Source organism: Campylobacter sp. IFREMER_LSEM_CL1097 (genome assembly GCF_025772225.1).
GTDB classification, from domain to species: domain Bacteria; phylum Campylobacterota; class Campylobacteria; order Campylobacterales; family Campylobacteraceae; genus Campylobacter_D; species Campylobacter_D lari_D.
On record NZ_JAKMRT010000004.1, the window covers coordinates 1 to 57,320 of the forward strand.

Genomic DNA, 57,320 nt, shown 5'->3' on the forward strand with positions numbered 1-57,320 from the left:
GAGTTTTAGTAGATTATAATATAATATTAGGATGATGTTAAATAAGTTAGATTTTTTCTTAAAAGATAATAATATATTTCTAAGTGGTTCTGCTGGAGTTGGTAAATCATTCTTAACTACAGAACTTGTTAAATTATATAGAAAACAAGGTAGAATTGTTGTTGTATTAGGTTCTACTGGATTAAGTGCATTTAATATAGGAGGAGTTACTTTACATGGTTTTTTTGCCTTTAAAAGATGTCAAAATTATGATGAATTGTATTATGAAGATCGAAAACAAAGAAATAAGTTAGAAAAATTAAAAAGAATTTTAAAACAATGTGATTTATTAATTATTGATGAAATTTCTATGATAAGTGCATCTTTGATGGAAATGATTTATTATAGATTAACAAGAAGTGACTTTAGTGGTAAAATTTTATTAGTCGGTGATTTTTTTCAACTTCCACCTGTAATAAACTACAAAGAGAATCAAAACACTTTATTTCAAAATACTCTATATGCTTTTTCTTCTCAAGCTTGGAATGATTTAAAATTTGTCAATTTAAAGCTTAGTATTACTAAAAGAACTTTAGATAAACAATTTTATGAATATTTATTTTTTCTTAGAATTGGCAAAGTAAATCAAGAAATACTAAGTTTTTTTAAAAAAATGTTAATTTATCCAAAAGATTTGCTTGAGTATATGGACGAATATACCCTATTGTGTGCTACAAATAAAAAAGCTAATTGTATAAATGCTAAAAAATTAAATCTTTTGCAAGGTAAAGAAAAAATATTTAAATCAAGAATGGAAAAATTAGATTATACTTTAGATGATAAAATTTATGAGCAGTGGATTAAAGGATTAAATTCTTTAGAGGAGTTAAAATTAAAAATAGGTTCTAAGATTATTTTTTGTGTAAATAATAAAGAGGAAAATTATTACAATGGAGAACAAGGAATTATTTTAGATTTTATAAAAGATAAAGAGCAAGAATATATTCTGATAGAGAAAAATAATGGTGAAAGATTGAAATTAAAACCATATGAATATACCTTAGAAGAGTATGAGTTAGACAAAGATGAAAAACTAGAAGTTAAGATAAAAGCTAAATTTGTTCAATTTCCTATAAAACTAGCTTATGCTATAACAATCCATAAATCTCAAGGTATGAGTATAGATAAGCTTATATGTGATATTGATGGAATTTTTGAAAAAGGACAATTATATGTATGTTTATCAAGGGCCATTAATCCTTGTAATTTAAAAATCATATATAATTATAAAATGCCTTTTGAGGATTATTTTTTAAGAATTTTAAAAACCGATAAAGAAGTGAAAAAATTTTATTTACAAGAAAAATTTATAGATTTAGAAGAAGATGAGGAGATAATATGAAGTGGATTATAGTTTTGCTTTTAATGTTTTTTAATATCCATGCTAGTTCCTTGAGTATAGAAAATTTTAGAACTGATTTATATTCAAAGGTTGGAAACAATACTTTAAAAAAAATTGAAATGAATTTAGATTTTGAAGGAGAAAATTTAGATCAAAAGAAAATTATAGATGCTTTAAATACCATTGTATCTAGTTATTTTTATGAAGATTTGTTTACAGAAGTTGGTAAAAATAATTTTAAAGAAACCTTGCTTAAATTTAGTAATAAAAAATATAAAACTCAAATTAAAAATATTTATATTTTAAAAATTAATTCGGTAGCTAAGTTTGACTTGGAAGAATTTAAGCGTTTTATAAATGATTTGGAAAAAAAAGATGACAATACAATAAAAACTATCAAACAAAAGGAAATTCAAGATAATTCCAAAGTTGCAAAAAATACGGATCAAAATAATACTCAATCAAAAGATATAAATACCGATCAAATAAACAACAATGATAAAGATGATAATAAAAGTTTTAATCAAGATACTAACACAAGTAAAGAGGCTATGGATATGATTTTAAAAACCATGGAAAAAACTCAAATGCAAATGTTAGCTCCAAGTAAAGAACAACAAGATTTGTTTAATGAAATACCATTTTGATTATTGAATAATATCAAAATGGCTTGGGATTTTTGGTATAAAAATATTTTCGTTGATATTTTGATCAAATTTCTGATTATAAAAATAAATACTAACTAAGTTTCCTAACTCATCTTTATAAGAAATATTACTAAGATTATCATTTTTTAGTTTGATATTATATGTGATATTTTCGTATTTTGCTTCATAATTTTCATGAGATATTAATTTTGCATTTTTAAAAATTTCTTGAAGATTTGGTAAATTTTGCAATTGAGTATAAATAGCTTGTTCTAACTCAGGCTCTATGATAATAACTTCTTTGTGATTGATATAAATTTGTTTTTTATTTGGTTTAGTATAATTCCAAAAGGCTTTATTTTGAGTAATGATAAAATTTCCTTTATAATTTAGCGAAGAATTATTGCTTTGCACCTTTTGTTCAAAATCACTACTAAAATTTTTAAAATTTATATCAAAAGCAAAAATACTACAAACAAATAACATTAAAAATATAAAATATCTCATAATTATCCTTTAAAAATTTTGTAAATTATATAAAATTTATCCAAACAAAACTTTTTATATAGTTCTAATTAAATTCAAGGTATAATCTAGCATATATTTTTGTAATTAAAGGTAAAAAAATGTTTTCTAGTGTATTTAAAGCAATATTTGGCACAAAAAATGATCGAGAAGTAAAAAAATATTTAAAGAGGGTTGTGCAAATTAATGCTTTAGAATCAAAATACCAAAATTTAAGCGATGATGAATTAAAACAAGTATTTATAGAATTTAAAACACAAATTCAAAAAGAAGAACAAACTTTAGACCAAATACTGAATGATGTTTTTGCAATAGTTAGAGAAGTAGGAAAAAGAACTCTTAATATGCGCCATTTTGATGTGCAATTAATTGGTGGTATGGTTTTACATGATGGAAAAATTGCTGAAATGAAAACTGGGGAAGGTAAAACCTTGGTTGCAACTTTACCTGTTGTATTAAATGCTATGAGTGGTAAGGGTGTGCATGTGGTTACTGTAAATGATTATTTGGCTAAAAGAGATGCAGAGCAAATGAGTGCTATTTATAATTTTTTAGGTTTTAGTGTAGGTGTGATAGTTTCAGAACAAAATAGTGATGAGGCACATAAAAAAGCTTATGAGTGTGATATAACTTATGGTACAAATAATGAATTTGGCTTTGATTATTTACGCGATAACATGAAATTTTCAAAGCTTGAAAAAGTACAAAGAGAGCATAATTTTGTTATAGTTGATGAAGTAGATAGTATTTTAATAGATGAAGCAAGAACTCCGCTTATTATAAGTGGGCCTACAAATAGAACTTTAGACGGCTATGTTAAAGCAAATGAAGTAGCAAAACAAATGCAAAAAGGCCAAGTAGCTGTTACTCCTCAAGAATTGCCAAGTGGTGATTTTGTTGTTGATGAGAAAAATAGAACTATTATGATTACAGAGGCTGGAATTTCTAAGGCTGAAAAATTATTTGGAGTAGAAAATTTATATAGCTTAGATAATGCAATATTGGCCCATCAGCTTGATCAGGCTTTAAAAGCACATAATTTATTTGAAAAAGATGTGCATTATGTATTAAGAGATAAAGAAGTTGTAATTGTTGATGAATTCACGGGAAGATTAAGTGAAGGAAGACGCTTTAGTGATGGCTTGCACCAAGCATTAGAAGCTAAAGAAGGGGTAAAAATTCAGGAAGAAAGTCAAACTTTAGCAGATATTACTTTCCAAAATTATTTTAGAATGTACAAAAAGTTAGCAGGCATGACAGGTACTGCACAAACTGAGGCAACGGAATTTTCTCAAATTTATAATTTAGATGTAGTTTCTATACCTACAAATATACCAATTGCAAGAATAGATAAAGATGATTTGATTTATAAAACTCAAGAAGAAAAATTTAAAGCAGTTATTGAAGAGATAAAAAAAGCAAATGCAAAGGGTCAGCCAGTTTTAGTGGGAACTGCAAGTATTGAAAGAAGTGAAGTATTTCATAATATGCTTGTAAAAGAACGCATTCCTCATCATGTGCTTAATGCTAAAAATCACGAGCAAGAAGCTTTGATTATCCAAGATGCAGGTAAAAAAGGTGCAGTGACTATAGCTACTAATATGGCAGGTCGTGGGGTTGATATAAAAATAGATGATGAAATAAGAGCTTTAGGCGGGCTTTATATTATAGGAACTGAGCGTCATGAAAGCAGAAGAATAGACAATCAACTTCGTGGTCGTGCAGGGCGTCAAGGTGATCCTGGTGTAAGTAGATTTTACTTAAGTTTAGAGGATAATCTTTTGAGAATTTTTGGTGGTGATCGCATAAAAAATATCATGGAAAGATTAGGTATAGAAGAGGGCGAGCATATAGAAAGTCGTATTGTTACAAGAGCTGTTGAGAATGCGCAAAAAAAAGTTGAAAGCTTGCATTTTGAGAGCAGAAAACATTTGCTTGAATATGATGATGTGGCAAATGAACAAAGAAAGACTATTTATAATTATAGAAATGAATTGTTAGATGAAGAATTTGACTTGCAAGATAAAATTTTAAAAAATATTGCCGAGTATAGTAATCACTTAGTAAGCCAAATTTATCTAAATGCAGAACTTGAAGATGATGTTAAGCATTTTGAAAGCTTAAAGCAAAAAGTAAGTTATGAGTGTAATCTTGAGCTTAGCGAAGCTGATTTTAAAGATTTAGGTGTAATTGAAGCAGAAAATAAATTAAGTGAAATTTTAGAAAAAGCTTACAAAGATAAAATGAATATTATTGAAGATAAGGAAGCTAGAAGAATTGAAAGAATTCTATATCTTCAAATTTTGGATAATCTATGGAGAGAGCATTTATACCAAATGGATATTTTGAAAACTGGTATAGGTTTAAGAAGTTATAATCAAAAAGATCCTTTAGTAGAATACAAAAAAGAAAGTTATAATCTTTTCATGGAGCTTGTTGAGCGTGTTAAATTTGATAGTTTGAAATTATTATTTAATGTAGTTTTTACTCAAAAAGAAGCACAGAATTTTGAAGAAAAAAGCCATGAACAAAACGAGCAGTTTTTAGCTAGTACCACAGAAAGTGGTGTTGATGAAAATGGTGAAGCACAAATTACTAAAGTGCCTAGAAATTCACCTTGTCCTTGCGGTAGTGGTAAAAAATATAAAGAATGTCATGGTAAAAGTGGTCCTAAAAAGGGTATTTTAGCTTAAGGTTTGAAATGAATTTAGTTATAGTTGAAGATGATATAAATATGAGAAAATCACTCGAAATTGCTTTGAGTGAGTATGAAGAATTTGCTATAAAATCTTATAAATCAGCAACTGAAGCTTTAAAAAAACTAAATGATGATGTTGATTTGATTATTACAGATATTAATATGCCGGGTATGGATGGTATTGAATTTGTGCAAGCTTGTGAGAATAAATATGATTTTATTATTATTACAGGTAATGCAACGCTAAATCGTGCCATAGAAGCAGTAAGACTTGGAGTAAAAGATTTTCTAGTAAAACCATTTGATATTAATACTTTAGTAACTGCGATAAAACGCGCAAAAATAATTCAAGAAAAGACTTCTAAAAAAACAAACAAAAAGATTATCAAAAAAGAAGAAAATCAAGATTTTTATGGCACTTCTAAAGCTTTGGAAGATTGTTTAAAATTGGCTACTAAGGCTGCTAAGACAGATGCAAGTGTGCTTTTTTTTGGAGAAAGTGGGGTAGGTAAAGAAGTTTTTGCAAATTTTGTGCATAAAAATTCAAAAAGAGCACAAAAACCTTTTGTGGCTATTAATATGGCAGCAATTCCATCAAATTTGATAGAAAGTGAGCTTTTTGGTTTTGAAAAAGGTGCATTTACCGATGCTAATACTACTAAAATAGGGTTGTTTGAGCTTGCTAATGAAGGCACTTTGTTTTTAGATGAAATAGGTGAAATGCCTTATGAAATTCAAGCAAAATTATTAAGAGCCTTGCAAGAAAAAGAAATTACAAGATTAGGAAGTACTAAAAGTATAAAGATTGATGTAAGAATTATTAGTGCAACTAATGCTCATATAGAAAAAAAGATTACAGATAATGAATTCAGACAAGATTTATATTATAGGCTTAATACTATTCCTATTAATATACCACCACTAAGAGAGCGTCAAGAAGAAATTTTGCAAATTGCACAAAAGGTATTACTTGATACATGTAAAGAATACGATTTTAATGAAAAAACTTTAAGTCAAGAAGCACAAGGTGCTTTGCTAGCTTATGATTTTCCAGGTAATATTAGAGAATTGATTTCTATTATACAAAGAGCTTGTATTTTAAGTGAAAATGATGAGATTAGCGCTCAAGATTTATTTTTAGAAAGTAGAAAAAGTAAAGATATTAAAAATCTTGAAAAAGAATTGATTTTAGAAGCTTTAAAAAATTCGCAAGATATTGCAGAAGCAGCTAAGCTTATAGGGATGAGTGAAAAAATTTTTAGTGAAAAAATGAAAAAATACAATATTACTTAAAAAGGATGGATGATGAAAAAAATAGCCATTGTAGGTGCAACAGGAGCGGTTGGCGAAGAACTTTTAAATGTTTTAGATGAGCTTGATTTCCCGGTTGAAAGTATTTTACCATTAGCAAGCGCAAAAAGCGCAGGTAGTGAAGTAGAATTTAGAGGAAAAAGTTATAAAGTAAAAGAATTAACTCCAAATGTTTTTAAAGAAAATCCTGTAGATATTGCTTTTTTTAGTGCCGGAGGAAACATAAGTGCTGAGTATGCAAAATACGCAGTAGAGTGTGGTGCTGTAGTGATTGATAATACTAGTCATTTTAGAATGGATGAAAATGTTCCTTTGGTAGTTCCTGAATGCAATAGCGAAGATATTAAAGATTGGGAAAAAACAGGAATTATTGCTAATCCAAATTGCTCTACTATACAAATGGTGCATGTTTTAAAACCACTTGATGATGTATTTAATCTAAAAAGAGTAGATGTAAGTACTTATCAAGCAGCAAGTGGTGCAGGTAAAGAAGGTATGGAAGAATTAGTTCAAGGAATGCAAAGTTTTTTTGCTTTTAAATTAGATGAATTTGAGGCAAAAACTTTTCCATATACCTTAGCTTTAAATTTAATTCCTCAAATTGATGTTTTTAGTGAAAATGGCTACACTAAAGAAGAATTAAAAATGGTAAATGAAACGCAAAAAATATTGCATAAAAAACTTGAAATTTCAGCAACTTGCGTAAGAGTTCCTGTGCTTAGAAGTCATAGTGAAGCTATTACTATGCATTTTGAAAAAGATGTTGATGTTGCTAAGGTTAGAGAGATACTTTCTAAAGCACCAAGTGTTGTTGTGATTGATGATGTAGAAAATAAAAAATATCCTATGCCACTTTTTACAAGCGATACTAATGAAACTTATGTAGGAAGAATTAGACGCGATATTAATCATAAAAATATTTTACACTTATGGTGCGTGGCTGATCAAATTCGTGTAGGAGCTGCTACAAATGCAGTGCGTATTGCACAAAAATGGCTAGAGTTAGTTTAAAAGGAGAAGAATGCTAGAAAGATTTTTTGAGAATTTATTGGTTAAGAGTCGTTTAGTCACTATTTTGCCTGTAATTTTTGGCCTTATAGGAGCTTTTGTTTTATTTTTTATTGCAAGTTATGATGTGATTAAAGTTTTAAAATATGTATTTGAGTATTTTATGCTGCCTAATTCTACGGTAGATTTGCATGAAGACATTGTTGGTTTGATTATAGGGGCTGTAGATTTATATTTAATGGCTTTAGTTTTATTTATATTTTCTTTTGGAATTTATGAACTTTTTATTAGTGAAATAGAAGAATTTAAGCAAACTAAACAATCAAAAGTTTTAGAAGTGCACAGTTTAGATCAACTAAAAGATAAACTTGCAAAAGTTATTATTATGGTTTTAGTTGTAAATTTTTTCCAAAGAATTTTGCAAATGCAACTAAATACGGTTTTGGATATGACCTATCTTGCAGGTTCTATTTTAGCTCTTTGTATAGGACTTTATTTTTTACACAAAAGTGATCATTAAAATAAGGAATAAAAATGATTTTTATTGATGCATGTTTTAAAAAGTCAACCTCTTATACTCCAGTTTGGATGATGCGCCAAGCAGGAAGATATTTACCTGAATATATGCAGGTTAGAGCAAGTGCTGGAGATTTTTTATCACTTTGTAAAGATTATAAAAAAGCGAGTGAAGTTACCTTACAACCAGTAGATATTTTGGGTGTTGATGCAGCTATTATTTTTTCAGATATTTTAGTAGTACCTTTAGAAATGGGTATGGATTTAAAATTTGAAAAAGGCGAGGGCCCTATATTTTCAAATCCTATTAAAACAAAAGAAGAATTAGAAAGATTAGATGTTGAAAAAAGCATTAAAAATCTTTCTTATGTTTATGATGCACTAGCATTTACTAGAGAAAAACTTACACAAGATAAAGCTTTGATTGGTTTTTGTGGAAGTCCTTGGACTATTGCTACTTATATGATAGAGGGTGGTAGTAGTAAAAATTATGCAAAGTGTAAAAAAATAGTCTATCAAAATCCTGAATTTTTACATCAAATTTTATCTAAACTTACTTTTGTTTTAAAGTATTATATTCAAGAGCAAATTAGAGCAGGTGCTAATGCTATACAGATATTTGATAGTTGGGCAAGTGCTTTAGAAAAAGAAATGTTTTTTGAGTTTTCTTTTAAATATATGCTTGAAATTGCTGATTTTATAAAGGAAAAATATCCGCATATTCCTGTGATTTTATTTCCTAAAGGGGTAAGTGGGTTCTTAGATGATATAAATGGAAATTTTGATGTCTTTGGAGTAGATTGGAGTACCCCTTTAGAGTTGGCTAAGGAAAAACTAGGCGCTAAATATACTTTGCAGGGTAATATGGAGCCTTGCAGACTCTATGATAAAAAAGCTATTGAACAAGGTGTGGATAAAATTTTAAATATTATGCAAGATAGTGCACATATTTTTAATCTCGGACATGGAATTTTACCTGATATTCCTGTTGATAATGCTAAATATTTTATCAAGCTAGTTCAAGAGAAATCTAAAAAGTGAGTAAAATAACTTTTGGGCCTATAAGTTCAAGAAGATTTGGACTTTCATTGGGAATTGATTTAAGTCCAAATCAAAAACAATGTAATTTTGACTGCGTTTATTGTGAATTACAAGCTGCAAAACCTTTGGAAAAATCTTTAATTTATCCTAAAATAAAAAATATTATCGATGAAGTACAAAGTGTATTGAAAAGTAATGTGCAATTTGACTTTTTAACATTAACTGCAAATGGTGAGCCTACTTTATATCCTCATTTAAAAGAATTAGTTTATGAGTTAAATAAAATAAAACAAGATAAAAAACTCTTAATCCTAAGCAATGGTAGTGGAGTTTTAAATTCGGATATTTTTGATGCTTTAATGTATATTGATGTAGTTAAATTTAGTCTTGATAGTGCAATGGAAAAAACTTTTTATAGAGTTGATAGGGCTTTAAAGCAAATAAAACTTGAAACAATGATAGAACAAATGATCGCCTTTAGAGAGAAATTTTTGGGTGAGCTTGTTATGGAAGTTTTAATTGTCAAGGGATTGAATGATAACAAAGATGAGATGTTGGCTTTAAATGAAGCATTTGACAAGATAAGACCATCAAGAGTGGATTTTAGCACTATAGATAGACCGCCTGCGTATCCTGTTAAAGGTATATCTTTGGAAAAGTTGGAAGAATTAAGTATGTATATTACTAGTGTGCCTGTTGTGCTTGCTAAACATTATTACAAAGGTGAAAAAATTGATTTTAATATCCAAGAGCTCTTGAAGATGCTGCAGCTTAGAGCACAAAGTGAATTTGACATAGAAAACAAATTTAGTCAGCATAGTAAAGATATATTAGAAAAATTAATTAAAGAACGAAAAATTGTTGTAGAAAATTTAGCAGGAGTAAAATTTTACAAAAAAGCGTAATTTTTTATAAAAAATCTTGACAAAAAAGTTTTTTTCTTATATAATGTCATTTCTTATTTATTGATGTTCCGGATTAGCTCAGCGGTAGAGTAGTCGGCTGTTAACCGATTGGTCGTAGGTTCGAATCCTACATCCGGAGCCACTTCATAAAGTTAACCTCATGTATATTTTATAATAATCTAATTTGTAATTTATAATTATATTTTTTGATAGTTAATTAGTATTTTCTTATTTTATGAAAATACTAATTTTTAATATCAAAAGTAAAAAATTTACTTTCAAAATTATTCCCTACTTTTTCATATTGAAACATAGCAGGTTCTAAATTTTGAACTTCATGATATAATAGTCCTAGTGCAAGTCTTGCTTCTAAGGTTTCTTCATTTTCTAATTTTGCAAGCTCTAGTAAAGCTATGGCTGAATTTGGATTATTAGAACCTATCGCTGCTACTGCGGCTAAAAATAAAGTTTGTGCATCTTTGATTTTATAATCATCTATTAAGATATTGTAAAGCGTATATGCTTCTTGATATTCTTTAGCAAAAATATCAACATAAGCTAGAGCAAAAATCAGCCCGATGGAATTTTTATTACTCATAGCAAGTCTTTTTTTTATGTCATTTCTAACATGATTTAATAAGCCTGTAATTTGCATAAGTGTCACATAGCTGTCTTTAACTATACCAGCTCCACCAAATAAAGAATTATAATCAAGCTTGGTTGTTAAAAAATACATTTGTGCTTGTTTGGCATACTCTTTAATATCAAGATTTGTGTTTTTAGAATTAAAATATAAAATATTGCTAATAATATCCTCACCGAGCAAATCTTTTAATTCTTTTATTTTTTGATTTCTTAAAATTTCAAGATTATTGCCATTAGCAGCTACTATAGCAAACATTAGTTCTAAAGGAGTATTTTTGCTATTTGAAAGGTTGTCTAAATAAGGAATCATAGCAGTAAAGTCACTTTTAACTAGATGTAGTAAATATTTATAGATATTATGATTTTGATCGATATTATTATCTACTTGTAAATTTTCCAAAAGTTCATTAGCAAGTTTGGTATAATCTTTTTTTACTAAATCCATGCAATATATGGCAAAAATACCTGCAATATAATTTTTTGGATTTAAATGATAAGCAGTTGAAAAATGTTTATATGCATTATTATAATCTTGCAGTTGTGCATAAGTTAAAGCAAGATTGTAATGAATTACATCGTGAGCATGATAAATTTCACTTAAATTTTTAAATTCTTGATTTGCTTCTCTTAGATGAAAATTAAAAGCTAGATTGATAGCATGAGATAATTCCACATTAACGCCTGATAAAGCTTTGCTTTTAACAAGCAATTCATTTTCATACTCATACCCTTGTATGAAATTTCCCAAATCAGCTTTTGTGATGAGTTCCATGCTTTGTTTTATATCAAAAACGCGATAAGGTGAAAAATAAAAAAGTAAATCATAAATTTGTTGTTTTCCTGTGATTAAACTTTTGGCAAAATGTTGCTGCGCTATATCAATATTTGAAAAATTTCTTTTTAGTCTTGTTTTTATGTTATAGTATTTTGAGCCAATAGCTCTATCTTTTACATATAAAGTTTTTAAAATTTGTGCACCATTGTCAAATTGACCTGTTTTTAATTCTACTAAAGCTAGAGCCATTTTGCTTCTTATGGCTTGATTTTCTATTTTTGATGCTTTTTCAAGATATTCTTTAGCTTTTTTATATTCTCCCAGTTTTGCATATAATAAACCTAAGGGTAAGCTTGCTTCATAATCTTGTTGCTTTTGCAGAAGATTAATGGCGTTTTGATCAGATTTTAATAATGCGTAAATTTTTGCCCCAAGGTAATAAGACTCTCCTTGATAGCTGTTGATATTACTTGAACGCATGAACATTTGTAAAGCCTCTGGATAAAATCCTTGATAGTAATTAATTAATCCTAGATAATAATCATACAAAGAAGATTTAGAATCTTGTGGTAAATGTACTCTTGCTAAATCAAGATAATATTTAAATTTCTCTTTATCGCCCAGATTAAAATAACACACAGCTATATTAATAGCTGCTGCAACTTTGTGTTCTTCTAATTCTAAAGATTGTTTGAAATTCTCAACAGCACTAATATAATCTTTTTGTTTCATTTGAGCTACACCAAGATTATAACTTGATAAAGATTGATTGAAAATATTAATATTATTATAAAGCTCTAAAGCACTTTCTATATCACCTTTTTCATATAATAAATTTGCCTTTTGTACTACAAGATCTAAAGCAGATTGTTTCACCTTTGTGATACTTGTACTAACATTATCTTCTAAAATTGGATTATTTGTGATTACTTTTTTATCTTCCTTAAAAACAAGAAGTAAAACTAAAATAATAAATAAAATTAGAGCAAGAGCACCAAGTGTTGAAATCAAAATAAGAAATTTTTTATCAAAAAGCTTTTTCTTTTCTTCAGGTTGTGATGCTTGAGGTTCTTCCTCTACTCTTTGAAAAGTACTTTCTTCTTCCTCTAATTCAGGAGGTATTGTGCCAGGAGGGATAGTTTGTTCTTCCACTCCTGGATTTTCATCAATCTCTGAAAAAGCTTTTTCTTGATTATCTTGTTCTTTAGGTGTTACTTCTTCGGCCATGTTTTCTCTTAAAAGTATTTTCTTAATGCATCAGGAATTCTTATATTTCCATCTTTTTCTTGATAATTTTCCATAATAGCTACTAAGGTTCTACCAACAGCTAGCGAAGAACCATTAAGTGTGTGAACTAATTCATTTTTGCCCTTATCGTTTTTAAAACGGATCTTTGCGCGTCTTGCTTGAAAATCTTTACAATTTGACACAGAGCTAATTTCACGGTATTTGTTTTGCGATGGAAGCCATACTTCTAAGTCTACTGTTTTCGCAGCAGAAAAGCCCAAATCTCCCGTGCAAAGCATTAAATGCCTATGTGCTAGACCCAAAGAGCTTAGTAAATCACTAGCGCAATTTAACATTTCTTCAAACATCAATTCACTTTGATCAGGCTTACATATACTAACAAGCTCTACTTTTTCAAATTGATGTTGCCTTATAATACCTCTTGTATCTCTACCCGCGCTTCCTGCTTCTTGTCTAAAACAAGCACTATAGCAGGTCATTTTTAAGGGTAGTTCTTCTTGAGTTAAAATTTCATTAGAATAAAGATTAGTTACAGGAATTTCAGAAGTTGAGATGAGATATAAATCATCATTTTCTACCTTATACATATCATCTTTAAATTTAGGAAGCTGTCCTGTGCCATACATGGTTGCGCTATTTACTAAAAATGGTACATTGACTAGCTCAAAACCTCTACTTCTATTAAAATCAATCATATAATTTACCAAGGCTCTACTTAGTAAAGCTCCTTCATTTTTAAGCACACAGAAACGACTTTGTGAGATTTTAACCCCTCTTGTAAAATCAAGCCAGTTTAATTTTTCTCCTAAATCATGATGTTCTTTGATTTCAAAATCAAAACTAGGAGGTGTTAGAACTTTTTTTAATTCTACATTTTCATCTTCATCTTCTCCAAAAGGTACGCAATCATCAGGGGTATTTGGTATTGCTAGGGCAATTTGTTCTAGTTTTTCTTCTAGCGTGCTAACGATTTTTGACTGAGTATTGATTTTTTCTTTATTTTGGCTTAGTTGTGCTTTTAAGCTTTCTTTATCTTGTGCTGTTGCAAGCTCTTTACTAAATTTATTTTGAAAAGCTTGAAATTCTTCCAAAAGTGCTTTTTCTTTTTTTAAATTTATAAATAAGTCGCTAAGTTCTTTGAGTAAATTTTCATCTACTTTTTTAGCTTTTAGTTTTTGCGCAATTTCATCAAAATTATTTTGCAAAAGTTTTAAATCTAACATTCTAACTCCTTTTATAGTCCTATTTTAGCATAAATTTTTTCCATTGTTTCTCGGGCTTGTTTTTTTGCTTTGCTTGCTCCAAATTCTAAAATCTCATCGATTTTAGAAGGATTAGCTAGTAATTTTTCATATTCTTCCTTAGCCGAGGCAAAATACTCACTAATGATTTCATTTAAATACATTTTAAAATGCCCATAACCTTCGCCACCTTTTTCATAACGACTTTTTAAAGTTTCTTGTTTTGTTTTGTCTAAAAACAATTTTGCGATTTTAAATACATTACAATTTTGCCAATCTTTTGGATCTTCTAAAGCCGTACTATCTGTAACAATAGAAGAAATTTGTTTTTTAATAGCTTTTGGTGTATTAAAAATATCGATTGTGTTTTGATAAGACTTGCTCATTTTAGCTCCATCAGTACCAGGCACTACTGCAACTTCATCATTAACTTTAGCTTGAGGTAGGGTAAAAATTTCACCCCATTCATTATTTACTTTTAAAGCTATATCTCTTGCTATTTCAACATGTTGAATTTGATCTTTACCTACAGGAACTACTTGAGCATTAAAAAGTAAAATATCTGCAGCCATTAAAACAGGGTAAGAAAAAAGCCCATGGTTGGCATTTAAACCTTTGGCAATTTTATCTTTATAGCTATGTGCTCTTTCTAAAAGTCCCATTGGGGTAAATTGAGAAAGAATCCAATAAAGCTCCATCACTTCTTTTACATCACTTTGTAACCAAAATACGCTTTTTTGTGGATCAATTCCTAAACTTAAAAAAGCTGCCGCAGCTTTGAGTGAATTTTGTTTAAGTTTTTCTCCATTAAAATTTGAAGTCATAGCATGATAGTTTGCTATAAACATATACATTTGATTTTCTTCTTGCATATTTAGCATTTGTTTTATAGAGCCAAAATAATTTCCTATATGTAAATCCCCACTTGGCTGTAATCCTGTAATAATTCTCATTTTACCTCTTTTTTGATTTCTTTAATTATTTCTTGGATATTTTTGTTTTCAATGTTTATAATGATATTTGCTTTTTTTTCATATTTTTTAATTCTTTGATCAAATAGTATTTTAGCATTGTTTGTGTTTGAAAATAAGGGTCTTGCGGCCAATTCTTCTTTATTTAGTCTTTGCAAGAGATAATCAAAACTTGCTTTTAAGTAAACGATAGTACCAATATTTTTTAATTTTTTTTGTTCTATGAAGCCACCACCGCTTGCAATAGAACAATTTTGCACATAAGTTAAAAACGAAACAAGTTTTTTTTCTTCTTTGCGAAATTTTTTTTCTCCATATGTTTTAAAAAATTCACTAATTTCAAGATTAAATTTTTCTTTGATTAAAACATCTGTATCTAAAAAGAATTTATCATATTTTTTTGCATAAGCCCTTGCTATAGTTGTTTTACCACAGCCCATAAATCCTACAAAAAGGAGGTTAGTTTTCTTGCTCATCTTTGCTACCTTTTTTTCTTGAAGCTAAAATTAAAGGTACACCTTCAAAGTTAAATTGTTTTCTAATTTGATTTTGTAAATATCGTTTATAACTAAAATGTAAAGCTTTTGGTCTATTCATAATTAGAGCTATTTTTGGAGGTGCTAAGTCGTATTGAACCGCATAATAAATTTTCACTAATTTACCATAATCATGTGGTAGCGGGTGGGCTCTTGTGGCTTCTTCTACCAAAGCATTTAATTTTGCTGTTGGAATTTTTTGGGTGAAATTTGCAAAAACTTCTAAAATTTTATCCAAAAGCACATGTATTCTTTTTCCACTTAAAGCTGATACGCTTACAACGGGTGCATAAGCTAGGAATTTAAAACGATCTAGTTTTAATTCTTTTAAAGTTTTATCAAAATCAAGTTCGCTTTTATCCCATTTATTAAGTACAATAATCACACCTAAACAATGTTTAGCAGCAAGCCCTGCGATACGCTCATCAAGTTCGTTAAAACCTTCAGCTGCGTCAAGTACTAAAAGTGCAATTTGAGCATTGGCTAGGGCATATTCAGTTCTATTAAGTGCATAACGCTCTAAACCCTGTATTTTCCCGCGTTTTCTAATACCTGCGGTGTCTACAAATTCGATGATTTTATCTTTATGCATAATGCTTTCATTAACAGGATCAATTGTAGTGCCTGCTATATCGCTTACCACGCTACGTTCTTCTTTTACTAAAGCATTTAAAAGACTTGATTTTCCTACATTAACCCTGCCGATAATTCCCACTTTAATATGATTTTCATTAATAGTTTTTAGCTTAAAATCTCCGCTATTTTCATCAAAATTTTCTAAATAACTTTCAAAGTCTTCTTCTTCATCTGTATTTAAATAACTTTCATCTAAAAACTTACTAGCCCACATACAAAGCTCATCAATGCCTATATTATGCGTTACAGAGATATTAAAAACTTCTTTTACTCCAAAATTAGAAAATTCCCAAGATCTTTCCTCGTCTTTTTTGTTATCGACTTTATTGATTACTAAAGCTATGGGTTTGTTAAGTTTTTTCATTTCATAAAAAAAAGCTTTATCTTCATCATCAGGTAAAAATTTTCCATCCACCATATAAAAGATAATATCACTATTTTTAGCAGCTTTAAGCGAATTTGCTTTGACATTTTTAAAAAGCTCATTACTCTCATCAAGCCCGCCGCTATCTATCAACAAAGCTTTTTTGCCATCAATTTCTACTTCTATTTTATTGGTATCTCTTGTAGTTCCACTTATGTCACTAGTTATTGCAATGCGCTTTCTTGCAAGTCTATTAAAAAGACTTGATTTGCCAACATTTGGTTTTCCTATTAAAATAATACTTTGCATTAATACTCATTTTTTAAATTTTTATTTGTGATTATATAAAAATTGCCTTAAAATTAAGCAAAAAAGACTAAAATAACAGGAATTTTATATGGAATTTATATGTTAAGAATAGTTAAAAAGAATTTAGGTATATATTTTATGATTATTGCTTCTATAGAATTTGCATTTGTAGGTGCTTGTGCAAAAATTCTTAGTGAAGAATTATCGTCGATTGAAATTATGTTTTTTAGAAATATTATAGGCACAGCTTTTATGCTTTATGCGCTTTCAAAATTAAATTTTCATAAAAGTGGCGGACATCTTGGACTGCTTATTTTTAGAGGTATTATAGGAACGATCGCTTTATATCTTTTCTTTTATAATGTTTCTAATATTTCATTAGGTGGAGCTTTTGCTTTTCAAAAAACAGCGCCTATTTTTATAGCTTTGATTGCTTTTTTGTTTTTTAAAGAAAGTTTAGAATTAAAAGCTTGTTTTGGGATTTTGATTGCTTTTATAGGAGTATTATTAATCTGTCAGCCTTTTGCAGATAGCACTACGCATTCAGGTTTTGATTTAAAAAATAGTATTTTAGGAATTTTAAGCGGTTTTTGTGCAGCCTTGGCGCTAACTAGCGTAAGAGAGCTTAGAAAATCATACCCAGCGCCATTTATAGCTTTATCTTTTGTTTTAATTGGTACTCTTATGCCTTTAATGTCTATGATTGTAGGTTCTTTTTATGAAATAAAAGAGCTTGATTTTTTAATTGCTCCTTTTGTTATGCCTAGTCTTAAAGCTTGGATTTTTATTGTTTTGATGGGAATTTTTGGAGCAATGTATCAAATTCATGTTACTAAAGCTTATGGAGTAGCAAAAAAGGCAGGAGTTGTCGCAGGAGTTAGCTATATAGATGTAGTTTTTACTTTATTTTTGGGCATATTATTAGGAGATGAATTTCCTAGCTTAATGGTTTTTATAGGAATTTTTAGCATTATTTTAGGAGGAATTATTTTGGTTAGTAAGCAAACAAAAGGAAAGAAAAATGGAAAATAAAACAGATTTAATTTATGGTTTAGAAGATAGACCACCTTTTGCTAAGGCATTTTTTGCTGCATTAGTGCATTTAATGGCTATGTTTGTTGCTGTGATTACACCTGCTTTATTAATTTGCAAAGGACTTGGGATAGATGATACTAATACGGCTAGAATTATTTGTATGTCGCTTTTTGCTTCAGGCGTTGCTTCGCTTTTGCAGATTAAAACTTGGGGTCCTATAGGGAGTGGACTTTTATCTATTCAAGGGACTAGTTTTAATTTTGTTGCACCTATTATTTTAGGTGGGCTTGTTTTAAAAAATAATGGTTTATCGCAAGAAGCAATGCTTGGAGCCATTTTTGGCACTTTAATGCTTTGTTCTACTACTGAAATGATTATTTCTCAAATTTTACCTTTTATTAGAAGAGTGATTTCGCCTTTGGTTTCAGGTATAGTTGTGATGATTATAGGTCTTAGTTTGATTAATGTTGGCCTTGTGAGTGCAGGAGGTGGATTTGCGGCTAAGGTAAGTGGTGAATTTGGTTCTTTGCAAAATTTATTATTAGCTGGAGTTGTGATTTTAAGTATTATTGTTTTAAATCGTTTTAATAATGCCTATATAAGAATTTCTTCTTTGTTTATAGCTATGATAATAGGGCTTTTAGTAGCTATGACTTTTGAAAATTTTAGTTTTAATTTTAATGAAAATTTACCTTTAGTGTTTTTACCCGATCCTTTACATTATGGTTTGAGTATTGATTATAATCTTATTTTACCTTTGATTTTAGTTTTTATGGTAACTTCTTTAGAAACTATCGGCGATATTAGTGCTACTAGTGAAGTTTCAAATCAGCCAGTTAAAGGCGAACTTTATGCAAAAAGATTAAAAGGTGGGGTTTTGGCTAATGGTTTTAATTCCTTTGTTTCAGCCTTTTTTAATACTTTTCCAAATTCATGTTTTGGGCAAAATAATGGCGTTATAGCTTTAACAGGTGTTGCAAGTCGATATGTTGGATTTATTGTAGCTTTTATGTTGATGATTTTGGGTTTATTTCCTATTGTGGCTGATATTACTTTACAAATTCCAGAGCCTATTTTAGGTGGAGCAACTTTAGTAATGTTTGGTACTATAGCTGCAACGGGAGTTAGGATTATTTCTAAGGAAAATCTAAATCGTCGTTCTATTATCATCATAGCTATGAGTTTGGGTATAGGGCTTGGAGTTTCTAATAATCCTGATATTTTAGAATTTATGCCAATGTGGTTTAAAACTTTATTTTCTTCAGGGATTGCAGCAGGTGGGATTACGGCTATTATTTTAAATTGCGTTTTTCCGCTTGAAGAAAATGAAAAAAATAAAGTAAAATAATAAAAATAAGGAAAAATAATGAAAAAAATGATACTAATAGCAGGTCCTTGTGTAATAGAAAATGAAGAACTTGTTTTTAAAGTTGCACAAGAGCTTGAATGCTTTTTAAAAGATGATAGAATTGATTTTTATTTTAAATCAAGTTTTGATAAAGCAAATAGAACTAGTATTAATAGTTTTAGAGGACCAGGTCTTGAAAAAGGCTTGGAAATTTTGCAAAAAGTGAAAGATAAATTTGGCATGCAAATTCTTACTGATATTCATGAGAGTTCTCAAGCGAGTGTTGCGGCTGAGGTTGTAGATGTTTTACAAATTCCAGCCTTTTTATGCAGGCAAACTGATTTATTAGTGGCTGCTGCTAAAACAAAAGCCAAGGTAAATGTAAAAAAAGGGCAATTTTTAAATCCTGAGGATATTAAATACAGTGTAGCTAAAATTTTACAAACTAGAGGCATTAATGAAGAAGGTTTTGAAATAGCCAAAGAAAATGGAGTTTTTGTAGCTGAGAGAGGTTCGAGTTTTGGCTATGGAAATTTGGTCGTAGATATGAGAAGTTTGGTTGTCATGAGAAAATATGCTCCAGTTATTTTTGATGCTACTCATAGTGTGCAAATGCCAGGAGCAAATGGTGGAAGTAGTGGAGGCAAAAGTGAATTTGTAGAGCCATTAGCAAGAGCTGCTGCTAGTGTAGGCGTAGATGGATTTTTCTTTGAAACGCACATTGATCCTTGCAAAGCTTTATGCGATGGACCAAATATGCTTGATCTTTCAAGACTTAAAAACTGCGTAAATACGCTTTTAAAAATTCAAGAAATCATTTAAAAAAGGAAAATTATGAAGATAATAGAGGGAAATTTAAGTTTAAAAGGTGATGAGAAAATTGCGATTATCAATGCAAGATTTAATCATATCATCACAGATCGTTTAGTTGAAGGTGCTAAAGATGCTTTTTTAAGACATGGAGGCAAGGAAGAAAACTTAAGTCTTATCTTAGTGCCAGGTGCTTTTGAAATTCCTTTTGCATTAAAACAAGCTTGTGAGAGTAAAAAATTTGATGGAATTTGTTGTGTTGGAGCAGTAATTCGTGGAAGTACACCACATTTTGATTATGTAGCAGCTGAAACTACTAAAGGTATAGCAAGTGTAGGGCTTGGAGCTAATGTGCCTGTGAGTTTTGGAGTTTTAACAACTGATACCTTAGAGCAAGCCATAGAAAGAGCAGGTAGTAAAGCAGGTAATAAGGGCTTTGAAGCTATGCTTACTGTGGTTGAAATGCTTAATTTAATCCAAAAAATTAAGGCTTAAAATGGCTACTAGACACCAAGTAAGACAAAGTATAGTTTCTTTGCTTTATGCAGCACAGTTAAATCAAGAAAATAAAGATTTTATCAATGAATTTTTAGATGAGAAAAAAATTCGCAATGACCAAAGAAAATTCACTCTAGATTTATATAATGGTATCAATGAGCAACTTACTTTGCTTGATGAGAAAATTAATGAGTGTTTGAAAGAGCACAAATTAGATGGAGTAGCTAGTATAGAAAAGGCCATTTTGCGTTTAGGTGCTTATGAGATTTTATTTACTTCTACACAAAAAGCGATTATCATTAACGAGGCTATAGAGCTTGCAAAAGAAATGGCAGGAGATAATGCTCCTAAATTTATCAACGGGGTGTTGGATAAAATCAACAAGGAAAAGCAATGAAACTTTGTGTGGCTTTTGATGTGTCAAGTTATGATGAGTGTATTAGTTTGGCTAAAGAATTAAAAGGTTTAGATCTTTGGGTTAAAATAGGACTTAGATCATATTTAAGAGATGGAGTAAAGCTTTTAGAGGCGATTAAAAAAGTGGATGATTTTAAAATCTTTTTAGATTTAAAGCTTTATGATATACCAAATACCATGGCAGATGCTTGTGAAGAGCTTGCTAAGCTTGATGTGGATATGTTTAATATCCACGCAAGTGCAGGTAAAAGTGCTATGTGCATGATTATGGAGCGTTTAAGTGTTTTGAGCAAAAGACCTTTGGTGCTTGCTGTATCTGCTTTAACTAGTTTTGATGAGCAAGAATTTTTTAGTATATACAAACAAGATATCAAGCAAGCTGTTAAGGAATTTTCTAAAATTAGCTATGAAAGCGGTCTTGATGGTATGGTTTGTTCGGTATATGAGAGCTTATTGATTAAAGAAAATACAAATACAAATTTTATTACACTAACTCCTGGAATTCGTCCTTTTGAAGAAAATTTAGATGATCAAAAAAGAGTAGCTGATATACAGTGTGCTAAGGATAATCTGTCAGATTTTATCGTGGTTGGAAGACCTATTTATAAGGCAAAAGAACCTAGAATGGTTTGTGAGAATATATTAGAGCATTTAAAATAAGCCTAGAGGCTTATTTTAAATAAATTTTCATTTTCTTATTTTCTAAAATAATTCCATCATCATCACTAATAATTTGAAATTCTCCATTAAAATATCTTAAGAAGTCGTTTTCAAATTTCATAGATTCTTGATCGCAAAGCATTTTTGTCGAAGCAAGATTATCTTCTATTTTGATACTACTTCCTTGATCTTTATAGTTTCCAAAAAATCTATTACATCCTGATACACCAAAAACTCTTTTATCTTTATTATCAAAACTAATGCTTGCTTTAGTATTTTGAGGAAGTTCATGATTTTTTCCATTAGCTTCATAAGAACTTATAGTAAATTCTTTATTTTGTAAATCATCAACACTTAAATTTGCCACAGAACACCCACTAAAAATAGCTAAGCTCGCTATACTTAATGTGATTATTTTTTTCATTTTTATACTCCTTTGATTTATACATGAAAATGTTTTAATTCATCCTCTAAATTTTGACAAACTATATTTAACTCATGAGCAACATCTAATAAAATTTTTGAAATTTCTTCATTTTTATCACTTAATTTTACCGTTTCTTGCATTTTATCAAGCAAAGATTGCAAAGTTTCTTGTGTGCTTGAAATTTTTTGCATGCAAGCATTTGCTAAATCTCTTGCATTTTCATTGCAAACTTTTACTTCATTGGTTCCTTCTACAAGTTCTTTTGCATCTTGATTTAAAGAGTTAATTTCGTTAGCATTGTGTTTTAACTCTTTAGAAACTTCATTGATACTATCTACCAATTGTTTGGTTACGATGGCAATATTTTTTAAAAATTCTTCTGAATTTTGAGCAAGATTTCTTACATCTTCAGCAATAACTGAAAAGCCACGACCAAATTCTCCAGCACGCGCAGCTTCAATACCTGCATTTAAAGATAATAGATTGGTTTTATCAGCAATTTCTCCCATCATGTCAGAAGCTTTTTTAATCTCTTCTGCTTGTTTTTCCATAACTTCTACTTTTTGAGACAATATATCTTCATTTTCAGCTACAACTTTTACCTTATCTACTACTTGATTTAATGAGTCAAGCATAGTGTTTAAAACTTCAAAAGATTTTGTATTGGCTTTATTTGCGTTATTTGAAAGTTCAGCAAGATCTTGTAATTCTGTATGAATTTGCTCACTTAAATGATAAGATTCATCAGTTTTTGTATGACCTTCTTTAGTTCTATTTGCTAGATCAAGTGCATTAGCATTTAAAAGTTTAGATTGTTTATCTACCATTTGAGAATTTTCATTAGTAGAAATCACTGTATTTTGAATTTTTTCAATAAATTGGTTGATGTAGGTGCAAGCTTTACCTATTTCATCGGTGCTTTTTATATTAATTCTTGCGCGTAAATCTCCATCGCCGCTAGCTAGTTCTTTGGCATGTTTTAAAAGATCTAAAACAGGATTACCTACAACTATTTTTAAAATATAAAGTACAGCAAAAACGGTAAAAAGTAAAGCAACACTAAAGATTATAATATAGGTTCTAGCTGAACTTGCCAAATCATCATCTACATGTTTTAAATCATTGTACATATCCATAACACCCAAAACATCACCTTCTTTAGCATTAGCATGACAAGCAAGACAACCTTTATTGGCGATAAGTGGGCGTATAAGTCTTAGATAATGTCCTTGTTCGTTATTGATTTCAACGGCTTTAATTTCTGGCTTGTTAAATTGCTCGTTGATAATACTCTCATCACTTTTTGTAAAATGTTGTATTTCAAAGAGCTCAACTGTGCTTTTTGAAGGATAAATTTTAATATCTTTTATACCTTCTATTTCACCAGCATCTTTTATAGCTTGTTCTATAATAGCAGGATCGCCCAAATTCATTGCCATTCTTAATGTTTGAAAAACAGAAGTACTTAAAGTATCTAAATGTGTACGGCTGATTCTATCTGTAGTTTGTTGAGAATCTTTTTGTAAGATAATCTGCATGATAATAAAACTAATTAGCAATGTAGAAATCATTGCTAAAGATATTTTTGCACCTATGCTTTTAAACATTTAAAACTCCTTTTATTAGTGTAAAAAGTGTCTTATGCCGCTAAAGTATAATGCGATACCATACTCATTAGCAGCTTGAATAATATCCTCATCTCTTATGCTTCCACCTGGCTCAATGATGGCTTTTACTCCTATTTTGCTAGCTTCATCTATACTATCTCTAAATGGAAAGAAAGCTTCACTTGCTAAAACACAACCATTTAGATCAAGCCCCATTTCCTTGGCTTTATTAATAGCTGCTTTAGCTGCATCGATACGACTTGTCATACCCATACCAATGGCTACCATAGCTCCATTTTTTACATAAACTACATTGTTTGATTTAGTAAATGCAGCAATTTTCATAGCTATTTCAAGATCTTTTAATTCTTGTTCATTAGCTTTTCTTTCGCTTTTTAAAATCGCATTTTTTAATTCATCTTCTTTAACTTCATCACTATCTTGATATACAAAACCACCATCTATGTGCTTAAAATCATATTTATCATAAGCTCTAGTTAAAAATGGCGCTTTTTGTGTAAAGATTTTAATACGCTTTTTATCTTTAAAAACTTCCAAAGCATCATCGTCTACATTTGCTGCAATAATAACTTCTATATAAATTTCATTGATTTTTTGCGCTAATTCTTTGTCTAAGGTTCCATTGATAGCAACAACCCCACCATAAGCACTTAAGGTATCGCATTTAAGAGCATGGATATAGCTTTGGAGTAAGTTTTCTTTTATGGCAAATCCGCAAGCATTTGCATGTTTTACAATGGCTACTGCCGGAGCTTTATCAAAAGCACTTGCTAAATTTAAAGCCGCGTTAATATCGGTTAGATTGTTAAAACTTGCTTCACCTTTTAAGGTTGTAAAATTGTGTGTGAAAAAGTCATCAAATTCATATAAAGCACCTTTTTGATGAGGGTTTTCTCCATATCTTGTGTCAAACACTTTTTGACCTACGATAAATTTACTTGCACCAAAGCCACCATTAAAACGCTCATTCATATAATTTGCTATGTAAGCATCATAATTTGCTGTATGCTCATAAGCTTTGATCATCAATGCTCTTCTAAAATCAAGATCTAAGGTATTATCTTTTAAAGCTTGTATGATTTTATCATAGTCTAAAATATCACAAACGACAATGACATTTTTAAAGTTTTTTGCACCACTGCGTATCATAGCAGGACCACCAATGTCGATATTTTCTACAATCTCATCAAAATCTTGGGTTAAAATTGTAGTTTTTTTGAAAGGATATAAATTCACACAAAGCAAGTCTATACTTTCGATGTTGTAATCTTTGGCTTGTTTTTGATGATCTTCATTTTCTCTTTTGTATAAAATTCCACCATGAATTTTTGGGTGCAATGTTTTAACACGCCCTTCAAACATTTCAGGGCTTTGAGTAAATTCACTAACTTCTTGTACTTGTAAATTATTTTCTTTTAAAAGCTTATAAGTACCTCCGGTGGATAAAAGCTCATAACCTAATTTAGTAAGTTCGCTAGCAAATTCTACAACACCTTCTTTATCACTCACACTAATTAGTGCTTTCATTAATTTTTCCTTTCTATATATTGTTTTAAAAATTCATATGATTCATTAATTTCTTGAAATTTTTTAACACCTTCTTTGATTTTTTCTTCATCACTATTGTTTGCGTTTAAAATATCAGGGTGGTATTTTTTGGCAAGTTCTCTATAGCGTTTTTTAAGCTCTTGTAAGTTTGCATTTTCATTTAAGCCTAAAATTTCACAAGCCTTTTGTAAATTCATACCTGTATTTTGTGTTTGCATAGAGTTTAAAAGTTTTTCAAGTATATTTACATCAAGTTCAAAAGCTCTAATGATAGCTCTTAAGACATCTTTTTTGGTATTGTTAAGTTCTCCATCAATCAAAGCCATTGCTACTAAGACATTTAAAATATTAATTCTTTCTTGTTGTGGTAAAGGCACTTCTTTGATAAACTCTTTGGCTATATCAAAAGTATCATTTAAAGTGTTTTTATGTTCATTAAAACATTGTTTTAAAAAATCTCTTTCTTTTTTATCTTTAGCATTATAATCAAGAATTTGTGAGATCATATTTGCTTCGTTCTCGCTAACTCTACCATCACTTTTTGCTATTTTTGCTAAAAGCGCTATAACATAATAGTTTAATCTCCTTTTAAAGCCATCAATCCTTTCTTCATGATAGCCTTGTTTAAAACCTTGAGAGAAGCTTTTAGCTCCTTTTTTGAAAGAGCCTAAAAGATCATCTTTACCCCAAGTTTTGTAATACCAATAAAATGCAAGAATTGCTAATACCAATAAAACAAAAAGCATTTCTATCCTAAATATTCTTTAAATTTATCAAAATAAATTTTTTGTAGTTTTACTAAAGATATCTTAATATCATCTAAAACGAAATCTTTTTCATGTAAAATTCCAAGTTTTGCAAAATTAATTTTCATTTTGTTTGCAAATTCAATAAAATTTTCTTCATTTTTAACACCAATTACAACTCTAGTTGGACTTTCTTCAAAAATAAAACTTCTGTTTTCAAAATTTGTTTTTACATTTACACCTAAATTCGCCTTTGCACTCATTTTGGCTAAAGTCATAGCAAGACCACCTATGCCTATGCTATTAGCACAATCAAGTAATTTTGCTTCGTTTGCTTTTAGTAAGAAATCCCATAGTTTTAATTCTGCTTTAAAATCTATATCTTCAAGCTCTCCTGCGACTTTTTGATCTAGCACTTTAGCAATCAAAGATCCACCAAAACTACCTTTACTTTCTCCTATTAAATAAATAGCTTGCGTTTCTTTACTAAAGTATGATTTTAAAACATTTTCTGCTTTTTCGTGAATACCAACGCAAGCTATGGTTGGACTTGGAAAAATACTTACTCCATCGGTTTCATTATATAAAGAAACATTTCCGCTTACCACAGGGGTATTGAGTTCTTTACAAGCTAGTTTAATACCTTCACAGCCTTGGGCAAATTGCCACATTACTTCAGGGTTTTGTGGGTTGCCATAGTTTAAACAATCACTAATTGCCAAAGGTCTAGCTCCCGAGCATGCTATTTTTCTTCCTGCACTTGCAACGGCTGCTGCTGCACCGATTTTTGGATTTACATAGTTTAATCTTGAGTTGCACTCAATGGCCATAGAAAGCAAGCAATTATTTTCTTTAATTCTAATGCTATTTGCTCCTAAAGCCCCATCGCTTTTTAAGGTGTTAGTTTGTACGCTTGAGTCAAACTGCTCATAAATATAAGCTTTATTGCTGATATTTTCATTTGCAAGAAGTTTTTCAAAGGCTTCTTGAGTGGGAATGCTAAGTTTAAATTGATAGTTTTTTATTTCATCTAAGTATTTTGGCTTAGCCACAGGTCTATCAAGTATAGGTGCTTTTTCGCTTAGTGGTTCAATAGGGATTAGACCAACTAATTCATCATGCCAAAATAATTCCATTTTGCCAGTATCTGTAACTTCGCCTATAATGGCTGCATCAAGCCCCCACTTATTAAAAATCTCAATAACTTTTTCTTCATAGCCTTTTTTAGCACAAATTAGCATTCTTTCTTGAGATTCACTTAGCATTAACTCATAAGGAGTCATACCTTCTTCTCTCATAGGAGTTTTATCAAGGTAAAGTTTCATCCCGCTACCACTGCGTCCTGCCATTTCAAAAGAGCTTGAAGTAAGTCCTGCTGCACCCATATCTTGAATTCCAACTATATAATCAGTTTTGAAAAGTTCCAAACAAGCTTCCATTAATAATTTTTCAGCAAATGGATCACCAATTTGAACAGTTGGTCTTAAGCTTTTGCTAGATTCATTAAAACTATCGCTTGCCATTACAGCTCCACCAAGTCCATCACGACCAGTTTTTGAGCCTACATAAATTACAGGATTTCCTATACCTTCAGCCTTTGCATAAAAAATATCTTCGATTTTGCAAGTTCCAAGTGCAAAAGCATTAACTAAGATATTTCCATTAAAGCACTCATCAAAAGCACATTCTCCACCTATAGTAGGAACACCCATACAATTACCATAGTGTGAAATTCCACTTACTACACCCTTAACTAAATATTTTTGATGTTTGCCTATTTTTTCATCATGGATATTACCAAATTTTAAAGAATTCATACCTGCAACAACTCTAGCACCCATGGTAAAAACATCGCGTAAAATTCCACCCACACCAGTAGCTGCACCTGCAAATGGCTCTATAAAACTTGGGTGATTATGACTTTCTACTTTAAATACAGCAGCCATTCCTTTGCCTATATCTATTACTCCAGCATTTTCACCAGGACCTTGGATTACCCAAGGAGCTTTAGTTGGAAAGCCATTAAGGTATTTTTTACTTGATTTATATGAGCAATGTTCACTCCACATTGCAGAAATCACTCCAAGTTCTAATAAATTAGGTTCTCTACCTAGTATATTTAAAATTTCTTGATATTCCTCATCGCTAATTTTGTGTTGTTTTATAACTTCTTTATCCATAATTATCTCCTTTTTATTTTCCTAAACAAAAATTACTAAACATTGCATCTAAAATTTCATCTCTTTCAAAATTTTTGGTAAATTGAGCTATTTCTCCTATGGCTAAATTTAATTCAAAAGCAAAAAGTTCTAAAGAACTTTCCTTTAATAAATCTCTTGCACGCAAAATAGCTTCACTAGCATTTTTACAAGCATTGAGTATTAAGGTATTGCTAATTAGCATTCCATCGCCATCTAAAGTATTTAAGTATTCATTTAAACTTTCCTTAATGGCTTGAGTGTTTTTTTGGGCGCAAATGCGTATACAAGAAGTGCTAATTTCATGTTTAAATTTGGTAGCCAAATCACTTTTATTTAAAACATAAATGATTTTTTTATCACAATCTTTTAAAGCTTGTAAAATATGTTCATCTTCTTCTTCAAATTCTTTAGATCCGTCAAAAACAGCTATAATGATATCTGCTTCTTTAATGCTTTCATAACTTAAGTTGACTCCGATTTTTTCTATCTCATCATCTGCGTTTCTTATACCTGCTGTGTCGATGATTTTAATTAAATGTGAGCCTATTTTTAAACTTTCCTCGATACGATCTCTTGTGGTGCCTGCAATATTAGATACAATAGCTCTATCAAATGCTAAAAGCGAATTTAACAATGAGCTTTTTCCGGCATTTGGCTTACCTATAATAGCAACTTTAAAGCCATCTATAAGACCTTTTTTACTTAAAGAAATATCTACTATATCGCTTAAAAGTTTTGAATTTCTTTCACACATGGTAATGATTTGATCAAGTAGATCTTGTGGTAAATCATCATCTGCATAGTCAATGCTAGTTTCTACAAAAGCAAGAGTTTGAACAAGGTCTATTCGAATGGTGTTTAAAAATTTACTTAAATCACCTTTAATATTTTTTGCTATGATATTTGCAGCACTTGTTGATTTTGACATGATAGCATCTTGTATGCTTAAAGCTTTTAAAAGATCCATTTTGCCATTTAAGCAAGCTCTTTTGCTAAATTCTCCAGGATTAGCAAGGCGCGCACCTGCTAAAACAAGCTCATCGAGTAAAATTTCACTCAAAGAAAAACCGCCATGAAGTTGAAATTCTACAATATCTTCTCCTGTAAAAGAGCAGGGTGCTTTAAAATAAATTACTAAAGCCTCGTCTAAAAAGTCATTATTGTTTTTATAAAGTTTGCACAAGTGTGCATAGCGTGGTGCGAGTTCTTTTTTGTGGGTAATTTTTAATGCAAGTTCTAAAGCTTTTTTTCCACTTACTCTAATGATGCTTATAGAGCCCACTCCGTGAGCTGTAGCAATAGCAGCTATCGTGTCATTCATTCATTTTTCTTCAAAAAATCATTCACAACGATATATCTTTGATCGTCATTTTGTTTGATAGCTACATACTTATCAGGAAAGCGTTCTCTTAATTTTTCTAAAGCAAGTTTTAGCCAAATTCCATCTAGTGGTTTTGTTTGAACTCTTCCAGTGTTCTCTACTTTTTCTATGAGAATTTTTAAATAACTATCAATAGCTTGGGTTTGGTTTTCCAAAAATTGCGCTATTTCTAGTCTTGGTTGAATTTTATATTTAGCATTAAGCCAATTATAAAGTAAATATGAAAAAGCTTTATATCTGTGAGCTTCTTTGCCTATAAGTAAGGCCGCATCTTCTCCATCAAGTTTAATTAAAACACAGGTTTCATCCCAAACACTAACTTGCACAACTTTAATATTAAAATCAAAAGTTGCTAGTAAATTTTCTAGTGAAATTTTTATCTCATCAATATAAGAAACAATGTTTTTTTCTTCTGAAGACTCCTTATGAAAAGAATCAAAAATAGCATCATTTTTTACTTTGTAATGTTCTTTAGGTTGAGCAATATTTTCAATTGGTTTTTGAAAATTTTCTTTATATTCTTTTTTATATTCATTTTTTTCAAAATTTTTTTGAGAATATTTGTTAAATTTCTCATTTTGATTTTTTTTAGGTTTTTCATTATGGACTTTTTGAGTTTTTTTATGTCCTTTAATACAGATTATCGCATTTTTTTTAAAAAGGCCAAAAAATCCTGCTTTAGCATGTTGAATAACTTCGTATTCTAAGTCAATCACAGAGCACTCAAGTTGTTTTGAAGCTTCTATGAGTGCAGTTTGTAAGTCTTTAGCTTCTATGTTCATGTTTAGCTATTTCCTCTTTTTTATGGTTTTTGAAAAGCTTATTAACAATTACTTGTTGGATAAGTGAGCATATATTATTTACACACCAATACAAAGTTAAACCTGCTGGGAATGTTAAGAAAAAGAAAGTGAAAATTAATGGCAAGAATTTCATAATCTTTTCTTGCATAGGATCTTGTATAGCCATTGGTGTAATAAGTTGTTGGATAAACATAGTTAGACCCATAAATATAGGTAAAATAAACCATGGATCCATCACAGATAAATCTGTAATCCAAAAAGCCCAAGGTGCAGCTTTAAGTTCTATGGCATTTAGTAAAACTCTATAAATTGCAAAGAAAATTGGAATTTGAATGAGTATAGGTAAACATCCGCTCATTGGGTTTGCACCATGTTTTTTATAAAGTTCCATCATATGTAAATTCATTTTTTGTGGATCACCTTTGTAGTGTTCTCTAATTTCTTTCATTTTTGGTGCTAAATCTTTGAGTTTATTCATAGAAATCATTGATTTGTAAGTAAGTGGGAAAAGAATAATACGCACAATTAAAGTCATCACTACGATAGCCCAACCCCAATTACCCAAATAACCATGTAAGAAATTTAAAAATTCAAACATAGGTTTAGCTATAAAAGTAAACCAACCATATTCTACCACATCATCTAAATCCGCATGAATGCTTCTTAAAATTTCATGCTCTTTTGAACCTATATATCCGGTTGCTTTAAAATTGTTAGTTGCACTTGCAAAAACGATAGAATTTTCGTGATTATCTTTAGTAACTACTGCATTTAAAGGTTTTTCAAAATTATAAAAGAAAGCACTATAATAGCGATCTGAAGCTGCCATAAGGGTTACATTAGAAAAACTTTCATCATTTTCTACATCACCATCTTCTAACATTGTTATTTTATCATCTTTATCTAAGATTAAAACTCCATGTACTGTATAACTATCAACTGCTATATTTGGACGATAACCTGGAGTGATAAAATAAGCTGTATCTTTGCTTAGATTTACTTCTAAATCATAATTTCCATATTTGTGAAAAGTGATTTTTTTAGTTATTATTAAATCATTTAAATTTTGAGTAAGAATTAATGTTGTATTTTCATCATTTACATTGATAGTTTTTTGACTAGCTGTATATACTGTATTGAATGCCTCTTGATTTATCTTTGCATCACTAAATCTTATTTCTAGTGGCAAAGGTGATAAAGAAGTATCTACTAGATTAATGCTTTTACCATTTTCATCTTTATATTTTTCATCGCTTAGATAAAATTTAGCTATTCTACCTAAAGAGTCAATATGTGCTTCAAAATGCTCACTTTTAACAACTGCTATTTCTTCTTTTTGATTAACACTAAGTTCTGTCTTTGGAGCTTGTGTATTTGTATTTGCGGTTGTAGTTTGTGGAGCTGAATTGTTTTGTTCTATATGAGTGATATTTTGCTCATTTTGTGGTGCTTTTGGGATAAAAAAATAATCATAAACTACAAAAAATAAAAATGATAATACAACGGCAATTAATATGCGTTTTTGCTGGGATAAATTTTCTGACACGGATTGTCCTTTGGAAATATAATCTTAATTAAAAAAAATTGATTATCATTGCAAGGGATATAAAAATAATTGAGTTGTTTTAAAGCATTAAAACTAGGTTTAAAACATACACCTGAGTTTAGAGTATTCTTGCGTATTTTAGGATAATCAATACCACCTTTAAAAAACGGATTGCATTTTAAAATTCTTAAAAAAACTGCACCAAATGCTTTGAAAATATTATTTTTTTTAAATTGCCATAAGGCATATTCAGAACAACTTGGATAATACCTGCAGCATTGTGGCTTAAAAGGGCTGATAAAGAGCTGGTAAAATCTGATAAGTTTTAAACAAGCTATTTTATACATCCTATTTTTTTCAAACCCCATTTCAAGTTTTTTTCTAATTTTAAAAAAGGAATTTCAGTAATACTTGTCTTAGCTACAAGTATGTATTTCCCGTTTTCGAGTTGATTTTTAACCTGAAAAAAAGCTGATCTTAAGAGCCTTTTGGCTCTATTTCTAACGACAGCTTTTCCAACTTTTTTACTAGCAACAACAGCAAATTTTTTTTCTTTACTTAAAGTATAAAAAATGATTACACCTTCACAGTGCCACTTTTTACCTTCTTTATAAATTGTTGCAAACTCTCCTAAGTCATTAATACTTAGAAAATCTTTTATACCGCTAATCTTTTTCTACCTTTAGCGCGTCTAGCATTGATCACCTTGCGACCATTTTTGCTTTTCATACGCATGCGGAAGCCATGAGTTCTTTTTTTAGGAGTTTTGTGTGGTTGATATGTTCTTTTCATATTCTTTCCTTAACTTAAAATAAAAAACAAAATAATAAGCGTGTATTTTATCAAAATCTTACTTAAATCTGCTTTTAATTAAGAGTTATTTTAAAAGTTTTTGCTAAATTTTTGTTTTATTTTTATGTATTTTAAGGAAAAATCATGAGTTTTGAAATTTGTGAGAGTAAAAAAGAAGATTTAGAAAAAATTTTAGAATTAATTAAAGAGCTTGCTATCCATGAAAATATGCTTGAAGATGTAAAATGCACAACTAAAGAACTTGAAGAATCTTTTTTTGAAAATAAATATGCTAAGGCTTTAAGTCTAAAAGTTGATGGTAAAATCATAGGTTATGCAATGTATTATTTTACTTTTTCGTCTTTTTGGGGTTTAGGTGGGTTATATCTAGAAGATATTTATATACAAGCAAAACATAGAAAAAAAGGCTATGCAAAAGCTGTTTTTAAATATTTAGCACAAATTTGTAAAGAAAAAAATCTTAAAAGATTAGAATGGGTATGTTTGAATGATAATGATTTAGGGATTGAGTTTTATACTAAATTAAATGCAAAGCATATGAATGAGTGGAGAACTTATCGTTTAGAGGGTGAAAATTTAGAAGCATTGATGTAATGAATAAGCGTAATTTGTATTATTTAAAAGCTTTTGGTTATGAATATTTTAACGAGCAAAAACAAATTAGGCATTTTAATTTAAGTTTTAAAGAATTAAACGAAAGGGTAAAAACCTGCAATCTTTGTCATTTTTCTAGACTAAGAAAGCATAGTTTAATGGAAAAAGAAGCCAAAAATGCTAAAATTTTGATTTATCAGGCCTTTATTGACAAGGAAGAGAATGAAAGTGGAAAGTTTTTTGCTTCTAAAAATAAACAAGAACTTTTGAAATTATGCAAGGAGCTTTTAAATTTAAAAGATGATGAGATATATTTTTCTTATATGTTTAAATGTTTTAGTAATTTTAAAATAGACGATCAAGCATTAAAATTATGCTTGCCGTATTTTTATAATGAGCTTGATTTTATAAAAGCAAAGATTATTTTATGTCTTGGCCAAGAAGCTTTTGCAAGTTTGGGTTTTGAGAACTTTCAAAAATACAAAGGGCAATGTATGCGTTTTAATAATGCTTTGCTTTTGCCAAGTTATGATTTGAATTTTTTGAGTAAAAATCCTAGCTTTTATGCTGAATTTATAGAAGATATTAAAAAAATAAAAGGTTATTTATGAGAAAAAGTTTAGTTTGTTTGATGATGAGTTTTGTTTTAACTTTAAATGTCTTTGCGAAAGAGCAAAAACCATCGCCCATAGAACCTAGTGAGTCTTTTTATCCTAATTTAGAATTTCAAAATTGTGATAATGATTGTTTATTTGCTTTGTTAGAAACAGGACTTTATTTTAATTTTTTATCAAGATTTAATAATGATAATGCAAATGAGCTTTTAGTCAATATCTATACCAAACTTTTAAACTCCATTATAGATTTTGAAAAAAGAATTCAAAAAAATGCTAGCATAAAACTAGCTATTATTATACCTGAGCAAACGATTAAAAGTTATTCTAATACTATTATAAATTCAAGCATAGCGTATTTATTAAGACAAAGAGCGCAAATAAAAGTAAAGGTGTTTTTAATAGGCACAGAAGATGAGAGCAAGATAACTAAAGCTTTTAAACAAGCTCAAGATGAGAAATTTAATTATATTATCGCAGGTTTTACAGATAAAGGTGTGAAAAATTTATTAAAAGAAAGCCTTGATTCTAATGTAAAAGTTTTTATTCCTACTGCACATAAAAGAAATTTTGATACGCAAAATGAAAATGTGTATTTTGGAAGTATAGACTATCAAAAACAAATCCAAAAACTTTTGGAATACTCCAATGGTAAAAATATTATTTTTTCAGATGGAACACCTTTGGCAAATCGCTTAGATGAAAACGTTTTAAACGCAGGGAATGGTAGTGAGAAAATTTATACTATTAATAGTTCTAAATTTGATTTTAGAAGCATTTTAAATCAAAATAGAAGTTTTCAAGATTCTAGTATTATTTTAAATACTTCTTTGATTAAAACAGCACTCATAAGCTCACAAATAAGAACTTATGATATAGAGCCTTTTGTATTATTATCAACTCAGATTAATTATAATCCTATCTTGCTAAGTTTAACGCAAATTAATGATAGGAAAAAACTTTTGCTAGCAAATTCCATTTCTAATGAGGATCAAACTCTAAGCTATCTTAATGAGCTTTTTTCGCAAAATATTAATTACAACTGGATAGCTTATGCAACTAGCGTGGGCCTTGATTATTTTTATACGCAGTTTTTAGATAAAGATTCTCAAAGAATTTTTGATGAGGGTTTAAATGATAATCAATTTGACTATAAGGTTAAAATCATTCGCTCGCAAGGCTTAGGTTTTACTCCTTTGCAAGATCAGTAAAAACCTTAGTTATAGTCTCATCTATAGGGGCTACTTTTTCATTTTTTAAAAAAGCTAGGGTAAATTCAGCTTCAAAAAGCTTGGTATTTTCTTTATAAATCTCTTGTTTTATGCAAACTGAGGCTTTTTTAAGCTTTGTGATAAATGTTTTTACTTCTATAAGATCTCCAAGTTTAGCGGGTTTTAAAAAGTTACAATTTGCTTTTGTAAGTAGAAAATGTCCTGTATTTTTATCAAAAATTTTTGCATTTTTTTGAAAAAATATCTCACTTCTTGCTCTTTCGCAAAATTTTAAGTAGTTGCTATGGTATACCACTCCACCTGCATCGGTATCTTCATAATAAATTCGTATTTGCATTTTAGACCTTTTATTTTATATTGATCGGAAAATATCGCTTACAATCAACTTTTTTTATTGATAAATTTGTTGAAATTCTACTTAAAATGTCATAAGAAAAGCATAAAATATTCTTGATTTTATATCTTATGTTAAAATTGTATTTTATATCATTGAAAAAAGGAAAATCATGCAAGTTTTGCAAAAAATGTTTAAATTGCTAGCTATTATGGCTTTTGTTTTTAGTGTGAGTGCAAATGCACTTAGTGAGGGTAAAGAGTATATTACTTTAAAAACACCTATCCCAAATGCACAAAATTCTCTAATAGAGGTATTTTCTTATCGTTGTATTCATTGCTATAATCATCATCAATTTCACACTCTAGCAAAAGTTAAACAAGCTTTACCAAATTTAAAATATGATCTTTTCTCGGTAAGTTCTATGCTCGAGTACGGTGGTGCTTTAAATGAGATGTTTGCTTTAGCTTCTTTTAAAGAAAAAGCTTTAGGTTTAGATGTTACTAGTGAAAAAAGTCTTACTTATAAGCTTGCTGATGTGTATTTTGTAAGTCATTTTGAAAAAAAAATAAATTTAAATAATCTTGATTTATTTTATAAAATAGGTTTAAATGCCATTGGTGCTAGTAAAGAAGAATTGCAAAAATTTTTACAAACTAAAGAAGCCAAAGAGCTTTTAGTTGCTTATGATGTAGCTAATGAAATTTCAAGAAATTATGGCACGCCTGCTTTTGTAGTAAATGGCAAATATCAAATCAATCCTGAGTATATCACTTCTTTAGAGGAACTAATCCGTATAGTTAAAGAACTTTCTACCAAGTAATGCTTTTTTAAGCATTACTTTTTGTAATTTTTGTGATAAAGTATTATTATTTTTTATTTTTTTAATAATTATATTTTCATTTTGAAATTTTTTCTTATTGTTTAATTAATATTTAAGTTATATTAATATAACTTTAGCATGTTTATAATAAATTGCAAATATTTATTATATATAAAATACAAATAGGAGAAATAAAATGAAATTCAACTTAAATAATTTGTCAAAAGCAGTGGCGGCAGCTGCTTTTGTTCTTGGTGTGAGTGCAAATGCACTTAGTGAGGGTAAAGAGTATGTGGTTTTAAAAACACCTATCCCAAATGCACAAAATTCTTTAATAGAAGTATTTTCTTATCGTTGCACACATTGTTATGATCATCATAAGTTTAATACCATGTCAAAAGTCAAAGAAAAATTACCACAATTAACTTATAAATTTTATCCTGTTAGCTCTATGGGTGATTATGGTAAGCAAGCTAATGAAATTTTTGCTTTTGCTGCTTTTAAAGATGAGCAAAATAAAGTAAGTCAAAGCGATAAAAATAGTTTAACTCATAAAGCTTCTGAAGCATATTTTAATGCTTATTTTAAGAAAAAACAAAGATGGGGAAATGGAGCCAATCCTGAAGCGTTTTATGAAGTAGGATTAAAAGCAATTTCAGCAAGCAAAGAAGATTTAGATAACTTTTTAAAAACTCCTGAGGCTAGTGAAATTTTAAAATCTTATGAAAATGCTAATGATATCTCTAAAAACTATGGTACACCTGCATTTGTGGTAAATGGTAAATACCAAATCATACCACAAGCTATCACATCTCCACAAGCTTTAATAGAAATAACAGAAGAATTAAGCAAGATGTGATTTGAGGTATTTTATGAGTTCTTGTCCTATTAGTAAAATCACCACTTGGCAAAATACAAGAGTTCCTTGGTTGATAATGGTTATAGCTATGGTAGGCTTAACTTTTATAGCACACTTTTTGTTTCAAGAATACCTTTATATGGAGCCTTGTGAGCAGTGTGTTTATATAAGATTTGCTATGTTAACTATGGCTTTTGGTGGTATTTTAGCCTTGATAGATCCTAAAAATGATTATTTGAAAATTTTTGCATATACTTTTGTATTTTGGGGTATATGGCTTGGTATAGAGTATTGTATTACTCTTAATCATATCCACGAGGTAGTACATTCAGAAAATCCTTTTGCTGGTGTTGATGGGTGTAGAGAAATTCCTATATATCCTTTTAATTTACCATTGCATGAATGGGCACCAGGATGGTTTTTACCAACAGGTGAGTGTGGTATGGATACACCTATAGTGCCTGAAGATGTTTATGGTAGTTTAAATGCTTTTCAGAAATTTTTTGTTGGAAATCCTCCAAATTTTGAAGATGGGTTGTATAGTAATGGTTGGTATTTGATTCCTAGTATGGAATTTATGAATATGGCGATTTGTTGTTTGTTGGCTTTTGTTGTTTGTTTGGTGATTTTAGGAAGCATGTTTGTTTCTTATACATTTTCACATTCTAAGGCTAAATTTTATGCTTTGATTGTTTTAATATTAGTAGTTTTGCTAAAAATTTTAGGTGAGCCAAGTGTGCAAATAGCTTAATAATATAAAAAAGGAGAAAAAATGAAGATTAGTAAAATTGTAAGTAGTATTTTGCTTGCTGGTAGTGTTGTTATGGTAGCGCCTAGTGTTTCTTTGGCTATGGGTGGACCTAGTGGTGCTAAAATTGATTGGGAAATTCAAGGCAAAATTGGCGCAGTAAAGGTGAATCCTTATGGTCTATCTCCGCTTAGTGCTGTAATTATGGATGGTGGATATAAACTAAGTGATGTAAGCGTAACTATAGTTCCAAAACCAAATGGGCAAACTATATCTTATAAGGTTAGCCCTAGTAAAATTAAAACTTATGGAGGAATTCCTGTTTTTGGACTTTATCCATCATATTTTAATACAGTAAAAGTAAGTTATACCAAAACTGCTTTTGGAAAGAGTGAAAAAGTAGTAGATGAGGTATATAAAATAGCAACTGGTGGAGTAAATATAGAGCCAAGTGGAAGTATTATGCAAAGAGGTGTGCCTTTTGAAAAAGTAGAAGTGATTAAAGTAGATAAAGGTTTTGAAGATAGGTTGTATTTGGTTAATAATGCTCCAGGGAAACAAAGTGGAAAAGGCTCTCAATCTGTTTGGAATAACCCAGCAGGTGGTGCAATGGAATGGGATGAGAATTCAAATGCATTTATCATTGATACAAAAGGTGAAATTCGTTGGTATTTTGACAATGATAAATTAATGGATTGGAATAATATTTACAATCGTGGTATTATGATGGGATTTAGGCAAAATACTGATGGAGCTTTAACTTGGGGTTTTGGACAAAGATATGTTAAATATGATTTAATGGGTAGAGAAATTTTTAATCGTCTTTTACCTTCTTCTTATATAGATTTTTCTCATTCTATGGACAATATGCAAAATGGAAATTATCTTTTAAGGGTGGCTTCTGCTAATGTTAAGCGTCCTGATGGTAAAAATGTGCGTTCAGTGCGCGATGTGATAGTAGAAGTTGATAAAAATGGTAATGTAGTAGATGAGTGGAGATTGTTTGAAATTTTAGATCCATATAGAGCAAATGTAATCAAAGCATTAGATCAAGGTGCTGTTTGTTTAAATATTGATGCGAGTAAAGCAGGGGTTACTTTAAGTGATGAGGATTTAGCTAAAATGGATGCAAGTGATTCTTTTGGCGATATAGCAGGCACTGGGGTAGGGCGTAACTGGGCTCATGTAAATAGCGTAGATTATGATCCAAGTGATGATAGTATTATTATTTCAAGTCGTCATCAAAGTGCTATTATAAAAATAGGACGCGATAAAAAAGTAAAATGGATATTAGGAGCACACAAAGGATGGGGAGAAAAATATAAAAAAACACTTTTGCAACCTGTTGATAAAAATGGCAAAAAGATAGTTTGTGAAGATGAGTATAGTAAATGTCCAGGATATGAAAACGAAGAAGGTGGTTTTGATTTTACATGGACACAGCATACTGCTTTTAGAATAGATGAAAAATCTGACAAAAGATATATTTATATCACAGCTTTTGATAATGGCGATGCAAGAGGTATAGAGCAACCTGCTTTTGCTTCAATGAAATACTCAAGAGCAGTTGTGTATAAAATAGATCAAAAAAATAAAACCGTAGAACAAATTTGGGAGTATGGAAAGCAAAGAGGCAATGAATGGTTTTCACCTGTCACTTCTTTAGCAGAATACCATAAAGATAAAAATTCCATCATGGTTTATAGTGCTACTGCTGGAATGTCATTTGACTTAAGCAAGGGTGCTGCTGTAGGTGAGCCAAAACCTGAAATAGATGAATTTAAATGGGGAGCTAAAGAACCTTCAGTACAAATTCGCTTTAGCGGAGCAAGTACTGGTTATCAAGCTATGCCTATTGATTTAGAAAAAGCATTTAAATAAGAAAAAAAGGGCTTTTTTAAAGCCCTTTTAATTTTTTTATAAATATCCTGCTCCTAAAGCTAAAAAATAACCTACTATACAAGAAACAATCACACCAATTAATCCTGGTAAGATAAAGCTATGATTGATAACAAATTTACCTATTTTTGTAGTACCTGATCTATCAAATTGTATAGTTGCAAGATCGCTTGGATAAGTTGGTAAAATGTAGTATCCATAGCAAGCTGCTGCAAAAGCAATGATAATACCTGGTTCAACACCAATTCCTAGTGCAAGTGGCACAAAAGCTGCAATTGCTGCTGCTTGAGAATTAACAAATTTAGAAATAAGTAAAAGCATAATAGCATAAGTCCAAGGATGTTCTATAACGATATTACCTAAAGATTCTTTCATCATAGGAGTATGCACTGCAAACATTGTATCTGCCATCCAAGAAATTCCAAAAACAGCTACTAAGGCTATCATACCGGATTTAAAAATTTCATTTTTTGCAATTTTGCTTGCATCAAGTTTGGTAAAAATGATTAGCGCTGCACCTGCTAAAAGCATAAACATTTGAATAGTTGCTACCATATTCATAGGCTTGGTAACGCCTTTTGAGGTAAATTGCGGTCTAAGCTCTGGAAAAGCTCCAAGTATAGCTACTATAGCAATAGCACCTAGGAAAATCCACATAGCTACCCATTGGATAGTTGGAAGTTTTTGTCCAAGAAGAGTTTTACTATCGCCATAGATATATTCTCTTTGTTCTGGATTTTTAATCTTAGCTTGAAAATCCTCATCTTTATCAAGATCTTTTCCCCTAAACCAAGAAAAAATTCCTATAGCCAAAACACCTACTAAGGTAGAAGGTATAGTAATAGCAAGTAAATCTACATAGCCATCAAATCCTGCTAAAGGGTGTTTATTAATTTCTGGATTTAAAAGTAGAGCTGTTAAGCTTACAACTGCAACTGAAACAGGACTTGCGATAATACCAAGTTGTGAAGAAATACTAGAAGCAGCCATTGGTCTTTCTGGGCGAATACCATTTTTAATAGCAATGTCATAAATAATAGGCATCATAGTATAGACAACATGCCCAGTTCCACAAAGCATGGTAAGAATGCAAGTTACAAATGGCGCCAAAATAGTTAAGAATTTAGGATTTTTTCTTAGAACTTTTTCTGCAATTTGCAACATTACATCCAAGCCACCACTAGCTTGCAAAGTTGCACTAGCAACAACAACAGCTAAAATGGTAAGCATAACATCAATAGAAGGTTTTCCAGGTGCTACAGCAAAACCAAAACTTAAAACTAATAAACCTATACCGCCTAATAAGCCTAGAGCGATACCGCCTTTTTTTGCCCCATAAAAAAGACAAATAAGAACAACAATTAGTTGAATACTAAATTGAACACCTTCGCTAAGGCTAGTTAGTATTTCCATACTCTCTCCTTATTTTTTGAAATATGTGAGAGTATAATCCAAGTTTTATTAATAGTAAATAAAATTTTTTATTATTTAAATAAATATTTACCAATATTTTGAATTTATTTATCAAAATATTGGTTATTTTATATTTATTGATAATATTTTAAGATTGCATAAAGAATTTTACTGATTTTTTCAATAGAAGCTATTTCACATTTTTCATCTGTTGAGTGAGGGCTATGGATATTTGGTCCTATTGAGCAACATTCTAAAGGTTGTTTTTCACTTATAATACCACATTCTAAACCAGCATGTATAGTGTAAAGCTTCGCATTTTGGTTTTCTTTTTTAAAATAACTTAGAATTTCTTCTCCAAATTTAGTATCTTTATTAGCCCACGGTGGATAAAAATTTGCACTTGAAACTTCGCAGTTTTGCATCTTAAAATAAGTTAAGGTTTCAAATTCTATGTTTTTAAGTTCTTGTAAATCATTAGATCTTGCAAAAAGCTCAAAATGAAATTTGCTATCTTTTTCATAAGCTAGTGAAAGATTGATACTTGTTTGAACTAATTTTAATTGATGATTAAAAGTTCTAACTCCTTGTGCAAAAGCATTAATGAGATTTAAAATAACTTGAGAATTTTTATAATATGTTCTTTTGATTTTACCTATATAATTTACTTTAAAATGATCATTTTCTTTTGGAGGATTTTTAAAAAATGCTATAACTTTAGCATGTTTTGGTATAGAATTTATTCTTTCACCTGCTTTAAATTCGCAAAGTTCTCCTTGATTTTGAGTGATAAAATAGCTCACTTCTTTAATAGAAGATTTAATATTTTTAACAATATCAATTCCCGAGTGCCCACCTTTAAAATCAATTGCTTCTATCTCATAACAATTTTCTTCTTTTTCATCTATTTCTAAGTTTAAACTAGCAAAAATATCTACCCCACCAGCACAACCTATAACAACTTCATCATCGCTTTCGTGGTCTAAATTTAAAAGCTTGCTTGAGATCAAAGTATGGGTGAGATTGTTTGCTCCACAAAGTCCAACTTCTTCATCATTAGTAAAAAGACATTCTATATTTTCAAAATCTTTTAAAGTTTGCATCATTAGTGATACTCCTATGCCATTATCTGCACCTAAGCTTGAATTTTTAGCCTTTAAATATCCGTTTTCTTCATATATTTGTATATTTGGAGCTTCTCCCATGCAAACCATATCATAATGACTTTGTAAACAAATTTTAGGATTTCCTTTGTGTGCGTGGATATTACCTGCTTCATCAACGCTTACTTGGCAATTTTGACTTTTAGCAAAATCAATGAGAAAATTTTTCAATTCTTCGGTTTTGAAACTACAATGAGGTATTTGAGCAATTTGTTTAAAATTTTGTATAATTTCTTGCATAAATTCTCCTTTTTATTGTAATTATGGCATATTTTTATATAGATGAGGTTTAAATGAAATTTTCTAGGAAACAAATTAAATTATTTATAAACTTATTAAAAGATCCGAAGAAATTTTTAATCGCACTTTTTTTAGTTGCTTTTGCTTATGTTTTAAACTATGATAGTGGTTCATATATCAATGCTAAAGTAAGTCGTGTAGTAGATGGAGATACTATTGAGGCTAAATTCGAAAATGAAAAGCTTAAAATCAGACTTTTTGGTATAGATGCGCCTGAGAGTGATCAAGCTTATGGAAAGATGGCTACGCAATTTCTAAAAGCTATTGTATTAAATAAAGAAGTAGTTTTAAATGTAAAAGATGAGGATAAATATGGTAGAATTTTAGCCATTGTGTATTTAAATGATAAAGATATTAATCAAGTTATGGTTAAAAATGGTTTTGCTTGGGCGTATGAGCATTATAGTGATTTGTATATAAATGAGCAAAATTATGCCAAGATAAATAAAAAAGGATTATGGGAAAGTGAAAATCCTATAGAGCCTTATAAATGGCGTAAACAAATAAGATTAAAATAGGATGAGAAATGTTTAAAAGTGTATTTTTTCTAGGGTTTTTAGCATTATTTTTTAGTGGTTGTTTTGTAAATGAAAGAGGGGTTTCAAATCGCTTTTACGATGATTGTAAAGAATATTATGATGCAAGTGGGACTTATCATAAGGAATGTCCAAAGAATTGGGTGGATTTACCTTTAACCCCCGATTCCTTTTAAGACTGCATTAAGTTCTTCTTGCATTGATTCTTGTTTAGTTGTTTCTTGCTGATTTTGATTATTATTTGTAGCGGCTTGATTTTGTTTAAGTTTAAATATATGATCATCTGTAGTAATAACTTGAAAAGATGCGTCAAAAATTTTAATCTCATTTACAAAACCAGCTACTTTAACCTCTCTTTTTCTTGAGTCATCGCTAAATAAAGCACTCGCTTCAAGATTTAAAATATCTCCCACTTTTAAAGGAGCATAAAAAAAGCTTCTTGAGCCTATTAAGACGCTAAATTCTTTATTAATTGCAGCTTGTGCTATGTAATTTGCTGCATTAAATACAAAGCCACTATGCACTAATCCTAGTTCATCTACTGCCATATCATGGGTTGTGATTAAAATACCTTTGGCGAAATTTTTTTCTATATGAGAAATACTTCCTGCTAAAGTATTGTTTATCCCTGGACAAGTGATAAGTTCTGATTTGATACGATTTAACTCTTCTGGATCTATTAATTCTTCTATAGTAACAGCACTTACTGTTCTTGCCATTTTTACACCTTTAATTTAACATAAACTCTTTTTGGTGCTTCGTAGCCTTCGCAAGTTAAATTTGAATCATTTTTATCTAAAAATTGATCTAAAGAATAAGAATCAATCCATTGTGTTTTTCTTTGTTCTAAAAGATCGGTTTGTTTAGTTGTTATAACTTCAAATTCACTAAATCCAGCTCTATAACACCAATTTCTTAAACCTAATATCGACGGAATGAAAAAAATATTTGGTATTTTTGAGTAAGTTTTTTGAGGAATAAGTGCTATTTCTCTTTCATCTTCTATATACATAGTGTCTAAAAAGACTATGCCATCTTTATTTAAAGATTGTTTGAGTTGTTTTAGCATGGCTATGGGATTACTACGATGATAAATCACTCCAAGACAAAAAATCACATCAAATTTTATGCCATAATTTGGTACATCAGCTACGCCTAAAAGCTCATATTGTATAGGAGTTTTTGCAATGGAGTTTAAAAGTAAAAATTGCAAATAATACTTAATAGAAGGATCAAAACCTATGAGCTTTGAAGGATTAAATTCAAGCATTTTAAACATATAATAACCATTGTTGCAGCCAATATCTGCTACTATTTTGCCTTTTATTTCTTGCATATAAGGCTTTAAAATATTAAATTTGATAAAACTTTGCCATTCTGTATCTATAAATAAATCATTAATTTTAAAAGGTCCTTTACGCCAAGGTTTTAATTCTAAAGTGATATTCTTAATCTCATCATCTAAACTTTTATCACAAAAAATATCAAAACTTTCATTTATAAGGTAATTTGAATTTTGAATTTTTTCACTAAGTTTTTGAATTTTTTCATATAAAGGATGTTTTAAAACTTGCTTAAATAAAGCATTATTTTGCATATTTTTCCTTGAAAAACTCCCTTATTTGGGAGTTTTTATTATTGAAGTAGGCTTGCCAGTTTAGTTTGTAACATTACATTTGAATGAGCATTTGCAAATAAAAATGCATTTTCTTTTAGGTAATTTGCATTAAAATCATTGATATTTTGAGCTAAGTCATTATTTTGTAATTTGCTTTCAGCTTCTTTAGTGTTAATACTAGTTTGCAAAGATGAGTTGATATTAGAATGGATAGCGTTAATTCCAGCACCAATATCTGCGCGTAAAGAACCTACTTGATCTTGAAAATCACGAATTCCGTCTTGATTTTCAAGGCTTAAATTTGCTGTGCTTGGTTGATTTAAATTAATACTTTCAACCCCAGTACCAACAACAAAATCCATACTCTGAAATACATTTTTTCCATTAAAAGTCGCATTAGAAAAAGCATCATTGATTGAAGTTACAAGTTTGCTTGCTTCAGAATTTAGCATACTTTTTTGTCTGTCATTTAAAGCAGCATTGTTTGAGCGCACTGAAAGTTCATTGAGTTTGTCTGCAGTAGCTGAAATGTTATTTAAAGTTGAATCAGCAATTTGTAAAACTCCTATGGAATCATAGGCATTTAAAATACCTTGATCTATAGTGCTATATTGACTTCTTAAAGAATCAGCTATGGCTAAATTTGCTCCATCGCTCCCATCTATAGCACGGATTGCAGCTATGTTTTCTAAAGCTTTTTCTTGGCTTTTTTGAGCTTGATTTAAGTAGTGATTTTGTTGAGTTGTTCCTATATCGCCTATTTTCATCTTTGACTCCTTTTAAAGACTTATTTTATTATATCATTTTTTTGTTTTAAAATTTAAGAAAAACAAAATTACTTGTGATAACATGATAATTTTCATCACAACTTCACTTGCACCATGAATTTTTATAAATTCTTGAGTTTTAGTTGCTTCTTCTCCTAAACTTTGTGCTTCTAAAACATAAGCAGTGAAGTAAAATATAAAAAGCAAACTTAGTGCCAAAATGATCAAAGAAAGCATAAATTTTGAAAAATTTATTTTAAAAGTTAAATTTTTGTCTTTAAATGAAAAAATTTCTATTAAAATAGACAAAACACTCACACTTAACAAAACATAGCCAAATTGTACAAAAATGTGTGTCATTAAAAGCCCACTTTGAAAATGAGTTAAAACCCCTTCACCTATGAATTTAGCAGGATAAAATATAGTCGGAGCTAAAAATACACCTATGCTAATTTCAATCCCAATTAAGCTTGCTAGTAAAAATAAATATATTGATTTCATATTTTCTCCTATAATAAAGATAATTATAGTCTAATTTTTTAAATTCCATGCAACAAAGGCTCTATCAAATCCATTATAATCTTGATAAAAAGTAGCTTTAAAATCATTTTCTTTTAAAATTTTATTTAAAATTGTTTTTTGATCATAGCCAAACTCACATGCTAAGACTTTTGTGTTGTGATTTTTGGCAAAAAGAATAATTTCATGTAAAATTTCCCAACCTTTATCTCCACCAAACAAAGCATTGTGTGGTTCGTTTTGAACCCATTTATCTAAAGGATAGTCATTTTTTATGTAAGGAGGATTAGAAAAAATAAAGTCAAAATTTCCTTGTATATTTTTAAAATCACAAAGTTGAAAATTGATTAAATTTGAAACATTATGAAAATCTGCATTTTTTTTAGCAAGCTCTAATGCTTTTGGATTGATATCGCAAGCTTGTATAAAAATTTGTTTTAACTTTGCTAAGCAAATACTTAAAATTCCACTTCCAAAGCCAATTTCAAGTATATTTTTAAAAGAGTTATGATCTAAAATTTCTAAACATCTTTCAAGTAATATTTCACTATCAAAACGCGGTATCAAAACCCCTTTTTTAGTAAAAAAATCAAAACCATAAAATTGTGTTTTTTGAAATAAATACTCAAAAGGCTCACCATTTAAAAATCTATCTATATATTCTAAAAAAACTTTCTCATTGATTTGAAATTCAGGATTTAAAAAAATCCAAGCTTTATCTTTTTGCAAAAGCTCACAAAGAATAAAAAGTATATATTCTTTGTGAGTAGGATCTTTTGCGTAAGCTTGCTTTAAAGCTTGTTTGATTGAAATCATTGCAAAGCTTTGATTCTATCATAAATACAAGGATGACTTAGATGAAAGAAAGTATAAATTTTACTTGTTTTAACAAAGGCTTTGTTTTCTTTTGCTAAAGCTATGAGAGCATTTTTCATATCTTCTTTAGAGCTTAGTTTTGCTCCGTGTAAGTCAGCATTAAATTCATTTTTTTGACTCATTTTATTAAGCAGTGGAGAAATAATAAAAGTAAAAATATTTCCAAAAATCAATAAAAGTACAAAAACTCCAGCATTCACTCCATTTAAATGACTTTCAATATAAAAAAAGCTTGGTAAATGTGCAAAGATGAAAAATAAAGCAAAAAGCATCAAAGCACTAGCAAATAACATTTTTAGCAAATCTTTATGCACAAAATGTCCTAGCTCATGACCCAAAACAGCAATGAGTTCTTTTTCTTTTAAAGCATTTAAAAGTGTATCAAAAAGTACTACTCTTTTGCTTTTAAATAAGCCACCAAAATAAGCATTTAATCTTTTATCTCTTTTGCTTGCATCAATAACATAAACACCATTTGCACTAAAGCCACATTTTTGCATTAAATTAGTGATTTTTTCTAATAAATTTTCATCTTCAAGTTTTTTCATTTTGTTAAACATAGGTGCAATAAGTGTAGGGTAGATGAGATTTATAATAAGTATAATTATAAAACTTAGAGCAAAAGCCACTACCCACCAGTATGTGTTAAAAAATTCAAAGCAAAATACTAAGGCATAGATGATTAAAAAGCCAAAAACAAGCATTAGAGCTAAAGATTTAATGCTGTCTTTAACAAAAAGTGCTAAAGTCATATTTGAAAAGCCGTGTTTTTTATCTTTTATAAAGCTTTCATAATAGCTAAGTGGTAAATTTAAAATACTAATAATAAATAAAAATGCAAGCAAAAATAAAGTATTTTCTAAGGTAGAATTTTCTTTTATAAAAATTTCTTTTAAATACAAAAAGCCAAAGCTAATCCAAGAAATGTTAATCATCAGATTATAAAGATTAGAAAAGATTTTGTATTTTTCATTTTCTATGGCGATATTTGCAGCATTTTTATAATCTTGTTCATTTAAAATAATTGCTTGTTTTTCTCTTTCTTTTTTTAAAAAAGAAATTTGCACACAAGATATAAAAACCAAAAAAGCTGTGTAAATACATAAAATAGTTATCAAAGTCATAGTTTTTCCTTAAATAAATTTGAGTAATTTTATCTTATTTAAAATATATAAAGTTAATCAATATTTTCACTTTTTTCCAAAACCTCAAAATAAGCTTCTTCTAAAATACTAAGTTCATTTTCTAAAGAGTTTAGCTTTTCATAAAGGGTATTTATACCTAGTTCTTGATAGATTGCAGGATTGCTTAGAGCATTTTTGATTTCTTTGATTTCTTCTTCTAATTTATGAATTTTATCAGGATATGAGTTTAAAATTTCATTTTCTTTATAGCTTAGTTTTTTACTTGATTTTTCTTTTGTTTTTACACTTGTTGTGGTGTTTGTTTCTAAACTTTTAGAAAATTCTTCAAAGTCCTTGTATTCTTTTTCATTTTCTAAATATTCACTATAAGAAAGAACTTCTATGTTAATATTTGCATTATCTTCAAAAGCATAAAGTTTAGTTGCTATTTTATCAACAAAATATCTATCATGTGATACAAGCAAAATCGCACCTTCAAAAGAAAGTAAATATTCTTCTAAGATATTTATTGTAGCTATATCTAAATCATTTGTTGGTTCATCTAAGATTAATACATCATATTCTTTAGTAAAAAGCAAGGCAAGAGCAACTCTGTTTTTCTCGCCCCCACTTAGTACACTCACACTTTGCTCTAAAAATTCTTTTGGAAATAAAAATTGTTTTAAATACCCATAAACATGCATATTTTTACCACGCACTTGAATGTGATCGCCACCATTTGGGCAAAAAATTTCTAAAAGTTTTTTATCAGTATTTAATAAGCTCCTGCTTTGATCAAAATAGCCTATTTTAACTTCACCTCTTTTAATCTCTCCGCTATCAAGCGGAATTTGATCAAGTAAAATCTTTAAGAAAGTAGATTTTCCACAGCCATTTTTACCTACTATGGCTATGCGTTCACCTTGTAAAATTCGTGCATTAAAGTCTTTAAAAAGTGTCTTGTTGGCAATAGACTTTGAGATATTTTTAAGTTCAAAAAGCATTTTTTTGCGGTTTTGGCTTTGAGTTTGGTTAAAATTTTTACTTGCTCTTTTGATTTCAAGTTGTAAGCGCTTGATAGCTCCTGGGTTTTTCTTAGCTTCTTCACGCATTTTAAAAATGCGTTCTTTGCGCCCTTCGTTGCGTTTAAGCCTAGCTTTGACTCCTCTTCTTAGCCATTCTTCCTCACTTTTTAGTTGCTTAAGCAAGGTTTCATGGCTTTTAGCTAAGGAAGCTAAAATAGCTACTTTTTTTTCTAGATATTGCGTATATCCACCCTCAAAAATGCTTAATTTTCCCGCTTCTATTTCTACGCATTTTTGCGCTATAGCATCGATAAAATACCTATCATGAGAGATGAAAATAACACACATTTTAGAGGTTTTTAACCTTTCTTCTAAAAAGTTACTCATATATACATCTAGATGATTAGTTGGTTCATCAAGCAATAATATATCAGGATTTTTTAGCAAAAGTGTGCAAAGCCCTACGCGTCTTATTTCGCCCCCACTTAAAGAGCAAAGTGTTCTGTCTTTGTATTCTAATAGTTTAAATTCTTCTAATATTCTTTGTATTTTTTGGTCTAAATTCCATGCGTCTTTTGAATCTATAAATAAACTTAATTCATCTACTTTTTTTAAATATTCTTTATTTTCAGGATCAAAAGCTAGTTTTTCATTATAGCTTTCAAATTCTTTCAAGGCTTGGTAAATTTCTTCAAGTTCTTTTTTGATGGCTTCGCTTACGCTTAAGGTGCTTTCAAAGCTTACTTGTTGGCTTAACATACCTATACTAGCGTTATTTTGTTTAATTACTCTACCGCTATCTAGTTTTAAAGTTCCCATAAGGGCTTTTAAAAAGCTTGATTTTCCTTCGCCATTTTTGCCTATAATGGCGATTTTTTCTCCTAAATTTGCACTAAAATTTGCATTTTCTAAAACTATTTTTGTATTAAATTTCTTATTTGCATCGATTAAATCTATTAAAGCCAAATTTCTTTCCCAAATGTTTTTTGCGATTTTACTTTAAAAAGTATTAATTTTGCTTAAATAAAATTACGCCATGAGAGCATTTGTTTTTTTTACTTTATTAGTTTTATTTTTTGCTTTGGCAAATTGGTATATTTATAAAAGATTTTTAAGCAGGGTTGATTTTTTAAAACCTTATAAGAAGTTTGTATTAGCTTTTGTTTTAATAGTTTTTGCATGTGAATTAATCTTTTTTATAAATATGCGCGGGGACTTTTTACATGAAAAGTTTTATTATATTTTAGCTATTTTTCCTACTATTACCTGTTTTTTCTTGCTTTTTGGAGTGATTTTTGAATTTGGCTCTTGGATTTTTTTTAATGAAAATAAAAAAGAGCAAATTTTCAGTGTCCAAAGAAGAAAGTTTTTAAAATTAATTTTTGATTCTTGGCTTATTATACTTAGCGTTAGTATGGTATTTAAAGGTTTTGTAAATGCTATTAGCACACCTAGAGTCAATGAAGTAGATATTAAAATTAAAAATTTAAAAGAAGATTTAAATATAGTTTTAATTTCTGATGTGCATTTGGGAAAAAATTTAGGAGAAGATTTTTTAAAAACTTTAATCGATGAAGTTAATGTTTTAAATGCTGATATGGTCATTATAGCTGGGGATTTAATCGATGCAGATATTGCTAGTATGTCTTATATTAATCTATTAGAAAATTTTAAATCAAAATATGGTACTTATTTTGTTTATGGAAATCATGAATATTATAATGATATAAATGCGATAAGCAAAAAGCTTAAAACGCTTAAGAATTTCAAAGTTCTAGAAGATGAAAGTATTGATTTTGGGGATTTTACTTTAAGTGGGACTTTGGATTTGGCTGCTAAACGTTTGGGTTTTAAAGAAAGCAATATAGAAAAAATCAAAATGCAAATCAATCAAGAAAAAGTTAATATTTTAATCACGCATCAGCCAAAATATGTAAAAACTTATGATGTGAGTGGGTTTGATTTGATTTTATCAGGACATACACACGCAGGACAAATTTTTCCTTTTTCTTTGCTAGTATATTTAGAGCAAGGCTTTGTGTATGGGCTTTATAAATTAAGCAAAGATAGTTTGCTTTATGTAAGTAGTGGGGCTGGATTTTGGGGGCCTGCTGTGAGATTTTTAGCTCCTAGTGAGATAGCTTTGATTAGATTAAAAGGAGAATAAGTGGGATTTAGCAATAGTGCTTCAAAAATGTTTGGAATCATATCAAAATATAAATTTCCAAAAATCATACAAAAAAATATAAATAAAGCTTATGTAAATGCTTTTAATATCAATATGAGTGAATTTAAACCTTTAGAAGAATACGAGAGCTTAAATGCTTTATTTACAAGAACTTTGTTAAATGAACGAGAATTAGAAGATGGCTTTATAAGTCCAAGTGATGGTAAAATTTTAGAACTTGGAAGTAGTTTTCAAAATGATTTAAAAGAAAATTTAGCCTTTAGCATTAAAGGTTCAAGTTATAGTATAGAAGAGCTTTTAAAAAACTCAGCTAGCAAAGAAGAATTAGAAAACGGCATAGATTATGCAAATATTTATCTATCTCCAAAAGATTATCATCATTATCACGCACCTTGTAATATGCAAATTTTAAGTGCTACTTATATGAGTGGGGCTTTATTTAGTGTGAGTGAGGCAAAGTTAGCTAAGATTATAAACCTTTACACTAAAAATGAAAGAGTAGTTTTAAAGTGCTTAGTGGAGGAAAAATTTATACTTTGGATGGTATTTGTGGGTGCGCTAAATGTTGGTAAAATGCATTTTAGCTTTGATACTAGCATACAAACTAATGCTGCAAATTTTGATTTTACTCATACTTATGAAGATCTTTTTGTAAAAAAAGGTCAAAGACTTGGAAATTTTGAGCTAGGTTCAACTATAGTTTTAATCGCTCAAAAAGGATTTTTAAAATTTAGTAAAAACGCTTATGAGCAAGTTGAATTTTCTAAGAAGATTGCGGACTTTGTTTAGTCTCATCTTCATTGGCAACTTTATATAAAAAGGCAAAAATTTCAGCCACTGCTTTATACATATTAGGTGGGATTTCATCGCCTAGATCAAGTTTGCTAAGCACTTCTACTAAGTCTTTGTCTTCTTTTATGGGTATGCCATTTTCTTTGGCTAAAGAGATGATTTTAGCAGCGTTTTCACCTTTGGCATTAGCTAGGATTTTTGGTGCATTTTGTTCTTCTTTGTTATAGCCTAGTGCAACGGCTTTTTTTGTTTTTTTAGCCATTTTTAAGCCCTTGTGTCAAAACCCATATTAAAGTCATTATATTCTTCTTGATTGTGAAATTTACTTTTAATTATATCGCTGATGAAAAAATTAGAGCTTAGAAGTCCTACTTTAACTAAGGCTTTTTTTAGTTCATGTGCTCTTTCATAAAGTTTTTTTCTAAAATTAGCATTTTCTATCATCATATTTATATCGATGTATTTATCATTACTTAGAGATAAAAATACATTGATTTTTCCTAATTTTTCAAATTCAAGATTAATTTGTGCATAAAATTTATCTTTTTTACCGCGTTTAAAAACTACATTAGATTTTTCTAAATCATCCCAAAAGAAAGGTAAAAAAGTATGAATGCTATTATTGGCTAAAGATAAAAGTTGATTAAATTCAAGCTGAGCTATAAGACGATTTGCTTGATTTAGTATGCTTTCATTGTCTAAATTTTTGGCTAGATTAGAAACTTGCAAAAGAGTGGATTTAATATCTTTTTGTAATTCTGAAGAAATTTCTGTGCTATCTTTTTGGGTGATTTTTCCAAGATCTTTTATAGAAAGTTCTAATCTTTTTTCTATATTTTTTATATCATCTAAAGAATTTTTTGCCTCATAATTTTTAGGATCTAAAGCTTTTAAAACTTCATTGAGTTTTCTTCCTATTAAGCCTAGTTCTTTGTTTAGATTGTTTAAAAGCTCTTCTTGTAAATTTTGGCTAAAATTAAGATTTTTACTTACATTTTGTTTGAAAATATCTTCTAGTAAAATTTTACCCGAAGTGCTTTTAAATATATCTTCTAACTTAGTATTATTTGTTTGTGAATTTTGACTTTTGCTATCATTTTTGCTTAAATCTTCAGTATTTTTTTGCTGTGTTTTTGGCTCTTCTTTGGGATTTTCTTTGATATCTTTACTTTGTGGTATTTTTTCTTCTTTTGTGTTTTGAATTTCTTTATCTTTTACTATGCTTTCTTGTTTTTGTTGAGTTTCTTTTTTATCCTCTGTGCTTTTTTGTGGAGTTTTTATTTCTTCTTTTAACTCTTTTTTGATGTCTTTAGTGTGTGGAGTTTTGTTTAAATTTTCTTGTGTTGTTTCGGTTTTGTTTTTGTGATTTTTTATATCTTTTAAAAGTATTATAAAATCTTTTATATTTTGGCTAAGTTCTTTTAGTATATGAGTGTTTTGAATTTTTATGTTTTCGGGTTTAGCTAGTTCTTTGTTGATAAGTGTTAAATTTTTATTAAGATTTTTGATAAAATTATCCGCAATATTTTGGAGTTTTTCTTGACTAATAGAACTTGGGTTTTTATTGATATAATTTTTAAAATTTTCTATTTTATCAAATAGCTTAAAAAGTGTTTTGTAGTTTGTATTTTCCAAAGAAATTTTATTATCTTTTTTGTGATTTTGTAAGATGTGAATAAGCTCTTTTAAGGTGCTTGTAGTATCAAGATTTTTAAGATCTAAATTACTTATATCGCGTTTTAAATTTTCACTTGTAGCGCCTTTTATGGTATTTAAAAGATTAAAAAAGCTTTGTGGTAAATTTTGCTCTTTTAAAGAATGATTGAGTTTTGCTTCTAAAAATACACCTGAATTTTTTACCAAAGATGAAAGATTTTTATTATTAATATCTTTAGCAGGCTTGACTAAATCTTCTAAAATTTTAAGCAGTTTTTCAAATTCAGGATTTTTTGAAAGCTCTGCTTGGAGTTTTTTTACTTCATTGGCAAAATTAGGTGCAAAATTTAAATCTTTGTGATTTTTTAATACTGCTAAATCAGGATCTTTGTTGGTTTTGATTTGATCTAAGAGTTTATTCAATAATTCTTGTAATTTTTGATCGATTTTGCTTACATAATCTTTAGGTAGTTTGATCTCGGGATCATTTTTAGAAAATAAAGGATTTTTTAACGCTTCATTGAGAGAGGTTTTTTTGTCTGATTTTTCACTTTTATTTTCTTTATTTGTTTCATTTTTTGCAAACTGATTTTGATTATTAGAGATATTAGTTATCATCTAGCATTACCATATTACCAGGTTTTCTTTTAAATTTGGTAAGTTTTTTAAATTTTGGTTTATCGATGGCAAATAGTATCAAAATACTTAATAAAACTATATAAAAATACATAAAGCCATAAGCTTGAAAATAATACATCAAAGTTCCCAAAACTGCAGGTGCAAATAAAGCACCAAAAGAATAGGTAAAAAGAACTGCTCTGCCAAGTTCAACTCTTTTGCTAGGATTATCAAGCATATCATTTGCTCTTGCTAAAGAAAGAGCGTATAAACAACACATACCCATGCCTAGCAAAAATCCAAAAAAGTATTTTAGATAAATATTATATTCTAAAAGTAGTATGCAAAGCATAGCGCTTAAAGCAATAAAAGCACACAATATAATGGCAAATTTTCTGCTAATTTTATCAGAAAGAGTTCCGATATAAAGTTGCGAAATAAAGCCACCTACCATAGTAGAGAAAATAAAAATAGAAGCTTCTTTTGCGCCAAATCCTTGTATAAGCACAAATAAAGAAGCCATGGAAAAAAAGCCATTTAAAAGCATGCCCGCTATAAAACTTGTTACTAAGGCTAAAGGCACTATATCAAAAACCTTAGGAATGGAAATTTTTGTTTTTTGTGGCAAAATAGGCTCTTTAATGCGGATTAAAAATAAAGGAATGGAAGCAAACATAATGAAACTAGCACTTAAAATAAATACTGTATTACTTGGAAAGTCAAAAGACATAAGTAAAATTCCAAAACCTGATGATGAATAAAATACAACCTCATAAAAGGCTATTACTCTTGAGCGAATAGTGTTTTTTGCTTTTTCATTAAGCCATGATTCTATTACCATTAAAAGCGCATAATAGCAAAAACCTAGCAAAAATCTTAAAAACATCCAAAAATAAAGATTAGAATTTAAGCTATGAAGCATGGTGGCTATACCAAAAATAATAGCAAAAATTCCAAATGATCTTATATGTCCTACTTTAGAAACTATTCTATGGGCACTAATTGTACTTACCATAGCACCAAGAAAATAACAACTTCCTATTACGCCTATATAAAAATTACTAATATTATTATGCTTTAAAATAATAGCTATGGAATTTACTGTTAAGGCACTTCCTATGAAAACAAAAATCATACCAAGAAATAATGCTGTTAGTGATCTAATCGTTCTTTTTGAGCTTAACATTTTCTTATTAAAAAATTATATATTAATACCGCTATGGGTGTGACAAACATTGCACAAAACAAGGCAAAAATACTCATTAAACCTTGAAACTCTAAAAATAAAAATCCTGCTATTAAAAACACATAGGCAAAAATTTTAAATAAAGAAAAAAAAGCTAATGCGTTTTTAAAAATACTTTTAAATTTTGGTTTTAAATCGTCATCTATATGGATAAATTTTATAATTTTTGGCAAAGAATATTGTTTTTTAGCAAAAATTTGTAAAGGTCTTTGCGTAAAATCATAATTTTTAGCTGCTTTAAAAATAAAATTTTTATAATTTAAAAAAGATATTAGAATGATTAAATTTTGAGCTAAAAAGCCAAATTCAAAGCTTATAAAGGTTTTAAAGCTTAATTCTTTGTAAAAAAAAACTCCTGCTAAGAAAAGTAAATTTAATCCTAGCAAGAGTTTTAATAAAATTTTAGGCTTTAGGATCATTTTTTAAATCTTTATAGCGATTTTCTTCTTTAAATTCTTCGTAACTTTTTACTTGTGCTTTGTAGGCTTTATAAACATTTAAAATCGCCGCAGCTACTCCTATAAACACTCCTACCCAAAAAAGCCAAACAATACCGGTTAAGTTTTTTAAAAAATAGCCTATACCAACTCCGATTAAAACAGCCACAACCATGGATATACCAAGGCTTAATCCATCTGCAGCTTCTATACCTTTGCGAATGATTTTTTGTCTTTTATTCATAATGCTTTAAAACTTTCTTGTGCTGCTTGTATAGTTTTATCAATGATTTTTTTATCTATACATTCACATATAAAACCTGTTTCAAATTGAGATGGTGCTAAATACACACCTTTGCTTAGCATCTGTGTATGAAATTTGGCAAATAATTTAGTATCTGATTTTAAAGCGTCTTGATAATTATTAACAGGGTTTTCACAAAAGAAAAATCCAAACATAGAACCAACGCAATTAACTTGCAAAGGAATTTTGCAATCATTTGCAGCTTCTTTAAAGCCTTGAGTAAGTCTTTTGCCTAGTTTTTCTAATTTTTCATACAAGCCTTCATAGTTTCTTGCTTTTTTTAAGCTCGCATAACCTGCAGCCATAGCAAGAGGATTGCCACTTAGTGTTCCTGCTTGATATACCCCGCCCAAAGGACTTAATAAATCCATGATTTCAGCTCTTGCAGCAAAAGCAGCTGCAGGAATACCTCCGCCTATAACCTTACCAAAAGTTACTATATCAGCTTTTATATTATTAATCCCAAAAGAGCCAAGATATGAAGCTCTAAAGCCACTCATAACTTCATCAAAAATTAAAAGAATTTGACACTCATCACATAGTTTTCTTAGCTCTTGTAAAAATTCTATTTTAGCAGGTACTAAACCCATATTTCCTGCAATTGGCTCTATGATGATACAAGCTATATTATCATCATTATTGATTAAGTTTTTAACACTATCAATATCATTATAAACAGCTACTAGAGTATTTTTAGCTACATCGGCTAAAACTCCTAGTGAGCTTGGGGTATTAAAAGTAGCTGCACCGCTTCCAGCACTTACTAATAAAGAATCAGAATGCCCATGATAACATCCTTCAAATTTGATGATTTTATCTTTTTTACTAAATCCTCTTGCAAGACGAATAGCACTCATAGTAGCTTCAGTGCCACTACTTACAAAACGGATTTTATCCAAATGTGGCCAATCTTTTAAGATAAATTTGGCCAATTTAGTTTCAGCTAAAGTTGGCGCACCAAAGCTCGAGCCATGCTCTAATGCTTTTTTACAAGCTTTTTCAATATCCTCATCACAA

General features: G+C 29.4%; 58 protein-coding genes and 1 tRNA gene (1 of these 59 running past the window's edge). 26 read left to right on the plus strand and 33 right to left on the minus strand.

Annotation, left to right across the window (positions count from 1 at the left end; translation table 11 throughout):
• Positions 1-34: 34 nt before the first annotated feature.
• Together L8W64_RS02220 and L8W64_RS02225 are read left to right on the plus strand one after the other, a co-directional pair.
• Positions 35-1,381 carry an ATP-dependent DNA helicase gene (locus L8W64_RS02220; RefSeq protein ID WP_263659317.1) on the plus strand — a complete coding sequence of 449 codons (1,347 nt, stop codon included), beginning with the start codon at positions 35-37 and terminating at the stop codon, positions 1,379-1,381.
• Positions 1,378-2,028, plus strand: a complete 651-nt coding sequence (locus tag L8W64_RS02225) for a flagellar basal body-associated FliL family protein (protein ID WP_263659318.1) — start codon at positions 1,378-1,380, stop codon at positions 2,026-2,028. The genes L8W64_RS02220 and L8W64_RS02225 overlap by 4 nt, the downstream gene beginning before the upstream one ends.
• On the opposite strand, the gene lolA is transcribed toward L8W64_RS02225, so the two are convergent.
• Positions 2,029-2,535, minus strand: a complete 507-nt coding sequence (lolA, locus tag L8W64_RS02230) for a LolA-like outer membrane lipoprotein chaperone (RefSeq protein ID WP_263660561.1) — start codon at positions 2,533-2,535, stop codon at positions 2,029-2,031.
• A gap of 119 nt (positions 2,536-2,654) precedes the next feature.
• On the opposite strand from lolA, the gene secA reads away from it, so the two are divergent.
• The 7 genes from secA to L8W64_RS02265 all read left to right on the plus strand — a co-directional run bounded on the left by secA (position 2,655) and on the right by L8W64_RS02265 (position 10,174).
• Positions 2,655-5,246 carry a preprotein translocase subunit SecA gene (secA, locus tag L8W64_RS02235; RefSeq protein ID WP_263672780.1) on the plus strand — a complete coding sequence of 864 codons (2,592 nt, stop codon included), beginning with the start codon at positions 2,655-2,657 and terminating at the stop codon, positions 5,244-5,246.
• 8 nt (positions 5,247-5,254) lie between these two features.
• Positions 5,255-6,544, plus strand: coding sequence for a sigma-54-dependent transcriptional regulator (locus L8W64_RS02240; protein ID WP_263659321.1), 1,290 nt, complete (start codon positions 5,255-5,257; stop codon positions 6,542-6,544).
• Between the two features lie 9 nt (positions 6,545-6,553).
• Positions 6,554-7,573 (plus strand): aspartate-semialdehyde dehydrogenase, encoded by a 1,020-nt coding sequence (locus tag L8W64_RS02245; RefSeq protein ID WP_263660564.1) that lies wholly within the window; start codon positions 6,554-6,556, stop codon positions 7,571-7,573.
• Between the two features lie 10 nt (positions 7,574-7,583).
• Positions 7,584-8,090, plus strand: coding sequence for a YqhA family protein (locus tag L8W64_RS02250; protein WP_087699510.1), 507 nt, complete (start codon positions 7,584-7,586; stop codon positions 8,088-8,090).
• 14 nt (positions 8,091-8,104) lie between these two features.
• On the plus strand, positions 8,105-9,127 hold the full coding sequence (gene hemE / locus L8W64_RS02255; RefSeq protein WP_263665654.1) for a uroporphyrinogen decarboxylase: 1,023 nt from the start codon (positions 8,105-8,107) through the stop codon (positions 9,125-9,127).
• Positions 9,124-10,032, plus strand: coding sequence for a radical SAM protein (locus tag L8W64_RS02260; protein ID WP_263672781.1), 909 nt, complete (start codon positions 9,124-9,126; stop codon positions 10,030-10,032). Before hemE ends, L8W64_RS02260 begins: the two co-directional genes overlap by 4 nt.
• Positions 10,033-10,099: 67 nt before the next feature.
• Positions 10,100-10,174: transfer RNA gene (locus L8W64_RS02265), tRNA-Asn, on the plus strand.
• 102 nt (positions 10,175-10,276) lie between these two features.
• Here L8W64_RS02265 and L8W64_RS02270 read toward each other — a convergent pair.
• From L8W64_RS02270 to der, 5 genes are read right to left on the minus strand one after another with little or no spacing between them, the layout of a single operon-like run.
• Positions 10,277-12,679, minus strand: coding sequence for a tetratricopeptide repeat protein (locus L8W64_RS02270; protein ID WP_263672782.1), 2,403 nt, complete (start codon positions 12,677-12,679; stop codon positions 10,277-10,279).
• An 8-nt stretch (positions 12,680-12,687) separates the two neighbouring features.
• Positions 12,688-13,923, minus strand: coding sequence for a serine--tRNA ligase (gene serS, locus L8W64_RS02275; protein ID WP_263660568.1), 1,236 nt, complete (start codon positions 13,921-13,923; stop codon positions 12,688-12,690).
• A gap of 11 nt (positions 13,924-13,934) precedes the next feature.
• A complete protein-coding gene (gene trpS / locus L8W64_RS02280; protein ID WP_263664759.1) occupies positions 13,935-14,894 on the minus strand; it encodes a tryptophan--tRNA ligase in 960 nt (319 codons plus the stop codon).
• Entirely contained in the window at positions 14,891-15,388 is a 498-nt protein-coding gene (locus L8W64_RS02285) for a shikimate kinase (protein WP_220566727.1), read from the minus strand. Before L8W64_RS02285 ends, trpS begins: the two co-directional genes overlap by 4 nt.
• Positions 15,372-16,757 (minus strand): ribosome biogenesis GTPase Der, encoded by a 1,386-nt coding sequence (gene der, locus L8W64_RS02290; RefSeq protein WP_263672783.1) that lies wholly within the window; start codon positions 16,755-16,757, stop codon positions 15,372-15,374. The genes L8W64_RS02285 and der overlap by 17 nt, the downstream gene beginning before the upstream one ends.
• Before the next feature lie 99 nt (positions 16,758-16,856).
• Here der and L8W64_RS02295 point away from each other — a divergent pair, with 99 nt between their 5' ends.
• The 6 genes from L8W64_RS02295 to pyrF are packed head-to-tail and all read left to right on the plus strand — an operon-like array spanning position 16,857 to position 21,525.
• Positions 16,857-17,789 (plus strand): DMT family transporter, encoded by a 933-nt coding sequence (locus L8W64_RS02295; RefSeq protein ID WP_263672784.1) that lies wholly within the window; start codon positions 16,857-16,859, stop codon positions 17,787-17,789.
• Positions 17,779-19,140, plus strand: a complete 1,362-nt coding sequence (locus tag L8W64_RS02300; protein ID WP_263659331.1) for a uracil-xanthine permease family protein — start codon at positions 17,779-17,781, stop codon at positions 19,138-19,140. Before L8W64_RS02295 ends, L8W64_RS02300 begins: the two co-directional genes overlap by 11 nt.
• An 18-nt stretch (positions 19,141-19,158) precedes the next feature.
• Positions 19,159-19,962, plus strand: a complete 804-nt coding sequence (gene kdsA, locus L8W64_RS02305; protein ID WP_263659332.1) for a 3-deoxy-8-phosphooctulonate synthase — start codon at positions 19,159-19,161, stop codon at positions 19,960-19,962.
• A 12-nt stretch (positions 19,963-19,974) separates the two neighbouring features.
• Positions 19,975-20,445, plus strand: coding sequence for a 6,7-dimethyl-8-ribityllumazine synthase (ribE, locus tag L8W64_RS02310; protein ID WP_012661257.1), 471 nt, complete (start codon positions 19,975-19,977; stop codon positions 20,443-20,445).
• A gap of 1 nt (position 20,446) precedes the next feature.
• Positions 20,447-20,845 carry a transcription antitermination factor NusB gene (gene nusB / locus L8W64_RS02315; protein ID WP_263659333.1) on the plus strand — a complete coding sequence of 133 codons (399 nt, stop codon included), beginning with the start codon at positions 20,447-20,449 and terminating at the stop codon, positions 20,843-20,845.
• Positions 20,842-21,525 carry an orotidine-5'-phosphate decarboxylase gene (gene pyrF, locus L8W64_RS02320; protein WP_263659334.1) on the plus strand — a complete coding sequence of 228 codons (684 nt, stop codon included), beginning with the start codon at positions 20,842-20,844 and terminating at the stop codon, positions 21,523-21,525. The genes nusB and pyrF overlap by 4 nt, the downstream gene beginning before the upstream one ends.
• 10 nt (positions 21,526-21,535) lie before the next feature.
• Here the strand turns inward: pyrF and L8W64_RS02325 are convergent, their stop codons facing one another.
• From L8W64_RS02325 to rpmH, 11 genes are read right to left on the minus strand one after another with little or no spacing between them, the layout of a single operon-like run.
• The gene (locus tag L8W64_RS02325; RefSeq protein WP_133319320.1) at positions 21,536-21,949 is read right to left on the minus strand and encodes an META domain-containing protein; all 414 of its coding nucleotides are present in this window, start codon (positions 21,947-21,949) and stop codon (positions 21,536-21,538) included.
• 17 nt (positions 21,950-21,966) lie between these two features.
• Complete coding sequence (locus L8W64_RS02330; protein WP_263672785.1) at positions 21,967-23,559, minus strand: methyl-accepting chemotaxis protein; 1,593 nt, start codon at positions 23,557-23,559, stop codon at positions 21,967-21,969.
• A gap of 15 nt (positions 23,560-23,574) precedes the next feature.
• Positions 23,575-25,107: a bifunctional phosphoribosylaminoimidazolecarboxamide formyltransferase/IMP cyclohydrolase gene (purH, locus tag L8W64_RS02335; RefSeq protein ID WP_133319318.1), complete on the minus strand. Its 1,533-nt coding sequence runs from the start codon at positions 25,105-25,107 to the stop codon at positions 23,575-23,577.
• Positions 25,107-25,874 (minus strand): DnaJ domain-containing protein, encoded by a 768-nt coding sequence (locus tag L8W64_RS02340; RefSeq protein ID WP_133319317.1) that lies wholly within the window; start codon positions 25,872-25,874, stop codon positions 25,107-25,109. Before L8W64_RS02340 ends, purH begins: the two co-directional genes overlap by 1 nt.
• A gap of 2 nt (positions 25,875-25,876) precedes the next feature.
• On the minus strand, positions 25,877-28,054 hold the full coding sequence (purL, locus tag L8W64_RS02345; protein ID WP_263672786.1) for a phosphoribosylformylglycinamidine synthase subunit PurL: 2,178 nt from the start codon (positions 28,052-28,054) through the stop codon (positions 25,877-25,879).
• A gap of 13 nt (positions 28,055-28,067) precedes the next feature.
• A complete protein-coding gene (mnmE, locus tag L8W64_RS02350) occupies positions 28,068-29,396 on the minus strand; it encodes a tRNA uridine-5-carboxymethylaminomethyl(34) synthesis GTPase MnmE (protein WP_263672787.1) in 1,329 nt (442 codons plus the stop codon).
• Entirely contained in the window at positions 29,393-30,238 is an 846-nt protein-coding gene (locus L8W64_RS02355; protein ID WP_263672788.1) for a Jag N-terminal domain-containing protein, read from the minus strand. Before L8W64_RS02355 ends, mnmE begins: the two co-directional genes overlap by 4 nt.
• Positions 30,222-31,805 (minus strand): membrane protein insertase YidC, encoded by a 1,584-nt coding sequence (gene yidC / locus L8W64_RS02360; protein ID WP_263672789.1) that lies wholly within the window; start codon positions 31,803-31,805, stop codon positions 30,222-30,224. The genes L8W64_RS02355 and yidC overlap by 17 nt, the downstream gene beginning before the upstream one ends.
• Positions 31,769-32,152, minus strand: a complete 384-nt coding sequence (gene yidD / locus L8W64_RS02365; protein ID WP_039664776.1) for a membrane protein insertion efficiency factor YidD — start codon at positions 32,150-32,152, stop codon at positions 31,769-31,771. The genes yidC and yidD overlap by 37 nt, the downstream gene beginning before the upstream one ends.
• A complete protein-coding gene (gene rnpA, locus L8W64_RS02370; RefSeq protein ID WP_263672832.1) occupies positions 32,140-32,466 on the minus strand; it encodes a ribonuclease P protein component in 327 nt (108 codons plus the stop codon). Before rnpA ends, yidD begins: the two co-directional genes overlap by 13 nt.
• On the minus strand, positions 32,463-32,597 hold the full coding sequence (rpmH, locus tag L8W64_RS02375; RefSeq protein WP_263672790.1) for a 50S ribosomal protein L34: 135 nt from the start codon (positions 32,595-32,597) through the stop codon (positions 32,463-32,465). The genes rnpA and rpmH overlap by 4 nt, the downstream gene beginning before the upstream one ends.
• 141 nt (positions 32,598-32,738) lie before the next feature.
• Here rpmH and L8W64_RS02380 point away from each other — a divergent pair, with 141 nt between their 5' ends.
• The 3 genes from L8W64_RS02380 to L8W64_RS02390 are packed head-to-tail and all read left to right on the plus strand — an operon-like array spanning position 32,739 to position 35,037.
• Positions 32,739-33,212 carry a GNAT family N-acetyltransferase gene (locus L8W64_RS02380; RefSeq protein WP_263660624.1) on the plus strand — a complete coding sequence of 158 codons (474 nt, stop codon included), beginning with the start codon at positions 32,739-32,741 and terminating at the stop codon, positions 33,210-33,212.
• A complete protein-coding gene (locus L8W64_RS02385; protein ID WP_263672791.1) occupies positions 33,212-33,823 on the plus strand; it encodes a uracil-DNA glycosylase family protein in 612 nt (203 codons plus the stop codon). The genes L8W64_RS02380 and L8W64_RS02385 overlap by 1 nt, the downstream gene beginning before the upstream one ends.
• Positions 33,820-35,037 carry a hypothetical protein gene (locus L8W64_RS02390; protein ID WP_263672792.1) on the plus strand — a complete coding sequence of 406 codons (1,218 nt, stop codon included), beginning with the start codon at positions 33,820-33,822 and terminating at the stop codon, positions 35,035-35,037. Before L8W64_RS02385 ends, L8W64_RS02390 begins: the two co-directional genes overlap by 4 nt.
• Here L8W64_RS02390 and L8W64_RS02395 read toward each other — a convergent pair.
• Positions 35,015-35,395, minus strand: coding sequence for a YbgC/FadM family acyl-CoA thioesterase (locus L8W64_RS02395; protein WP_087699453.1), 381 nt, complete (start codon positions 35,393-35,395; stop codon positions 35,015-35,017). The two genes, L8W64_RS02390 and L8W64_RS02395, sit on opposite strands and share 23 nt — an antisense overlap.
• Before the next feature lie 169 nt (positions 35,396-35,564).
• Here L8W64_RS02395 and L8W64_RS02400 point away from each other — a divergent pair, with 169 nt between their 5' ends.
• From L8W64_RS02400 to L8W64_RS02415, 4 genes are all read left to right on the plus strand, one after another.
• On the plus strand, positions 35,565-36,215 hold the full coding sequence (locus L8W64_RS02400) for a thiol:disulfide interchange protein DsbA/DsbL (protein WP_220566742.1): 651 nt from the start codon (positions 35,565-35,567) through the stop codon (positions 36,213-36,215).
• A gap of 196 nt (positions 36,216-36,411) precedes the next feature.
• On the plus strand, positions 36,412-37,074 hold the full coding sequence (locus tag L8W64_RS02405; RefSeq protein ID WP_263672793.1) for a thiol:disulfide interchange protein DsbA/DsbL: 663 nt from the start codon (positions 36,412-36,414) through the stop codon (positions 37,072-37,074).
• A gap of 13 nt (positions 37,075-37,087) precedes the next feature.
• Positions 37,088-37,825 carry a protein-disulfide oxidoreductase DsbI gene (gene dsbI, locus L8W64_RS02410; protein WP_263659343.1) on the plus strand — a complete coding sequence of 246 codons (738 nt, stop codon included), beginning with the start codon at positions 37,088-37,090 and terminating at the stop codon, positions 37,823-37,825.
• A 21-nt stretch (positions 37,826-37,846) separates the two neighbouring features.
• Positions 37,847-39,703, plus strand: a complete 1,857-nt coding sequence (locus L8W64_RS02415; RefSeq protein ID WP_263672794.1) for an aryl-sulfate sulfotransferase — start codon at positions 37,847-37,849, stop codon at positions 39,701-39,703.
• A gap of 36 nt (positions 39,704-39,739) precedes the next feature.
• Here the strand turns inward: L8W64_RS02415 and L8W64_RS02420 are convergent, their stop codons facing one another.
• Both L8W64_RS02420 and L8W64_RS02425 read right to left on the minus strand, forming a co-directional pair.
• Positions 39,740-41,134, minus strand: a complete 1,395-nt coding sequence (locus tag L8W64_RS02420; RefSeq protein WP_133319306.1) for an anaerobic C4-dicarboxylate transporter — start codon at positions 41,132-41,134, stop codon at positions 39,740-39,742.
• 134 nt (positions 41,135-41,268) lie between these two features.
• Positions 41,269-42,537, minus strand: a complete 1,269-nt coding sequence (locus tag L8W64_RS02425; RefSeq protein WP_263672795.1) for a M20/M25/M40 family metallo-hydrolase — start codon at positions 42,535-42,537, stop codon at positions 41,269-41,271.
• A gap of 53 nt (positions 42,538-42,590) precedes the next feature.
• Here L8W64_RS02425 and L8W64_RS02430 point away from each other — a divergent pair, with 53 nt between their 5' ends.
• Positions 42,591-43,115 (plus strand): thermonuclease family protein, encoded by a 525-nt coding sequence (locus L8W64_RS02430; protein ID WP_133319304.1) that lies wholly within the window; start codon positions 42,591-42,593, stop codon positions 43,113-43,115.
• An 8-nt stretch (positions 43,116-43,123) separates the two neighbouring features.
• Complete coding sequence (locus L8W64_RS02435; protein WP_263662160.1) at positions 43,124-43,309, plus strand: hypothetical protein; 186 nt, start codon at positions 43,124-43,126, stop codon at positions 43,307-43,309.
• Here the strand turns inward: L8W64_RS02435 and L8W64_RS02440 are convergent.
• Genes L8W64_RS02440 through L8W64_RS02470 form a run of 7 tightly spaced genes read right to left on the minus strand, consistent with a single transcriptional unit; the run spans position 43,289 to position 50,028 of the window.
• On the minus strand, positions 43,289-43,852 hold the full coding sequence (locus L8W64_RS02440) for a hypothetical protein (protein ID WP_133319302.1): 564 nt from the start codon (positions 43,850-43,852) through the stop codon (positions 43,289-43,291). The two genes, L8W64_RS02435 and L8W64_RS02440, sit on opposite strands and share 21 nt — an antisense overlap.
• 2 nt (positions 43,853-43,854) lie before the next feature.
• Positions 43,855-44,730: a tRNA 5-methoxyuridine(34)/uridine 5-oxyacetic acid(34) synthase CmoB gene (gene cmoB / locus L8W64_RS02445; RefSeq protein ID WP_263672796.1), complete on the minus strand. Its 876-nt coding sequence runs from the start codon at positions 44,728-44,730 to the stop codon at positions 43,855-43,857.
• Positions 44,731-44,768: 38 nt separating this feature from the next.
• Positions 44,769-45,518, minus strand: coding sequence for a flagellin (locus L8W64_RS02450; RefSeq protein WP_263660586.1), 750 nt, complete (start codon positions 45,516-45,518; stop codon positions 44,769-44,771).
• 33 nt (positions 45,519-45,551) lie between these two features.
• Positions 45,552-46,019, minus strand: coding sequence for a DUF4149 domain-containing protein (locus L8W64_RS02455; protein ID WP_263661566.1), 468 nt, complete (start codon positions 46,017-46,019; stop codon positions 45,552-45,554).
• Positions 46,020-46,049: 30 nt separating this feature from the next.
• The gene (locus L8W64_RS02460) at positions 46,050-46,850 is read right to left on the minus strand and encodes a HemK/PrmC family methyltransferase (RefSeq protein ID WP_165955269.1); all 801 of its coding nucleotides are present in this window, start codon (positions 46,848-46,850) and stop codon (positions 46,050-46,052) included.
• The gene (locus tag L8W64_RS02465) at positions 46,850-48,037 is read right to left on the minus strand and encodes a M48 family metallopeptidase (protein WP_263661565.1); all 1,188 of its coding nucleotides are present in this window, start codon (positions 48,035-48,037) and stop codon (positions 46,850-46,852) included. Before L8W64_RS02465 ends, L8W64_RS02460 begins: the two co-directional genes overlap by 1 nt.
• A gap of 53 nt (positions 48,038-48,090) precedes the next feature.
• Positions 48,091-50,028 (minus strand): ABC-F family ATP-binding cassette domain-containing protein, encoded by a 1,938-nt coding sequence (locus L8W64_RS02470; RefSeq protein WP_263672797.1) that lies wholly within the window; start codon positions 50,026-50,028, stop codon positions 48,091-48,093.
• Between the two features lie 70 nt (positions 50,029-50,098).
• Between L8W64_RS02470 and L8W64_RS02475 the strand changes: the two genes are divergently transcribed.
• A complete protein-coding gene (locus L8W64_RS02475; RefSeq protein ID WP_263672798.1) occupies positions 50,099-51,229 on the plus strand; it encodes a metallophosphoesterase in 1,131 nt (376 codons plus the stop codon).
• Positions 51,230-52,039, plus strand: coding sequence for a phosphatidylserine decarboxylase (locus L8W64_RS02480; RefSeq protein WP_263672799.1), 810 nt, complete (start codon positions 51,230-51,232; stop codon positions 52,037-52,039).
• On the opposite strand, the gene L8W64_RS02485 is transcribed toward L8W64_RS02480, so the two are convergent.
• The 6 genes in view from L8W64_RS02485 to hemL are tightly spaced (at most 2 nt apart) and all read right to left on the minus strand, a layout consistent with a single transcriptional unit that may run on beyond the window.
• Entirely contained in the window at positions 52,014-52,304 is a 291-nt protein-coding gene (locus tag L8W64_RS02485) for a FlhB-like flagellar biosynthesis protein (protein ID WP_133319292.1), read from the minus strand. The genes L8W64_RS02480 and L8W64_RS02485 overlap by 26 nt on opposite strands.
• Before the next feature lie 2 nt (positions 52,305-52,306).
• Positions 52,307-54,316, minus strand: coding sequence for a flagellar hook-length control protein FliK (locus L8W64_RS02490; RefSeq protein ID WP_263672800.1), 2,010 nt, complete (start codon positions 54,314-54,316; stop codon positions 52,307-52,309).
• Entirely contained in the window at positions 54,306-55,502 is a 1,197-nt protein-coding gene (locus L8W64_RS02495) for an MFS transporter (RefSeq protein WP_263660593.1), read from the minus strand. The genes L8W64_RS02490 and L8W64_RS02495 overlap by 11 nt, the downstream gene beginning before the upstream one ends.
• The gene (locus L8W64_RS02500) at positions 55,496-55,981 is read right to left on the minus strand and encodes a hypothetical protein (protein ID WP_012661294.1); all 486 of its coding nucleotides are present in this window, start codon (positions 55,979-55,981) and stop codon (positions 55,496-55,498) included. Before L8W64_RS02500 ends, L8W64_RS02495 begins: the two co-directional genes overlap by 7 nt.
• Positions 55,965-56,243: an AtpZ/AtpI family protein gene (locus tag L8W64_RS02505; protein ID WP_039641170.1), complete on the minus strand. Its 279-nt coding sequence runs from the start codon at positions 56,241-56,243 to the stop codon at positions 55,965-55,967. The genes L8W64_RS02500 and L8W64_RS02505 overlap by 17 nt, the downstream gene beginning before the upstream one ends.
• Positions 56,240-57,320: the 3' portion of a glutamate-1-semialdehyde 2,1-aminomutase gene (gene hemL, locus L8W64_RS02510; RefSeq protein ID WP_263672801.1), read on the minus strand. 197 nt of this gene lie beyond the right edge of the window; only the last 1,081 of its 1,278 coding nucleotides appear in the window; the start codon falls outside the window, past its right edge; its stop codon occupies positions 56,240-56,242. Before hemL ends, L8W64_RS02505 begins: the two co-directional genes overlap by 4 nt.

Excerpts from the sequence above, each read along its gene's own strand:
- L8W64_RS02220 (WP_263659317.1), top strand. The coding sequence starts at position 35 with ATGTTAAATAAGTTAGATTTTTTCTTAAAAGATAATAATATATTTCTA.
- L8W64_RS02225 (WP_263659318.1), top strand. The coding sequence starts at position 1,378 with ATGAAGTGGATTATAGTTTTGCTTTTAATGTTTTTTAATATCCATGCT.
- lolA (WP_263660561.1), bottom strand. The coding sequence starts at position 2,535 with ATGAGATATTTTATATTTTTAATGTTATTTGTTTGTAGTATTTTTGCT.
- secA (WP_263672780.1), top strand. The coding sequence starts at position 2,655 with ATGTTTTCTAGTGTATTTAAAGCAATATTTGGCACAAAAAATGATCGA.
- L8W64_RS02240 (WP_263659321.1), top strand. The coding sequence starts at position 5,255 with ATGAATTTAGTTATAGTTGAAGATGATATAAATATGAGAAAATCACTC.
- L8W64_RS02245 (WP_263660564.1), top strand. The coding sequence starts at position 6,554 with ATGATGAAAAAAATAGCCATTGTAGGTGCAACAGGAGCGGTTGGCGAA.
- L8W64_RS02250 (WP_087699510.1), top strand. The coding sequence starts at position 7,584 with ATGCTAGAAAGATTTTTTGAGAATTTATTGGTTAAGAGTCGTTTAGTC.
- hemE (WP_263665654.1), top strand. The coding sequence starts at position 8,105 with ATGATTTTTATTGATGCATGTTTTAAAAAGTCAACCTCTTATACTCCA.
- L8W64_RS02270 (WP_263672782.1), bottom strand. The coding sequence starts at position 12,679 with ATGGCCGAAGAAGTAACACCTAAAGAACAAGATAATCAAGAAAAAGCT.
- serS (WP_263660568.1), bottom strand. The coding sequence starts at position 13,923 with ATGTTAGATTTAAAACTTTTGCAAAATAATTTTGATGAAATTGCGCAA.
- trpS (WP_263664759.1), bottom strand. The coding sequence starts at position 14,894 with ATGAGAATTATTACAGGATTACAGCCAAGTGGGGATTTACATATAGGA.
- L8W64_RS02285 (WP_220566727.1), bottom strand. The coding sequence starts at position 15,388 with ATGAGCAAGAAAACTAACCTCCTTTTTGTAGGATTTATGGGCTGTGGT.
- der (WP_263672783.1), bottom strand. The coding sequence starts at position 16,757 with ATGCAAAGTATTATTTTAATAGGAAAACCAAATGTTGGCAAATCAAGT.
- L8W64_RS02295 (WP_263672784.1), top strand. The coding sequence starts at position 16,857 with ATGTTAAGAATAGTTAAAAAGAATTTAGGTATATATTTTATGATTATT.
- L8W64_RS02300 (WP_263659331.1), top strand. The coding sequence starts at position 17,779 with ATGGAAAATAAAACAGATTTAATTTATGGTTTAGAAGATAGACCACCT.
- kdsA (WP_263659332.1), top strand. The coding sequence starts at position 19,159 with ATGAAAAAAATGATACTAATAGCAGGTCCTTGTGTAATAGAAAATGAA.
- ribE (WP_012661257.1), top strand. The coding sequence starts at position 19,975 with ATGAAGATAATAGAGGGAAATTTAAGTTTAAAAGGTGATGAGAAAATT.
- nusB (WP_263659333.1), top strand. The coding sequence starts at position 20,447 with ATGGCTACTAGACACCAAGTAAGACAAAGTATAGTTTCTTTGCTTTAT.
- pyrF (WP_263659334.1), top strand. The coding sequence starts at position 20,842 with ATGAAACTTTGTGTGGCTTTTGATGTGTCAAGTTATGATGAGTGTATT.
- L8W64_RS02325 (WP_133319320.1), bottom strand. The coding sequence starts at position 21,949 with ATGAAAAAAATAATCACATTAAGTATAGCGAGCTTAGCTATTTTTAGT.
- L8W64_RS02330 (WP_263672785.1), bottom strand. The coding sequence starts at position 23,559 with ATGTTTAAAAGCATAGGTGCAAAAATATCTTTAGCAATGATTTCTACA.
- purH (WP_133319318.1), bottom strand. The coding sequence starts at position 25,107 with ATGAAAGCACTAATTAGTGTGAGTGATAAAGAAGGTGTTGTAGAATTT.
- L8W64_RS02340 (WP_133319317.1), bottom strand. The coding sequence starts at position 25,874 with ATGCTTTTTGTTTTATTGGTATTAGCAATTCTTGCATTTTATTGGTAT.
- purL (WP_263672786.1), bottom strand. The coding sequence starts at position 28,054 with ATGGATAAAGAAGTTATAAAACAACACAAAATTAGCGATGAGGAATAT.
- mnmE (WP_263672787.1), bottom strand. The coding sequence starts at position 29,396 with ATGAATGACACGATAGCTGCTATTGCTACAGCTCACGGAGTGGGCTCT.
- L8W64_RS02355 (WP_263672788.1), bottom strand. The coding sequence starts at position 30,238 with ATGAACATAGAAGCTAAAGACTTACAAACTGCACTCATAGAAGCTTCA.
- yidD (WP_039664776.1), bottom strand. The coding sequence starts at position 32,152 with ATGTATAAAATAGCTTGTTTAAAACTTATCAGATTTTACCAGCTCTTT.
- rpmH (WP_263672790.1), bottom strand. The coding sequence starts at position 32,597 with ATGAAAAGAACATATCAACCACACAAAACTCCTAAAAAAAGAACTCAT.
- L8W64_RS02385 (WP_263672791.1), top strand. The coding sequence starts at position 33,212 with ATGAATAAGCGTAATTTGTATTATTTAAAAGCTTTTGGTTATGAATAT.
- L8W64_RS02390 (WP_263672792.1), top strand. The coding sequence starts at position 33,820 with ATGAGAAAAAGTTTAGTTTGTTTGATGATGAGTTTTGTTTTAACTTTA.
- L8W64_RS02395 (WP_087699453.1), bottom strand. The coding sequence starts at position 35,395 with ATGCAAATACGAATTTATTATGAAGATACCGATGCAGGTGGAGTGGTA.
- L8W64_RS02400 (WP_220566742.1), top strand. The coding sequence starts at position 35,565 with ATGCAAGTTTTGCAAAAAATGTTTAAATTGCTAGCTATTATGGCTTTT.
- L8W64_RS02405 (WP_263672793.1), top strand. The coding sequence starts at position 36,412 with ATGAAATTCAACTTAAATAATTTGTCAAAAGCAGTGGCGGCAGCTGCT.
- dsbI (WP_263659343.1), top strand. The coding sequence starts at position 37,088 with ATGAGTTCTTGTCCTATTAGTAAAATCACCACTTGGCAAAATACAAGA.
- L8W64_RS02415 (WP_263672794.1), top strand. The coding sequence starts at position 37,847 with ATGAAGATTAGTAAAATTGTAAGTAGTATTTTGCTTGCTGGTAGTGTT.
- L8W64_RS02420 (WP_133319306.1), bottom strand. The coding sequence starts at position 41,134 with ATGGAAATACTAACTAGCCTTAGCGAAGGTGTTCAATTTAGTATTCAA.
- L8W64_RS02425 (WP_263672795.1), bottom strand. The coding sequence starts at position 42,537 with ATGCAAGAAATTATACAAAATTTTAAACAAATTGCTCAAATACCTCAT.
- L8W64_RS02430 (WP_133319304.1), top strand. The coding sequence starts at position 42,591 with ATGAAATTTTCTAGGAAACAAATTAAATTATTTATAAACTTATTAAAA.
- L8W64_RS02435 (WP_263662160.1), top strand. The coding sequence starts at position 43,124 with ATGTTTAAAAGTGTATTTTTTCTAGGGTTTTTAGCATTATTTTTTAGT.
- L8W64_RS02440 (WP_133319302.1), bottom strand. The coding sequence starts at position 43,852 with ATGGCAAGAACAGTAAGTGCTGTTACTATAGAAGAATTAATAGATCCA.
- cmoB (WP_263672796.1), bottom strand. The coding sequence starts at position 44,730 with ATGCAAAATAATGCTTTATTTAAGCAAGTTTTAAAACATCCTTTATAT.
- L8W64_RS02450 (WP_263660586.1), bottom strand. The coding sequence starts at position 45,518 with ATGAAAATAGGCGATATAGGAACAACTCAACAAAATCACTACTTAAAT.
- L8W64_RS02455 (WP_263661566.1), bottom strand. The coding sequence starts at position 46,019 with ATGAAATCAATATATTTATTTTTACTAGCAAGCTTAATTGGGATTGAA.
- L8W64_RS02465 (WP_263661565.1), bottom strand. The coding sequence starts at position 48,037 with ATGACTTTGATAACTATTTTATGTATTTACACAGCTTTTTTGGTTTTT.
- L8W64_RS02475 (WP_263672798.1), top strand. The coding sequence starts at position 50,099 with ATGAGAGCATTTGTTTTTTTTACTTTATTAGTTTTATTTTTTGCTTTG.
- L8W64_RS02485 (WP_133319292.1), bottom strand. The coding sequence starts at position 52,304 with ATGGCTAAAAAAACAAAAAAAGCCGTTGCACTAGGCTATAACAAAGAA.
- L8W64_RS02490 (WP_263672800.1), bottom strand. The coding sequence starts at position 54,316 with ATGATAACTAATATCTCTAATAATCAAAATCAGTTTGCAAAAAATGAA.
- L8W64_RS02495 (WP_263660593.1), bottom strand. The coding sequence starts at position 55,502 with ATGTTAAGCTCAAAAAGAACGATTAGATCACTAACAGCATTATTTCTT.
- L8W64_RS02500 (WP_012661294.1), bottom strand. The coding sequence starts at position 55,981 with ATGATCCTAAAGCCTAAAATTTTATTAAAACTCTTGCTAGGATTAAAT.
- L8W64_RS02505 (WP_039641170.1), bottom strand. The coding sequence starts at position 56,243 with ATGAATAAAAGACAAAAAATCATTCGCAAAGGTATAGAAGCTGCAGAT.